We start from the raw sequence: 57671 nt of genomic DNA, 5'->3' as shown, positions 1-57671 counted from the left end.
ATGCGGCGCGCCTTCTCGTACTTCTCGGCCAGCTCCGGGTCCTCGGCGTACCCGAGCCGGGCCACCTTCGCCTTGTACGCGTCGAGCCGGCCGCGCAGCTCCGCGCGGACCGCGAGCGGCGCGGTGACCGCCGTCAACGACTCGCGGGCGCGCAGCAGTTCGTCCTCGGCCTTCTCCTCCAGCGACTCCAGCAGCGGGGACAGGCGGTGCCACTGGGCGTGCCTGCGGTACTCGGCGGCCGCCGCCAGCTGCTCCTGGAGCACCGTCGGCGGTCCGCTGACGACCGGCACCTCCGTCGCCGCGATCTTCGCCAGCACCTCGCCGCGCGCCGTGCGGGCCTCGGCGAGCGTGCGGTCCGCGCGCGAGAGCACGTCCCGCAGGCGCACGATCCGCTGCTCCGCGTCCTGGCGCACGGCCAGCACGGCGTCGATCTCGCGGCGCACGTCCTCCAGGGCGCGCGCCTCCCGGTCGTAGACCGTGGTGTCCGGCCGTCCGCCGCCCGGCGCCGAACTGCCCTCGGCGGGCTGCCAGAACGCCAGCGGGTCGGAGACGACCTGCTCGCGCAGCCTCGTCAGTGTGCGGGTGATCCGCTCCAGGTCGTCACCGGCCGGGTGCTCGCCGGGACGGACGCCCACGGAGTGCGCGAGCTCGCGGGTGCGTCTGAGCTCGGCGGCGAGTAAATCGATCCGCGCGGGCAGCGCCGACCACACCGCGTCGGCGGCGACCACCATGTCCAGCGAGGCCGCGTACAGCTGGTTCATCCGGTCCACCAGCGTCACCAGCGAGTACCGCTCGCTCAGCCGGCCCGGACCGCCGTTCGGGGTGGGCGCCGCGGCGGTGGCGGCGGCGCCCGCCACCGTGACGGCCTCGCCGCGCAGCAGCTCGGTCAGCTCGGCCAGGTCCTCGCGGCTGGACCAGCGGCGCCGGGCACGGATCTCCCGCGCGGTGCGCAGGGCGCCCGTGTACGCGTCGAAGTAGCTCCACAGCAGCGTGATCGACGCCTCCGCCGCGGCCCAGCGTTCGGCGGTCGTCCCGGTCAGCTCGGCGCCCTCCAGGAGTCTGCGGCCCGCGTGGTCCTGGAGGGCGAGGAGCGAGGTCTCGACCGCCTCGTGCTCCGCGCCGAGCCGCGCCAGCGCACGGTCCACCTCGTCCCGGTCCATCACCGGCCCGGTGGGTCCCGTGTCGCCCATCGATCACCTCTCGCTGTCGCGGACTTGTGCGCTGTCTTGTCTGCGGTTCTGCGGTCGTTCAGTCCTCGCGCAGATACTGCGGCGGGGTCGGTGGCTCCGACTTCGCCGGGTCCTCGCCCATGGTCTCCGACAGCCACCGTTCGTACGAGCGCTGCCAGCCCTCGGCCTCGTCCGCGCGCCACTGAACGAGGATGCGGTTGACCCGGCGTACCAGATCGTCGGCGTCCTTCTTCATCGCCACGCCGTAGTACTCGGTGGTGAAGGCGTCGCCCTTCAACTCCACCGTGGGGTCCTGGGCGGCCTGGCTCGCGGCGAGCGCGCCGTCGGTGACCACCGCGTCGACCTCGCCGAGCTGGAGCCGCACCAGGCAGTCCAGCTGGTTGGGCACCGTGGTGCGCAGGTCGACGTCCTCGGCCGGCCGGCCGTCCTTCCGGTCCTCCTGGAGGGTGCTCAGCGCAGTCGAACCCGCCGCCGTGCAGATCTCCTTGCCGGCCAGCGTGCCGTCGTAGCCGGTGATCTCCGACGACTTGGGCGCCAGCACCTGCTGGCCGGTGCGGAAGTAGGGGGCGGAGAAGGCGACGTCGGTCAGGCGGTCGCAGTTGATGGTCATCGTGCGGACCACCATGTCGACGCGGCCGTCCTGGATCGCGGGTATGCGCTGGTCGGTGGGGATCGCCTTGAACTGCACGGCGTTCGGGTCGCCGAGGATGTCCTCGGCGATGCGGCGCACCAGGTCGATGTCGAAGCCCTCCAGCTCGGCGTGACCGCCGCTGTTCGGGTCCCGGTAGCCCCAGTGGTAGCTGTTCTGGTCGACGCCGACGATCAGCTTCCGCTTCTCGCCCTCGCGGCCGCGGATCTCGTCGATGGCGGGGCCGTCGTCGCCGGACGGCGGCAGGGTCTGCTTCTCCGGGTCCGTGCACTCCTCGGCGGCACGCGCCTGGCTGCCGTGGGCGACGCCGTGGCCGCCCGTGCCGGCGCCGCCGCCGTCGGCCCGGACCACCGGCAGGAGCAGGGCGAAGAGCACGGCGAGGGCGCAGGCGAAGGCCATCGCCCCCACTCCGCCCCAGCCCTTCAGGCCGGTCCGCAGTCGTCGTGCGCGCATCCTCACGCCTCCTTTCACGGCTTCCCCTTCCCGCCCGTCCGCCGGACCCACGCCCCGTCTCACCGGTACTCCGAGAGCCTGCGCCCGATGCCCAGCAGCGCGCCGGCCACGCCCAGGGCGGCGAGGACACCGGCGCCCTGCGGCAGGTAGCCCATCGCGTCCAGCCCGTCGCCCGCCGCCTGCTCGAATTCGCGTTCCTCGTGTTCGAGCGCGGCGGCGAGGGAGGCGTCGACGCCGTCGAAGCACTCGACGGTGGCGCCCTCGCCGCCGATCACCAGGTCCAGCGCCTGCTGGTAGTTGCCGTTCTCGTCCTGCTCACGGGCGGCCGCGTGGCGCTCCTTCCACTCCGCCATGTTCCCGCTCGCCGCGGTGACCGGGCGCTCACCGGCGTCGTCGTCGGCGAGCCGCGCGGCCTCGGCCAGACCCTTGCCGAGCGCGTCCATGTTCTTCCCGAAGTCGAAGTCGTAGGCGTCGACCGTCTCGCCGTCGACCTTCTTCGTCTGGGCGCCGCGCGCCACCAGCGTCAGGTTCTCGTTGCCCCGGGCCTTGAGAGAGGCGATGCGGGCGTCGTGCAGCACGTTGAGCGAGCGTACGCCGTGGTCCTGGGAGTCGCCCAGGTTGGAGCGGGCGACTCCGTGGCCGACGATCAGCCACAGCAGGACGACGGCGGTGGTGGCCGTGGCGGTGACCAGGCCGTGGTTGAAGACCCGGTTGGTGCGGCGGTAGTTGCGGCGCTGGGCCCAGGCCAGGGCGCCGAGCGCCAGCACGCCGAGGGCGATCGCCGCCCACGGGTAGGCCTCGGCGTCCGAGTAGTCGGCGCTCAGCCGGCGGTTCTCCGTCTCGTACAGGTCCTCCGCCGCCGGAAGCATCTCCTGCTGCATCTTCTCGTTGGCGTAGCGCAGATAGGCGCCGCCGACCGGGAAGCCCTGCCGGTTGTAGGTGCGGGCGCGCTCGATGAGGCCCTTGTACTCGGGCAGCAGACGGTTGAGGTCGGCGATGGTGTCCGCGGAGGGCGAGTCGGCGTCGGAGTTCGCGGCGGCCGTCACCAGTCCCTCGGCGGCCGTGCGGATGCCCTTCTCGTACCGGTCCCGGGTCTCCTCGGTCTCCTGGCCGCCGGCGAGGAACCCGCTGGAGGCCGCCGTGTTGGCCTCGGCCAGGGAGCGGTAGATGTCGGCCGCGTCGGAGGTGAGCGGCTGGCTGCGGTACCGCACGTCGTGGGCCGCCGAGGACCGCTCGTGCGTCTGCCAGGCGGTGACCGCGCCGAAGGCGACTACCAGCGCGGCGAGCAGCGCGCCGATGATCCGCAGCCGCCCCGGCTCGGTGACGGCGGCCGCCCGCAGCCGGTCCACGCCCTCGGCGAACGCGGTGCGCCGGGGCGCCGCGGGCGGGGGCGGGGAAGCGGGAGCGGCGGGAGTGCCGCCGCCCGGCCGCTGCGCCGGGACCGGCGGGGACTGCGGGGACTGCGGCGGGACGGCGGACGCGGTGGGCGTGCCGGTGCCCGGTGGCGGCCCCGCGCTGCCCTTCGGCGGTCGATCCACTGCTGACCTCCCCCATGGTCATCCGTCGCCGCAAGTATCGCTGCCCGCACCGGCATTCGCACCGGCCTTCACCCGATCTTGATCCGATCCGGGTGCGGTCCGGTCCGGGTGCAACGCACCACCCCTGCCCATGAATACGCCGCCGGAACCGGTCCGGTTCCCCGGACCGGTTCCGGCGGCGCCCGCACGCGGTGGGCCTCAGCCGCCGAAGTGGTCCCGGGCCCGCGCGTGCGCCTCGGGTGACGCCCCCGTCCGGTCCAGCCCCAGCAGCACCGCGCCCAGCACGGGCCGGGCCGTCACCACGCGCGGTACGGCCTCGGGGGCGCGGGCCGCCAGCAGCTCCCGTATCCGGTCGTCGAGCCGCGCGTGACGCGCCGCCAGGACGCTGCCGCCCAGCAGCACCGGTGTCGGCTCGGTCAGCAGGTCCAGCCGGGTCAGCGCGACCGTGGCCATCGCGACCACCTCGTCGGCCTGCCGGTCGACGATCGCCCGCGCGACCGGGTCGCCGCCGGCCGCCGTGGCGAACAGCACCGGAGTCAGCTCGTGCCGCCGGACGGGCTCGACATGGCGCAGGTGCAGGGCCTCGATGAGGGCGTACATCGAGCCGAGCCCGAAGTGCCCCGGCAGCGTCCGCGCCAGCTCCGTGGGCTCCCCGCGCCCGTCCTCCGCCCGCGCCGCGTGCCACAGCGCCTCCTCCGCCAGCCCCCAGCCGCCGCCCCAGTCGCCGGACAGCCGCCCGATGGCCGGGAAGCGGGCGGTGCGCCCGTCCGGACGCATACCGACGCAGTTGACGCCCGCCCCGCACACCACCGCGACCCCGCGCGGCTCGTCGATGCCGGCCCGCAGGACCGCGAACGTGTCGTTGCGCACGTCCACGCTCGCGCCCCACGCCCGTGCGCGAAGCGCGGCGGCCAACTGCTCCTCCTCCACCGGCAGGTCGGCGTTGGCCAGGCACGCCGAGACATGGCCGACGGCGGTGACGCCGGCCGCCGCGAAGGCCCGCGTCACCGCCTCCGCCAAGGCGTCAACGGCCCGTTCGACGCCCACCGCGGGCGGCCGGAAGGCGCCGCCGCGCGCCGTGGCGAGCACCTCCCCGCCGGCCGCCACCACGGCCACGTCGGTCTTGCTGTTCCCCGCGTCGACGGCGAGGACACTTCCGGTCAGGCCCACGCCAGGTGCTCCCGGTTGTGTGCGATCAGCCGGTCGGTGAGCTGCTCGGCGTACGCGTACTGGCCGACGAGCGGGTGGGCGAGCAGCGCCCGGAAGACCCGGTTCCGGCCGCCGCGCAGGGCCGCGTCCAGGGCCAGGTCCTCGTACGCCGTCACGCCGGCCATCAGCCCCGCGTACAGCGGGTCCACGTCCGGCACGGGCAGCGGGACGGCACCCTTGCCGCCCACCGCGGCCGGCACCTCGATCACCGCGTCGTCGGGCAGGAAGGGCAGTGTGCCCCGGTTGTACGTGTTCACCACCTGGTACGGGGAGCCGGCGCCGCCGAGCAGGGCGGCGGCGAGGTCCACGGCGGCCTCGGAGTAGTAGGCGCCGCCGCGCTTGGCGAGCAGCTCGGGCTTCTCGTCCAGGGCCGGGTCGCCGTACATCCCGAGCAGCCGCCGCTCCATGGCCGCCACCTCGGCGGCCCGGGACGGCTTGGTGCGCAGCTCGTCCACGACCTCGTCGTGGGCGTAGTAGTAGCGCAGGTAGTAGGAGGGGACGACGCCCAGGCGGTCCAGGAGGGGCCTGGGCAGCCGGAGGTCTGCGGCGACCGCGTCCCCGTGCTCGGCCAGCAGCCGGGGCAGCACGTCCTCGCCCTCGGGGCCGCCGAGGCGGACGCCGGTCTCCCAGGTGAGGTGGTTGAGTCCGACGTGGTCCAGGTGGACGTCGGCGGGCACCACCCCGAGCAGGGCGGCGAACTTGCGCTGCAGCCCGATCGCCACGTTGCACAGGCCCACCGCCCGGTGCCCGGCCCGCAGCAGGGCGCGGGTCACGATGCCGACCGGGTTGGTGAAGTCGATGATCCAGGCGTCCGGGTTGGCGCGGCGGACCCGCTCGGCGATGTCCAGCACCACCGGCACCGTGCGCAGTGCCTTGGCGAGGCCTCCCGCGCCGGTCGTCTCCTGGCCGACGCAGCCGCACTCCAAGGGCCAGGTCTCGTCCTGCTCGCGGGCCGCCTGCCCGCCCACGCGCAGCTGGAGCAGGACGGCGTCGGCGCCGTCCACGGCCGCGTCCAGGTCGCAGGTGGTGACCACGCGGCCGGGGTGGCCCTGCTTGGCGAAGATACGGCGGGCGAGGCCGCCCACCAGTTCCAGCCGCTCCGCCGCCGGGTCGACGAGGACCAGTTCCCCGACGGGCAGGGTGTCCCGCAACCGGGCGAAGCCGTCGACCAGTTCGGGCGTGTAGGTCGAACCACCGCCGACCACGGTGAGTTTCATTCGGTTCTCCTTCGTGGACGCCCCGTCCTTCAGGGCGGGGAGGAAAGGAAGCTCCTGCGGAGCAGGGCGAGGAAAGCCGGGCTGCCGTTAATGGGGGAGCAGGGCGAGGGAGGCGGAGACGGCGAGCGTGAGGGTGACTTCCTGGACATCCCGGGCATGGCGGGGACTCCCGGGGCATGGGCGGGGGAGGGGCGGGCGGTGCGGTGCCGTGCGGGATCAGCGCGAGGTGTCGAAGACCTCGTCGCGGGTGGTCGCGAGCGCGCTCTCCAGTGCGCCGCGCAGTACGGGATCGGCGGTCACGCCGCCGAGGACGAGGCGGGGCCGGGAGGCGGCCAGCTCCTCCAGCTCGTCCTGGAGCAGGGCGCGCAGCGGCTCCCCGCCCGCGGTGAGCGCCGTGCCGCTGAGGACCACCAGCTCGGGGTCGAGGACGGAGACGAGGGAGGCGAGGCCGGTCGCGAGGCGGGTGGCGTACGTCTGGAGCAGACGGTGGTGGGGGCCGTCGGCGCGGCGCTCGGCGGCCGAGGCGAGCAGGGCTGCGGCCGACTCGGTGTACGGCCCGGACGGCACCGGCTCGACGCCCAGCTCGCGGGCCAGCTTCGGCAGGGCCTGCGCACCGGCCAGCTCCTGGAAGCCGCCGCTGCCCGCGCGGCTGACCTTGCGGACCAGCGGAGCGCCGGGCACGGGCAGGAACCCGACCTCCCCGGCGCCGCCGGTCCAGCCGCGGTGCAGGCGGCCACCGAGGACCAGGGCGGCGCCCAGGCCCTCCTGGTTCCACAGCAGGACGAAGTCACCGTGGCCCCGGGCGGCACCGAGCCGCTGCTCCGCCACGGCCGCGAGATTCACGTCGTTCTCGTACTCCACCGGCATAGGCAGGGCGGCGGCGAGTTCGTCGAGGAGGGCGGGGGAGTGCCAGCCGGGCAGGTGGGAGGCGTAGCGCAGCCGTCCGGTGCCCGGGTCGAAGGCGCCCGGGGTAGCGATGACCAGGCGGTGGACGTCGTCCCGGGCGAGTCCGGCCGCCTTCACGGCGCCGTCGAGGGCGTCGGTGACCTGCTGGGCGACCGGGGCGGCGGGGCGGCGGCCCGGGGTGGGCAGTTCGTACCGGCCGACCGTGCGCCCGGTGACGTCGGCGACCGCCGCGAGCAGGCGGCCCGGGGTGACGTCGAGTCCGGCGGCGTACGCGGCGGCCGGGTTCACCGCGTAGAGCTGGGCGCCGGGACCGGGGCGTCCCTCGGTCGTGCCGCCGGCCAGCACCAGCCCCGCCGCCTCCAGGCGGGCCAGCAGCTGGGAGGCGGTCGGTTTGGACAGGCCGGTGAGCTTGCCGATCCGGGTGCGGGACAGCGGCCCGTGCTCCAGCAGGAGGTCGAGCGCGGCCCGGTCGTTCATGGCGCGCAGGACGCGCGGGGTGCCCGGCGTACCGGCGGTCGATGCCATGCGTGTCCACACCTGCCTCTCGGCCGCTCGGCTTTTCAGCGCGGGACGGCGAAGTCGACCGGCCGCGCCCGTTGACGGCGACTGTTAGGAAAGTTTCCTGTTGGTGGAGAAACGTAGGCCCGCCGGACGGGAGCCGTCAAGAGACCGCCCCCGGGGCGACGCGGTCGTCACCTCGGGGGCCGGGAGAGCGCGGGCGGCGCTACTTGGTGGTGCTCGGCGGCGGGATCGGGGAGGCCGCGATGGACTGCGGGGACACGGTGCTCGAGTAGGCGGACGGGGCCGCCATGCCCGCGGTCGGATCGGGCGCCGCGGCCTCCTGCCCCGGTACCTCCGGACCGCCGACGATGGGGATGCCGGCCGCGTCGAAGGCCCGCTTGACGCGCCAGCGCAGCTCGCGCTCGACGGTGAGGGACTTGCCGGGCATGGTCTTCGCGGAGACCCGCACCACCATGGAGTCCAGCAGGACGGAGTCCAGGCCGAGCACCTCGATCGGGCCCCAGAGCATCTCGTTCCAGGGCTCCTCCTTGCTCATCCGCTCGCCGACCGCGGCGATGGTCTTCCGCACCTTCTCCAGGTCCTCGCCGGAGCGGACGGTCACGTCCACGCCCGCCGTCGACCAGCCCTGGGAGAGGTTGCCGATCCGCTTGACCTCGCCGTTGCGGACGTACCAGATCTCGCCGTTGTCACCCCGCAGCTTGGTCACCCGCAGCCCGACCTCGATGACCTCGCCGGAGGCCACGCCCGCGTCGATGCTGTCACCGACGCCGTACTGGTCCTCCAGGATCATGAAGACGCCGGAGAGGAAGTCGGTGACCAGGTTGCGGGCGCCGAAGCCGATCGCGACGCCCGCGACACCGGCGGAGGCCAGCAGCGGGGCCAGGTTGATCTGGAAGGTGCCCAGCACCATGAGGGCCGCCGTACCGAGGATGAGGAAGCTGGCCACCGAGCGCAGTACGGACCCGATGGCCTCCGAGCGCTGGCGCCGCCGCTCGGCGTTGACCAGCAGGCCGCTCAGCGCGGTGCTGGCGCCCGTCCCGGCCCTGCGGTTCATCCGGTCTATCAGCTTGGTGATCGCCCGCCGCACCACCGCGCGCAGCACCACCGCGATCACCACGACCAGCAGCACCCGCAGCCCGATCGCGAGCCACGTCGACCAGTTCTCCTCGACCCACCCGGCGGCGTTCGACGCGCTCTCCTGGGCGTCCTGGAACGACGGCACCGCCGGCGTCGGCGACTCCGAGGGCGACGGCGACGGATCGGCGGCCAGAGGGACGGCGGCGGACAGGGACACGACGGATACCTCCAGGTGCGGTGCCGCCCGCCCCCCGGCGGGGGTCGCTCCAAGGTCACGGAATGGTCACCGGACGGACGGAATCACCACACTAACGGGGCACCACGTGCGGAACGGCGCGAAGTTCACGGGAGAGACCGCGCTCACCCGCGCTTGAACTGGTCACGGTCCTGGGGATGCATTCCGTGTGGTCGAAAACACTCCCAGCCCGTTACCGGGACATGGTGGCGCTTCCACCAGCCATGAGGGGAGACTGACTGCAGATCGTCCCGGCGCGAGCCACGCGCCGCCGACGCCCAAGGAGGCACCCGTGCCGCATGTCCTGGTCCTCAACGCGTCGTACGAGCCACTCGGCGTCGTACCGCTCCGCCGCGCGCTCGTCCTCGTCCTGGAGAACAAGGCCGTGTGCCTCGAGGAGTCCGGCGCCTACCTGCACAGCGCGACCGTCACCGTGCCCGCACCCAGCGTGGTCCGGCTCAAGCGGTTCGTGCGGGTGCCCTACCGGGGGCCCGTCCCGCTCACCCGCCGGGCGCTCTTCGCCCGGGACGGGGGCCGCTGCATGTACTGCGGCGCCGTCGCCACCAGCGTCGACCACGTCGTCCCTCGCAGCCGCGGGGGCCTGCACGCGTGGGACAACGTGGTGGCCTCCTGCCGCCGCTGCAACCACGTCAAGGCCGACCGCCACCTCGGCGAGATCGGCTGGCGCCTGCGCCACAAGCCCGCTCCGCCCACGGGGCTGGCCTGGCGCATCATCGGCACGGGCCACCGGGACCCGCGCTGGCTGCCGTACTTGCAGCCGTACGGCGCGGAGGACGCCATGGCCCGGATCGACGGCATTTCCGCCTGACGGCCCGGGCCTCCTCGTACGCCGGGCCGCCGGGAACGGAACGGGCCGGCGCACCCAGTTCTTCAGCGGCTCGGTGTCCAGGGTGGTCCCGACCGGCTCGGGCAGCGGGACCTGCTTGCCGAAGGGCAGCGTCCGCACGGTCTCGTACCGCCCGCCGTCCGGGAGGCTGTACACCTTGACCTCGCAGGTGTTTGGCGGGCGAGTTCTTCGAACTCGGTGACGAGCATCCGGGGCTCGTCGGCGGTCACGGTCACAGGGCTCCTTCGGGTTTGCGGGGGTCCACTCCGTCACTGCAAGGCAAATGCGGCCTGTGGACGGTGCCTGCTCAGGGGTGACGCCACGTGAGGGTGTAGCGCCAGAAGAGGCGGCGGCGCAGGCGTGCGCCGGGGAGGACCGTGCGGGCCTGTCGGCGGATGTCGGAGAAGGTCATGTCGGCCGGTCGGGTCCGGGCGGACATCGAGAGGGGCGGGGCGGCGCTTTTGCCCCTGTTCTTGAGCCAGCCGGTGGCGGCGTTCACGGGGACGGCCGCCGCGCCGAGCAGGTGGTCCGTGGCGGTCCGCGGCCGGTAGAGGCCGACGACCACCAGGGTGCCGCCGGGAGCCAGGTGCCGGCGGAAGGCGGCCAGGGCCTCGGTGAACGGCAGGTGGTGGAGGGTGGCGACGCAGGTGATGACGTCGTAGGGGCCGGCGGGGAGTCCCGTCGGGGCGTTCGCGACCGTGAAGGACGCAGTCGTCGTCCCGTGGGTCAGGAGGCGCGCCCGCGAGGTGATCGCGGGGTCGGAGTCGACGCCCCGGACCTCGTCGGCCCGGGCGGCGAGGAGCCGGGCCAGATCGCCGGTGCCGGAGCCGACGTCCAGCGCGCTGCCGAACCGGCGGGGGAGCCGGCGCAGGATCCACCGGTGGTAGTGGGCGTTGTGGTCCCAGGGGTGGGCGGCGTTGAAGCGGTCGAGCGCCCGGAGGAGCCCGTGCGGCGGCGGTGTCATGCGGCTGCTTCCGTACTTCGTGTCGGATACGAGGACCGGAACGGCTCACGGCCTCCGAACGCTCACGTTCTCCGGAAGCTACCCGACGGACGCTCACACGTACCGCAGTTCGCCCGGCCGCACCGACCGGCCCAGCAGTGGCAGTGCCGTCGCCGCCGCCAGCAGGCAGGACGCGTACACGACGGGTCCGACCAGCAGGGCGGACCAGGGGAGCGAGCCGTCGCCGGTGAGGGTCGAGTACCAGGTGCCGGCCGCCATGCCGCCGATGCCGGCCAGCAGCAGGGCGGGGGCCAGCGGGAGGGCGGTCTCCAGGAGCAGGGCGCGGTTCAGGACCGTGCGCGGGACGCCCGCGGCGACCTGGGCGGCCAGGGCGCGGCGGCGGGTGGTCAGGGACTCGGCGGTGCCCACGGCGAGGCCGGAGAGGGTGATCGCGAGGGCGACGAGGACGGCGGCGCCGGTCAGGTCGAGGCCGGTGGTGTAGTACGCGAGGTCCGCGCCGAGGTGCTCCCGGGAGCGCAGCTCGGTGAGCATCGCGTGCCGGACGCACAGGAACGCCGTACCGGCCACCGTCACCACGAGGACGGCGGCGTGGGTGCGGGCCGGGGCCCACGGGTCGTCGCGCAGCCGTTCCGCCGCGAGCAGCGCGGCCGCGGTACGGGCGCGCGCGGCCAGGAGCCGGCCGGTGAGCCGGGCGGCCGCCCCGGCCAGCCACACCGCGCCCGCGCCGAGCGCGACGACGAGGGAGAAGACGGTCAGCGGGGTCTGCCAGTGGACCCGGTTGGCCGCGCCGTGACCGCCGGTCATGGCGAGCGGGGCCACCGCGACCAGCAGGAGCAGCCCGCCCAGGAACAGCGCCCCCGGACCGCGCCCCGTCCCCGGCCGCACCCGGCGCACCCACCCCAGCGGCGACGTCACGACCCGGCGCAGCGCCAGCGCCCCCGCCACCGCGCCCAGCACCGGCACACCTGCGGCGACCAGCGCGAAGCCGGCCCAGGTCAGCGCGGTCGGTCCGGTCCACAGACGGAGCAGGAGCAGCGTCGAGAAGACGGTCGCCACCGCCGAGCCGACCAGGCAGGCGAGCCCGGTCTCCAGCGCCGCGATCCGCCGCACCTGCCAGGGCGTCGCCCCGGCCAGCCGCAGTCCGGCCAGGCGCCGGTCCCGGTGGACCGCCCCGATCCGGGTGCACTGGCCGAGGAAGGCCAGCACCGGCACCAGCAGCAGCAACAGCCCGGCGATCACCCCGGAACGGGTCCCGGGCCCGTTCACCAGGCCGTGGAGGACGGAGACGGCGTATCCGTCCGGGACCGACGCGAGCGCGACCGCCGCCAGCGCGAAGCCCGTCGCCCAGGCCGCGCCCGCCGCCGTCAGCGCGATCCGCCACCACTCCCGCCGGTCCGACCCGCGCACCAGCTGCCGGGCCAGCCGCACGTCCGAGACCACGGTGCTCATGCCGTCACCCCCAGCGGTGCCACCGCACCGTCGCGCAGCCGGACCTCGCGGTCCGCGTACGCCGCGACCTGGGCGTCGTGCGTGACCAGCAGCACCGCCGTGCCCGACTCGCGGGCGGTGTGCGCGAGCGCCGTCATCACCTGCTCGCCCGACAGCGAGTCCAGCGCACCGGTCGGCTCGTCGGCGAACACCACCTTCGGACCGGTGACCAGTGCGCGGGCCAGCGACGCCCGCTGCGCCTGCCCGCCGCTCATCTCGCCGGGACGCAGCTCCTCCTGCCCGCGCACGCCGAACCGTTCCAGCCATCGACCGGCCCGCGCGCGTGCCTCGGCGCGCCCGGCGCCGGCCAGCATCAGCGGCAGCGCCACGTTGTCCAGGGCCGTCAGCTCCGGGATCAGCTGCCCGAACTGGAAGACCACCCCGAAGTCGGTGCGCCGCAGCTCGCTCAGCCGCTTCTCGGGCAGTTCGTCCAGCCGCCGGCCGGCGTACGTCACCGAGCCGGCGTCCGGCCGGACGATCCCGGCCAGGCAGTGCAGCAACGTGGACTTGCCGCTGCCGCTGGCCCCGGTGACGGCGAGGATCTCGCCGGCCCGCAGGTCGACCGAGGCGCCGCGCAGGGCCTCCGTCCTGCCGTGTGCCTTCACCAGGTCGCGGGCCGCGAGCAGTGGCCGCGGCGCGTTCCCGGTCGTGTCCCCGTTCGTCATGCTGTGCGGACCTCCGCGGTCAGGTGGGTGAGCCGGGCCGCCGTGGTGGTCATCCAACGGAGGTCGGCGTCGAGGTGGTTGAGGGCGTAGTCGGCCGAGAGCACGGTGGTCAGGTCGGTGCCGGGAGCCGTCTTCACCGCCGTGAGCTCCCGCATCCGGTCCATGTGGGCGGTGCGCTGGGCCTGCAGGTAGGCGCGCGCGTCGGCGCCGGTGAGGATCGAGACGACGACCTTGGCGAAGATCTCGTTCGTCACGAAGGGCGCGGGCGGGGCGATCTCGCCCGCCCAGTGCGCCAGTTCCCGCGCGCCCTGCTCGGTCGTGCGGTACGCGGTGCGCTCCGGGCCGCCGTCCGACGCGGTGCCGTCCACCTCCGCGAGGCCGTCCCGCACCAGGCGCTGGAGGGTCGTGTAGACCTGCCCGTAGGCGAGCGGCCGGGCCCGGGGGAAGCGTTCGTCGTGGCGCCGCTTCAGGTCGTAGCCGTGGCTCGGCCCCGAGGCGAGCAGCCCCAGCAGGATGTGACGGGTGCTCATGCCGGTCAGTATTCACCGAGTACATGTACTGAGTGAATAGATGGACGGTTTCCCGAGAGCGTCTTGACCGGTTTGCGTGATCTGTTATCCGGTTAGGTGACTGTTCTGCCCGGATTTGACGAGATCCTGCGGAGGTGGGGTGTGACCAGGGCCACGTTGTCGGTGTCAGGGCGTCTGTCCTCGCGCGGAGTGGGTAGGGCTGCCGTAACCCGCCAAAAGCGTGCGCGAAACAAGGAGGCCCCCGTGGCTGCACTGGCACCCCTGCTGCTCCCCGCCCCGTCCAAACCCGTGGCGGAGCCGTCCACTCCCTGGGCGGAGCCCTCCGCCGCCTCCGACACCCCGCACTACTGCGTCTTCGGCGCCACCGGGAGCTGCGCCGAGACCCCGCTCACCAGCGAACCGCCGCTGCCCGACGCCGAGCCCCTCACCAGCGAGTCGCCGTTCGCCGACGCCGTGCCGCTGACCAGCGAGTCCTCGCCCGAACTCACGGCCGACGTGCCGGAGCAGGGCGGCCCCTCCTTCGCCGTCCCCGAACCGACGAGGTCATAGAGGTCGTAGATGCCAGCAGCCCGGCCGGCCGAGCCCCCCACCGAGGACCTTCCCGAGGATCTGACCCGGCTCGCCGCCCTGCACGGCGTCGCCACCTCCTACCGCCCCTCCCCCGACCGCACCGTCGCGGCCTCGGTCACCGCCGTCACCTCGGCCCTGGCCGCCCTGGGCGTGGACACGAGCACCCCGCAGGCCGTGGGTGCCGCGCTCGCGGCCCGCGACACCGAACTGCGCCAACGCCTGCTGCCGCCCGCCGTGGTCGCCTGGCGCGACGGCACCACACCGCGCGCGCTGGCCGGCCTGCCCGACGGGACCCGGCTGCGCGTCGACACCGAGCAGGGCGAGCGACGCGACGGCACGGTGGGCCTCCCGGCGGGTGGTGCCGCTGAGGTTTCCGTGGCCGGTGAGGCCGTCGCGGACCGCCGGGCGGTTGCCGGTGCCGCGGGTGCTCCGGCCGGTGACGGCACCGCGCGCCCCCTGGCTGGCGACGGCTTCGCGGGCACCTCCGTCGGGGACGGCTTCCCGGGGGCCTCGGTCGGCGGTGTCCTCGTCGGTCTCCCCCCTGGCGTCCACCGCCTGACCGCCACCGCCCCCGACGGCCGGACCGCGCGCGCCCACCTGATCGTCGCGCCTGCCCGGCTGCCCGCCCCCGCCACCCGCTCCTACGGCCTCCTCGTGCAGCTCTACTCCCTCCTCTCCCACCGTTCCTGGGGGATGGGCGACCTCGGTGACCTCGGGGAACTCGCCGCCTGGGCCGGACGCGCCCTCGGCGCCGGCTTCGTACAGGTCAACCCGCTCCACGCGGCCGTCCCCGGCGCCCCCACCGACCCCTCCCCGTACCGCCCGTCCTCGCGCCGCTTCCCCGATCCCGTACACCTGCGGATCGAGGACGTGCCCGAGTTCGCGCACGTCACCGACCCCGAGCGCGCCCGGGCGCTGCGGGAGCGGGCGGCGCGGCTGCGTGCGGCCGTGCTGGAGGACGGCGCTCTCATCGACCGGGACGCCGTGTGGGAGCTCAAGCGCGCGGCGCTGGAACTGCTCCGCGAGGTCCCCCTCGGCCCCGGCCGCCGCGCCGCCTACTGCGACTACCTCGCCGAACAGGGCACCGCCCTGGAGGACCACGCCACCTGGTGCGCGCTCGCCGAGGTCCACGGCCCCGACTGGCACCGCTGGCCCGAGGGCCTGCGCGACCCCCGCTCGGCCGACACCGACCGCGCCCGCACCGCCTTGATGGACCGCGTCGACTTCCACTCCCGCCTCGCCTGGCTCACCGACACCCAGCTCAGGGCCGCCCAGCACAGCGCCCGCGAGGCCGGCATGCCGCTCGGGATCGTCCACGACCTCGCCGTGGGCGTACACCCGCGCGGCGCCGACTCCTGGGCCCAGCAGGAGTGCTTCGCCGCCGGCATGTCGGTGGGCGCCCCGCCCGACGCCTTCAACGCCCGCGGCCAGGACTGGGGCCTGCCGCCCTGGCGTCCCGACCGCCTCGCCGCCTGTGGGTACGCGCCCTTCCGCGGCCTGCTGCGCGGCCTGTTCCGCTACGCCGGAGCCCTGCGCATCGACCACGTCATGGGCCTGTTCCGGCTCTGGTGGGTCCCCGAGGGCCACCCGCCCACCGAGGGCACCTACGTCCACTACGACGCCGAGGCCATGCTCGCCGTCCTCGTTCTGGAGGCGTCCCGCGCCGGTGCCGTGGTGATCGGCGAGGACCTGGGCACCGTGGAGCCCGGCGTGCGCGAGGCGCTTCGCGAGCGAGGGGTGCTCGGCACCTCGGTGCTCTGGTTCGAACGGGACTGGGAGGGCGACGGCCGCCCCCTGCCCCCCGACCGGTGGCGCGCCGACTGCCTGGCCACCGCCACCACCCACGACCTGCCCTCCACCGCCGCCCGCCTCACCGGCGAACACGTCGACCTCCGCGAGCGGCTCGGCCTGCTCACCCGCCCGCTGGAGGAGGAACGGGCCGAGGCGTCGGCCGACACGGCCGAGTGGCTGGACGTCCTGGCGCGGTTCGGGCTGCTGCACGGCACCGGAGGAGACCCCGGCACCCCCTCCGAGGAGGCCGGCATCCAGGCCGTCCACCGCTTCCTGCTGCGCACCCCCGCCCGCATGGCCGGCATCTGGCTCCCGGACGCCGTCGGCGACCGCCGCCCGCAGAACCTCCCCGGCACCTGGGACCAGTACCCGAACTGGCGCCTGCCGATCGCCGACGCCGAGGGCCGCCCCGTGACCCTGGAGGACCTGGCCGCCTCCCCGCGGCTGCACGCCCTGATCGACGTCGTGCGGGAGCGCGCCGGACACGGGGAGAGCCGCCCCGAAGGCCGCGCCCGGCCCCCGTACGGCACCCCGGGCGCGCGTGCCTGACGGCCGTTCGCTAACTTTGCACCGTGGACAAGAAGAACGCCCTGCGCGCCGGCGCCCTGGCAGCCGGTACGACGCTGATGATGCTGCTCATGTCGTCCCCCGCGCTCGCGCTGACCCGCGACGACGGCGACGACCCCGGCACGGGCCTGAGCGTCATCGAGACGCTGGGCCTCTACGTTCTGGCCCCGATCGCGCTGTTCGTGGTCATCGCGGGCCTGGTCATGGTCCTGGACCGGTCCAAGGAGGAGCACCGGGTGACCTCCCGCAACATCAAGACCCGGCCCAAGGCCGACGCCAAGGCCTGACGGCCCACCTCAGCTGTACCGAGGGCGCCGGCCCTCCCGCACGCGGCACGCTGCCGCGCGGGCGGGGCCGGCGCCTTCGGCGTGCCCTCTACCCCTCGGTCGCCGACAGCAGGTCCCGCAGCAGGTCGGCCAACTGGCCGGCCCGCCCGGCGTCGAGGGCGGCGGACAGGGCCTCCGTCTGCACGGCGAGCCCCGCGCCGACCGCCTCGTCGACGAGTTCCCGCCCCTTGTCGGTGAGCGTGACCCTGAGGCCCCGGCGGTCGTGCGGGTCGGGGGAGCGGCGCAGGAGACCGGCCCGCTCCAGTTTGTCGAGCCGGCCCGTCATACCGCCCGTGGTGAGCATCAGGGTCGCCGAGAGCTGACGGGGCGAAAGCGCGTACGGCTCGCCGGAGCGGCGCAGCGTCGCCAGGACGTCGAACTCGCCGCGGGAGATCCCGAATCCTGCGTAGACCCTGTCCATCCGCTCGCCGATCGCGCGCGAGAGCCGGTTGACGCGCCCGAAGACCTCCATCGCGGTGGTGTCGAGGTCGGGCCGGACCACCGCCCACTGGCCGATGATCGCGTCGACCGGGTCCTTGTGCTGCTGGGGACGCTCACTCATGGGACGAGTATCGACGGCCCTCAGGTCGGCCGCAAGAAAGTGGCTTGCCGATAAGTGGCTTGGAAGTAAGCTACTTACCGCCGACCTACTCGAAGGGGCCTCCCGTGGCCGCGAACCGTCCCGCCCTCATCGCCCTGACCGCCCTGGCGCCCGTTTCCTGGGGCACGACCTACGCCGTCACCACCGAGTTCCTGCCGCCGGACCGGCCCCTGTTCACCGGGCTGATGCGCGCCCTGCCCGCCGGCCTGCTGCTCCTCGCCCTCGCCCGGGTGCTGCCGCGCGGCGCCTGGTGGTGGAAGGCGGCGGTCCTGGGCGCGCTCAACATCGGGGCCTTCTTCCCGCTGCTGTTCCTCTCGGCCTACCGCCTTCCGGGCGGCATGGCCGCCGTCGTCGGCTCCATCGGCCCGCTCTTCGTCCTCGGGCTCTCCGCGCTGCTGCTCGGGCAGCGGCCCACCACCCGCTCCGTGCTCGCCGGGGTCGTGGCGGCGTTCGGCGTGAGCCTGGTGGTGCTGAAGGCGGCCGGGGCGCTGGACCCGCTCGGCGCGCTGGCCGCCCTCGCCTCCACCGCCTCCATGTCCACCGGCACCGTGCTCACCAAGCGGTGGGGACGCCCCGACGGCGTCGGCCCCCTCGCCCTGACCGGATGGCAGCTGACCGCGGGCGGCCTGCTCATCGCCCCGCTCGCCCTCCTGGTCGAGGGCGCCCCGCCCGCCCTGGACGGCCCGGCGGCCGGCGGCTACCTCTATCTGGCGCTGGCCAACACGGCCGTGGCGTACTGGCTCTGGTTCCGGGGCGTGGGCAGGCTCTCCGCCACCCAGGTCACCTTCCTCGGCCCGCTCTCACCCCTGACCGCCGCCGTCGTCGGCTGGGCCGCGCTCGGCGAGGCGCTGACGCCGGTGCAACTGGCGGGCATGGCGCTGGCGTTCGGGGCGACGGTCGCGGGACAGCTCGTGTCGCGGGGCGGGACCGCGGCGGAGCCCCGACCTTTCAGTTCTCCTGCACAGAACAGTCGAAAAGATTCGATGGACCTGACGGATGCGACGCTGCGACGGTAGAGCCACCGCCATCGCCGACCAGCGAAAGGAACTCCGTGGCCGTAGCCGAACACCGGATCAGCACCGCGGCACCCACCGCCGCACGGCCGGGACCGGCCGCCCCCGTCGCCCTCGGCATCGGGCTCGCCGTCCTCGCCACTCTCGTCTGGTCCGGCAGCTTCGTCACCTCCCGGGCCCTCGGCGACAGCGTCCCGCCCGTCCAGCACGCGTTCTGGCGCTGGGTGGTGGCCCTCGCGGCCGTCGCCCCGTTCGGCGCCCGGCGGGCCTGGCGGCAACGCGCGCTGATCCGGCGCCACCTCGGCTTCGTCCTCCTCGCCTCCCTGCTGGGCGTCACCGTCTACAACACCCTCGTCAACCAGGCAGGAGTCACCACACCCGCCGCCAACATGGGCATGATCATGGCCGCGTCCCCGGTGCTGATGGCGCTCTGGGACCGGGCGGGCGGCGTACGGCTCGGCCCGCGCCGGGTCGCCGGGCTGTTCATCGCCTGCGCGGGCGTGCTGCTGCTGGTCGGCGGCGGGGTCTCCTTCTCGGCCGGTGACCTGTGGATGATCGCCGCCGCCTGCTGTTTCGGGTCGTACAGCGCGCTGCTGCGCCGCAGGCCGGCCGAACTGGGCGGCGCGGCCTTCCTGTTCACGACCTTCCTCTTCGGCACCCTCATGCTGGTGCCCGCCCACGCGGCCAGTGTCGCCGTACAGGGCGGCTTTTCCCCGTCGCCCGGCACCGTCCTGCCCCTCCTCTACGTCGGCATCGCCTCCTCCGCGGTCGCCTTCTTCGCCTGGAACAGGGCGGTCTCCCTCATCGGCCCGACCCGCGCCGGGATCGTCTACTACCTCCAGCCGGTGTGCGTCGCCCTGCTGTCCTGGGCGCTGCTCGCCGAACCGACCGGCTGGGCGCAGGCCGGCTGCATGGCACTGATCCTCAGCGGTGTCGTCCTCGGCGCGGGGTCGCGCACGTAGGGGCCGGGCCCCACGGATAGGTTGCCGCCATGGCCGACTGGGAGATCCGCAAGCTGCAGATCCTGCGCACGCTGCGGGAGAGGGGCACGGTGACGGCGACGGCCGAGGCGCTGAACATGACACCGTCCGCCGTGTCCCAGCAGCTGACGAACCTCTCCAGGCAGCTCGGCGTGGACCTGCTCCGGGCCCGGGGCAGGCGGGTCGAACTGACGGACGCGGCGCGGCTGGTGCTGCGGCACGCCGAGGCGGTCTTCGAGCAGCTGGAACGGGCCGACGCCGAGCTGGCCGCCTACGTCCACGGGGAGGCCGGCGAGGTCCGGGTCGGCGCCTTCTCCACCGCCGTACCGGCCCTGGTCGTACCAGCCGTCACCGCGCTGCGGGCGACACACCCCGGGGTGGCGGTGCGGGTGCGGGAGGCCGAGGCGCAGGAGGTGTACGAGCTGCTGGCCGCCGGGGACGTGGACCTGGCCCTGTCCCTGGCGGCCCAGGCGCCCACCGCCGCCGACCCGCGCTTCACCCGCGTCCCGCTGCTGGCCGACCCGCTGGACGTCGCGCTGCCCGCCGGCCACCCGCTGGCCCGCACGGACGGGCTCCGCCTGGCCGACCTCGCCGCCGAACCGTGGATCTTCGGCGGCAGCGGCCCCTGGTCCGACATCACCCGAGCGGCGTGCGAGACGGCCGGCTTCCGCCCGTACCAGGCCCACACGGCGGCCGGCTGGACGGCGATCCTCGCGATGGTCGGGGCGGGCATGGGCGTGGCCCTGGTCCCGCGCATGGCGGCCGTGCCGCGGGACGGCGCGGTGATGCGCGAGCTGCACGCGGACCGGCCCGTCCGGCACGTCGTCGCGGCCGTGCGCAGGGGCGCCGGGGAGGGCGCGGCCGTCGGCACCGTCCTGACGGCCCTGCACACGACGGCACGAGCCCGCCTCACCGAGTCCGCACACCGCCCGGACCACTGAGCCCTGGGTGCGGCCCGCTCGCGGGCGGTCCCGGTGTGCTGGTGCCCGGGGAGGGCGCGGTGGCGCGGCTCCGTGCTGGTGGGCCGTGCGAGGCGCGAGCGGGTTTCGCGGCAGGGGAGGCGGCCCGACCCGTGCCTGGCGTACCGCCGAGCGCTCAGGACGTGCTTCGGGGGCGCCCGGACTGTGCCGGACGCCCCCGAGGGCGTGCCGCCGCTACGCGGACGCGGCCGCCGCGTCCGCGGCCTGGGCCCTCAGCGCGCGCTCGACGCCCGAGCGGGACTCGGAGACCAGGCGGCGCAGGGCCGCGTTCGGCTCGGCGGAGGACAGCCAGGCGTCCGTGCGGTCCAGGGTCTCCCGCGACACCTGCACCGCCGGGTACAGGCCGACCGCGATCTGCTGGGCCATCTCGTGCGAACGGGACTCCCAGACGTCCTTCAGCGCCTCGAAGTACCGCTCCGTGTACGGCGCCAGCAGCTCGCGCTGGTCGGTCTGGACGAAGCCGGCGATGACCGCCTCCTGCACGGCGTTCGGCAGCTTGTCGGACTCCACGACCGACTCCCAGGCCTCCGTCTTGGCCGCCTCGGTCGGGCGGGCGGCACGTGCGGTGGCCGCGTGCCGCTCACCGGCGGCCGTCCTGTCCCGCTCGTACTCGCTCTGGATCTCCGAGCCGCCGAACCGGCCCACCGCCGCCAGCCGCTGCACGAACGCCCACCGCAGCTCGGTGTCGACGGCCAGGCCCTCGATGGTCTGCGTGCCGTCGAGCAGCGCGTCGAGCAGGTCCAGCTGCTCCGGCGTCCTGGCCGTCGCCGCGAACGCCCGCGCCCACGCCAGCTGGTGGTCGCTGCCCGCCTCGGCGGCCCGCAGGTGGGCCAGCGTGGCCTCGGTCCAGCGGGTGAGCAGCGCCTCGCGGGCGTTCGGGTCGGCGTACTGGTCGATGGCCAGCTTCACCTGGCGGTGCAGCGACTGCACCACACCGATGTCGGACTCCTTGCCGATGCCGGACAGCACCAGGGAGAGGTAGTCGCGGGTCGCCAGCTCCGCGTCCCGGGTCATGTCCCAGGCCGACGCCCAGCACAGCGCGCGCGGCAGCGACTCGGTGAAGTCGCCGAGGTGCTCGGTGACGACGGCGAGGGACTGCTCGTCGAGGCGGACCTTGGCGTACGACAGGTCGTCGTCGTTGAGCAGGACCACCGCCGGACGGGGCTTGCCCACCAGCTGCGGTACGGCCGTCAGCTCGCCGTCCACGTCCAGCTCGATGCGCTCACCGCGCACCAGTTTGCCGCCGGCGTCGAGGTCGTAGGCGCCGATCGCGATGCGGTGCGGGCGCAGGGTGGGCTCACCCTTGGCGCCGGCGGGCAGGGCGGGGGCCTCCTGGCGGATCGCGAAGGACGTGATGACACCCTCGGCGTCCGTCTCGATCTCCGGGCGCAGGACGTTGATGCCGGCCGTCTCCAGCCACGCCTTCGACCAGGTCTTCAGGTCGCGGCCGGAGGTCTCCTCCAGCGCGCCCAGCAGGTCGGACAGGCGCGTGTTGCCGAAGGCGTGGCGCTTGAAGTACGCCTGCACGCCCTTGAAGAACGCCTCTTCACCGACGTACGCGACGAGCTGCTTGAGCACGCTCGCGCCCTTGGCGTACGTGATGCCGTCGAAGTTGACGAGCACGTCGTCCAGGTCGTTGATGTCCGCCATGATCGGGTGCGTGGACGGCAGCTGGTCCTGCCGGTACGCCCAGGTCTTCATCTGGTTGGCGAACGTCGTCCACGAGTGCGGCCACTTCGAGCCCGGCGCGGCGGCCTGGCAGGCGGCCTCGGAGTAGGTGGCGAACGACTCGTTGAGCCACAGGTCGTTCCACCACTCCATGGTGACCAGATCGCCGAACCACATGTGGGCCAGCTCGTGCAGGATGGTGGCCGCCCGGCCCTCGTACGCGGCGTCCGTCACCTTGGAACGGAACACGTACTGGTCGCGGATGGTCACCGCGCCCGCGTTCTCCATCGCGCCGGCGTTGAACTCCGGCACGAAGAGCTGGTCGTACTTCGCGAACGGGTACGCGTAGTCGAACTTCTCCTGGAACCAGTCGAAGCCCTGCCGGGTCACCTCGAAGATGGCGTCCGCGTCCAGGTGCTCGGCGAGCGAGGGACGGCAGTAGATGCCGAGCGGGACGGACTGGCCGTCCTTCTCGTAGACGCTGTGCACCGAGTGGTACGGGCCGACGATGAGCGCCGTGATGTACGACGAGATGCGCGGGGTCGGCTCGAAGACCCAGACGTTGTCCTGCGGCTCGGGGGTGGGCGAGTTGGAGATGACCGTCCAGCCCTCGGGAGCCTTCACGGTGAACTGGAAGGTCGCCTTGAGGTCCGGCTGCTCGAAGCTCGCGAAGACGCGGCGCGCGTCCGGCACCTCGAACTGCGTGTACAGGTACGCCTGGTCGTCGACCGGGTCGACGAAGCGGTGCAGGCCCTCGCCGGTGTTGGTGTACGCGCAGTCGGCGGCCACCCGCAGGATGTTGCGGCCCGGCAGCAGCCCCGGCAGGGCGATGCGGGAGTCCTGGAACACCTCGGCGGGGTCGAGGGCGTCGCCGTTCAGCGTCACCTCGTGGACCGTCGGCGCGACCAGGTCGATGAAGGACTCGCCGCCGCCCTCGGCGACGTCGAAGCGCACCGTGGTCACGGACCGGTAGGTGCCGCCCTCCTGCGCGCCGGTGAGGTCGAGATCGATCTCGTACGAGTCAACGGTCAGCAGCTTCGCCCGCTGCTGCGCCTCTTCGCGAGTCAGGTTTGTGCCAGGCACGCGGTCATCTCCTCGTTATGTGTGGGTTGCGCCATCCTTCCACGTGGCCGGGACGGAACGCGATGTCCATTTCCCGCCGGTGCGCGGGCCGGGCGCGCGCGAGCCTGGGGCCATGCAGCACTACACCGTACGGCCCATCCCGCCGGCCGCCCTGAAGGAACTGCGCACCGCCGACGACGCGGGCCGCGCCCCCGCCCCGTTCACCGACGACGAGGGCGGCGCCCCGCTCCGCTGCTGCCTGCGCCGCAGCCGCCCGGGGGAGGGGATCGCCCTCGTCTCGTACGCCCCGCTGCGGCGCTGGGCCGCGGCGGCGGGCGCCGACCCGGGCGCCTACGACGAGCAGGGACCGGTCTTCGTCCACGCCGAGGAGTGCGCGGGACCCGAGACGGACGACGCCCTCCCCTTCACCAACGCGCACCGCGTCCTGCGCCGCTACTCGACCGGCGGACGCATCCTGGGCGGACGCCTGACCGGGGACCCCGGCGCCTTCGCGTACGCCCTTGGGGAAGCGTTCGACGACCCGGCCGTGGCGCTCGTCCACGTCCGGGCCGTCGAGTACGGCTGTTTCCTCTACGAGGTGCGGCGGGGCCGAGCCCCAGGGGTCTAGCCCTTCAGCTCCGCCGCCACCAGCTCCGCGATCTGCACCGCGTTCAGGGCCGCGCCCTTGCGCAGGTTGTCGTTGGAGACGAACAGGGCGAGGCCGTTGTCCACGGTCTCGTCCCGGCGGATGCGGCCCACGTACGACGGGTCCTGACCGGCCGCCTGCAGCGGGGTCGGCACCTCGGAGAGCGCCACGCCGGGGGCGCCGGCCAGCAGCTCCTTGGCGCGCTCCACGTCGATCGGGCGGGCGAAGCGGGCGTTGATCTGGAGGGAGTGGCCGCTGAAGACGGGCACGCGCACGCAGGTGCCGGAGACCTTGAGCTCCGGGATCTCCAGGATCTTGCGGGACTCGTGGCGGAGCTTCTGCTCCTCGTCCGTCTCGTGCAGGCCGTCGTCCACGATGGAGCCGGCCAGCGGCAGCACGTTGTACGCGATCGGCGCGACGTACTTCTCCGGCTTCGGGAACTCGGCCGCCGAGCCGTCGTGGGTGAGCTTGGGGGCGTCGTCGCCCACCTTCTTCACCTGCTCGAACAGCTCGTCCACACCGGCCAGCCCGGAACCGGACACGGCCTGGTAGGTGGCGACGACCAGGGCTTCGAGGCCCGCCTCGGCGTGCAGCGGACGCAGGACCGGCATCGCGGCCATCGTCGTGCAGTTCGGGTTGGCGATGATGCCCTTGGGGCGGTCGGCGATCGCGTGCGGGTTGACCTCGGACACCACCAGCGGGACCTGGGGGTCGCGGCGCCACGCGGAGGAGTTGTCGATCACGACCGGGCCCTGCGCGGCGACCTTCTCGGCCAGGGCCTTGGAGGTGGCGCCGCCCGCGGAGAACAGCACGATGTCCAGGCCGGAGTAGTCGGCGGTGGCCGCGTCCTCCACCGTCACGCCGTCCAGGTCCCTGCCGGCGCTGCGGGCGGAGGCGAACAGCCTCAGCTCGGTGACCGGAAAGTTCCGTTCCGTGAGGATCCTGCGCATGACCGTGCCGACCTGACCGGTGGCTCCGACGATTCCGACCCTCACGGTGACTCCTTCTCCGTTGTGCGCGTGTCTTCACGCGCGCTTTGCTCGGCCGAGACTTTTCCATCATGCGGCGAGGCCCGGCCCGCCTGTCCAATTCTTTGCGCGGTGTGCCCGCACCGTGGGACGCGGCGGCTCGGGCGGCAGGTGCGGTCCTTGCGCGGAAACCCCGGCTGAGCTGCAGAAATTCCGCCGACCGGCCCCCGCGCCGCAAGCTGTGCTGTTCCGCCCCTGCCCATCGCTTCCCACCCCACACGACGATGTGACGTATGCCTCGTGCCGGGGCGGGCGCGATCCGGCGAACGTTTCTGGCCCCTGGGGCGTCATAGGGGAAACACGGCGAGGGGAGGGGTGGCCGTGCTGCGCGGAAGGGCCCGCCGCGGCCAGGAGGACGCCGTACCGGACGATCCTCTGGACGCGGCTCAGGAACGGCGGGTGCGGGCGGTGCTCGCGCTCGGCGGCGTGCCGCAGGCGGACCTGCCGGACGGGGTGCAGCAGGTCCGCCTCAGGCTGCTGGAGCGGACGGCGAGCGGACGGGAGGCGCCGCGCGACGTGTCCGCGTGGGCGGCGGTCGTCGCCTCCAACCTGGCCATGGACTGGCACCGGGCCAGGCACCGTCAGGCCCGGCTGGGCGAGCGCCTGGCCGCCCTGCGCCAGACCGACCAGCCCTCCGGCGAGGAGACGAGCCTGCTCTCCCTCGCCGTCGCCCAGGGCCTGGACGAGCTGCCCGACATCCAGCGGCAGGTCGTCGTGCTGCGCTTCTACGCCGACCTGCCGGTGCGCGGGATCGCCGAGGAGCTGGGCATCCCCGAGGGCACGGTCAAGAGCAGGCTGCACACGGCGGTACGGGCGCTGCGGGCCCGGCTGCACGAGGACGAGGTGGTGTGAGATGGCCGCCGAACAGAATGCCGCCGGGCAGCAACCCCCCGGGCAGCACCCCGCCGGGCACGACGCGCTGATGGCCGCGGTCTCGGGCGAGCGGCTGCCGCCCGAGGCGGGCGCGGACGCCCACGGCGAGTACCGGTCGGCGGCCGCCGACGTGGCGCTGCTGCGGGAGCAGCTGGACGTCCTCGGGCGCGCCCTGAGCGAACCGGCTCCCGAACCGCGGACCGCCGCACCGGCACCGCGCACGCCCGTCAGCCACCCCCGGCGCCGGTCCTTCCGCCTCGCGCCGGGCGTCCTCGCGGCGGCGTGCGCGGGCGTCGTGGTCACGGGTCTGGGGTGGCTGGTGGTGCAGACCGGCGGCGGCACGGACGACGCGGCCGGCAAGGCGGCGTCCGGCGTCCAACGGGACGACTCCGCCCCCGGCCAGGAGGCCGGGCTCGTCTTCGGCACCCCCCGCTACCTCGCCTGCGCCCACCTCGTCGCCGAGGGCACGGTGACCGGCGCCGAACCGGTCCCGGGTGCGGCCCGGCACCGGATCACGCTCCGGGTGACCCGCTCGTACGCCCCGGGGGCGCGCACCGGATCGACGGCCGGTACCGGGCCCGAGTCCGGCGCCGGGCCGCGGACGGGCGCCGAGTCGGTGGCCTTCCTCCTGGACGACGCCACCGCCGCGCTCCGCCCCGGCGACCGGGTGCTGGTCGGCGTCGCGCGGGACGGGGCCGGCGCGGACACCGTGATCACCGGCGAGCGGGACATCGCCACCGCCCGCGCCCGGATCACCGCCTCCCTGCCCGAGTCCCGCACCCTCACCTGCGGCTGACCTGCCGGAGCAAGCCGAAGGGGCGGGCGCCCCGCGGAGCGCCCGCCCCTCCCGCCTGCCGCACCGGACTACGGCACGACCGTGCCGATCCGCACGCTGCCGAGCCCCGCGGCCGTGCCGTGGGCGTTCACCAGCTGGACCTGGCCGAAGAACTCACGGCCCTGAGGCGCTGCGGCCAGCGCCGTGACGCTGCCGGAGACCGTCGCCGAGTCGCCCGTGCCGAGCTTCACCGGCGCCGAGCCGTCCACGGTGACCGAGCCGAGGGCGGCGGCGAAGTACACGTCCCGGTAGTCGTACTCCGTGCTGCCCGACGGCACCGAGTAGCCCACGACCTCGACGGTGTAGGTGCCGGCGGCCGGCTTCGGCACGGAGACCGACTCCTCCGAGTCGCCGTCGGCGGACTGGCCGACGACGTTGCCGTCCTTGTCGTAGACCGTCAGGTCCAGGTCGGAGGCCGCGTCGGAGACGCCGCCGATGGCCACGTCCAGCGACTCGGCGCCCTCGGGCACCTCCACCGTGGACCTCTTCGTCTCACCCTGCGCTATCGACGGGCGGGACGTCTCGGCCGAGCCGAGCGGGCCGCCGACCAGCTTGCCGTCGATCGGGCCGTACCGGTTCGTCACCTTCCAGGAGGCGTCGGCCGGGGTGCCGGCCTTGGCCTCGGGCACCGTCACGACCTCCGGGTCGAACTCCGCGCCGAGGACGGTGACGTCCAGCTCGTACGGGTTGTCCAGCAGCGGCGAGGTGCGCCGCGACTCGACCTCGATCTCCCAGACGCCGGGCTGCGGGTCGGCGTACGCGCGCACGTCGGGCCGGCAGCCGTTGCCGTCGAGGTAGTTGTTGTAGCAGTACGGCGTGGAGGTGTTGTCGACCGGGACGCCGTACGGGTGAATGGCGATGAACCGGGTCTGGCTGCCGCTCTTCAGCCCGCTCATCGCGACCTCGAGCGTCTTCGCGCCCTCGGGGACGGTCACGAAGTACGACTCGGTGCTGTTGCGCTGCACGGAGTCCTTCGCGGAGAAGTCGTACTCCAGCGGGGCCGAGGCCACGACCGTGGTCAGGACCAGCTTGTCGGTGCCCTCGGTGCGCGGGTCGTCGACCTCGAGGATCGCGCTCTTGATGCCCTCGGAGCGCGGCTTCGCCTGCACCTTGACGGTGACCGGCTCGTTCAGCGGCAGCCGCACCTCGTCGGAGCCGACGATGCGGAAGGTGCGGTCGGTGTTGTTCTCGAAGTGCAGCTCGTGCCGGATCGCCCGGTCGGCGCCGGAGGTGCGGGTGAGCGTGATCTCGTACGTCTTGCGCTCGCCCGCCTCCAGCCCGCCCTCACGGTCGTAGAGCCCGGTGCCGTGGCCCGGGGTCTTCAGGAACTGGTCGATCGCGGTGTCGACCGGCGCCTTGACCGTGTACTCGTGGGCGGTGGCGCCCTTGAGGATCGAGCGCCAGGCGTCGGGGATGTTGATCAGGCCCGCGCCCTCCTCGTACGCCTGCACGCCCTTGATGTGGTCGGCGGTCGAGGTCAGCGCCGTGCGCAGCTTCGCCGGGGTCAGGTCGATGTCCGCCTGCTTCGCGGCCGACAGCAGCAGCGCCGAGGCGCCGGCGGCCTGCGGGGAGGCCATCGACGTGCCCTGGAGCATGCCGTAGCCGGCGGGCAGGTCGTAACCCGCCTCGGGGACCGGGGCGCCCGGCACCCAGGTCTGGATGGTGTTGACGGCCGCGCCGGGCGCGGTCAGCGTCGGGGTGAAGCCGCCGTCCTCACGCGGGCCGCGCGAGGAGAACGGCATCATCGCGTACTTCTTCTTCACCGCGGAGCCGTAGTTGGCGGCCCAGGTCTCGCGCGAGATGGAGGCGCCGACCGAGATCACCTTGTCCGCCAGCGACGGGTCGCCGATGGTGTTGGCGCCGGGGCCGGAGTTGCCCGCGGAGATGACGAGCTGGACGCCGTAGGTGTCGATGAGGCGCGTGTACAGCTCGGCGCGCGCGTTGTTGCCGTCGTTGAGCGCGGGCAGGCCGCCGATCGACATGTTGACGATGTCGACGCCGCGGTTGACGACGAGGTCGATCATGCCCTCGGTGAGCGCGACGTTGGTGCAGCCGCCGCTCCAGGTGCAGGCGCGGGACGAGACGATCTTCGCGCCGGGCGCGGCACCGTCCATCCGGCCGCCGAACAGCCCGTTGGCGGCGGCGAGTCCGGCGACGTGCGAGCCGTGCGAGCCCTCGATGACGCCGATGTTGACGAAGTCGGCCTTGGCGCCGGCCGCGTTGTAGACGACGTCCTCACGGATCTCGACGACGAACGGCTGGCGCTCGGCCACGTCCGTCTTCGGGTCGTCGGTGCCGAAGTACCCGATCTGGAAGCCGTCCTTGTAGGGCTTCATCGGGGTGTCGTCGGCGAAGTCGTGGTTGCCGTTCAGGTCGACGCGGACCGTGCCGGCCGCCTTGTCGTACAGGACGCCCCAGGAGTCGGTGGTGTCGCCGTCCCGGTTGGCGTCGCCCGCGGCGTCACCGCCGGTGGTGTACGACTCCAGGAAGGTGCTGACCTGGTAGGAGCCCGCCGGGGCCGTCCAGGTCTTCCCGCCGTAGGTGAAGGTGGGTCCGGAGACGGAGGTGAGCATCGGGCGCCAGGTGCGGTCGCCGTCGACGACCGGATCGGTCGCGGTGACCCAGTCGACGATCTTGCGCTCGCCGGTGGTGGTCTTCTGCAGCGCCGGATGGGCGAGGTCGACGCCCGAGTCGAGGATGCCGATGGTGACGCCGCGGCCGTCCGCCTTCGGGTACTTCTTCACGAAGTCGACGGCGCCCGTCTCGAAGGACGGGTTGTACGGGTTCTCGGCGGGGGTGCGGCGGTCCGGCGCCGGGTAGCTGCGGCCCTTGTGGTGCTCGCCGCCCTTCGCCCGGTCCGCGCTCGGCGTCGGGTCGTCCAGCGGGATCTCGTCGCGCAGGTCGATGCCGTGCACGGAGGAGAGCTTGGCGGCCGCGGCGATGGCCGCGTCCGCCTCGGCGGTGGGGACGGTGGCGCGGACGTAGCCGAGTTCGTCATGGGTCCGGCCGACGCTGCCGCCGCCGACCGCGTCCAGCTCCTTCACCACCTGCTCGGTCTTGCCGGGAGCGGTGGCGACCATCATCGTGACGTTCTTCGTGCCGTCGGCCTTCGCCTCGGCGAGCAGGTCCGCGTCGTGCGAACCGAGCTTGTCGTCCGCGGACTTCACGGAGGCGTCGGCGGGCGGCACGACCTGGGGACCGTCGGCGGCGAACGCCATCGGTATCGGCCCGACGGCGCAGAGCGCGGCGGCGAGGCCCGTGGCCACGGCGGCGCGGGCCGCGCGTCTGGCGCCCCGTATCGGTTCGCGCTGGGGGGTGTGGGTCATCGGCATCCCTTGTTGGTAAAGGAACGTGAGGGTGCGACCGGGACCGATCGGTCCTGGCAGCGGTCGTCCGGAATCCGATCCCGAACGACCGCTCAGCTTTACCCAAGGGATCATTGTTTGGGGAGAGTTGTCCGGGGCGGGATGGAGTCATGGCGTACTTCCGCCATACGCCACCGGGGACACAAGGGACGGCCTGTGACATTCCCGTGAGCCGCGACCGGTTCGTGGCCGGGCGCGTTAACGTCCCGGAGTGCTGCGCAAACTGAGGGTGGCGGCCTACGCCATATGCGTCCGCGACGGACAGGTGCTGCTCGCCCGGTCGCCGGTCCCCGGCGGGATCCCCGAGTGGGTGCTGCCGGGCGGCGGGACGGAGCACGGCGAGGACCCCCACGACACCGTCGTCCGCGAGGTCGAGGAGGAGACCGGCTACCGCGTCGAGCCCACCGCCCTGCTCGGCGTCGACTCCCACCGGCTGACCCGCCCGAGCCGCGTCGGCCCGGGACGCCTCCTGCGGCGGACCGTGGACCACCACGGCATACGGCTCGTCTACGAGACCCGGGTCACCGGCGGCGACCTGCGGTTCGAGGTCGGCGGCTCCACCGACCTGGCGGCCTGGCAGGACCTGGACGCCGTGCCCGGCCTGACCCGGGTGCCGCTGGTCGACGCGGGGCTGCGGCTGTGGCGGGAGCGGCCCCCGGCGGGGCGGCCCGGGCGCCCCGGACCGGACGAGGGCTGAAACCGGCCCAACCGCCACCGGGGGCTTCAACCTTCACCCCGGCCGCGCGGTCCTTCCCGCCGGCCGGGCGACACCGAGGACACAGACGATGGGGGAAGACATGAGCGCACGCGTACGGGCCACGCTGGTGGCGGCCACCGCCGTGGCGCTGTCGGCGGTGCTGGCCGCCCCGGCCGTGGCGGCGCCCGCCACCGGCGGCCACGAAGCGACCCGCCGTGCCATGGAGGCCGCGGTCGCCGACGGGGTGCCCGGCGTGACCGCGGCCGCCCGCGACGGCCATCGCACGTGGACCGGGACCGCCGGGGTGGGTGACCTGCGGACCGGCGAGCCGCGTTCGGAGCGGGACCGCTACCGGGTCGGCAGCATCACCAAGACCTTCGTCGCCACCGTCCTGCTCCAGCTGGAGGCCGAGGGCCGGCTCTCGCTGGACGACACGGTGGACGACTGGCTGCCCGGCGTGGTGGAGGGCAACGGCCACGACGGCGGCCGCGTCACTTTGCGCCAGCTCCTCAACCACACCAGCGGCGTCTACGACTTCACGAGCGACGAGGACTTCGTCCGCGCCCACTTCCTCGAGGAGGGCTTCTTCGAGCACCGCTACGACACGGTGACGCCGCGGGAGCTGGTCGCCGTCGCCATGGCCCACGAGCCGGGCTTCCCGCCGGGCACCGACTGGAGCTACTCCAACACCAACTACGTCCTGGCCGGCATGGTGATCGAGGAGGTCACCGGACGCCCGTACGGAGAGGAGGTGCGCCGCCGCGTCATCGAGCCGCTCAGGCTGCGCGCCACCTCCGTCCCCGGCACCCGGGCCTCCCTGCCGCGGCCCAGCAGCCGCGCCTACTCCAAGCTGGGCGGGACGGCGACGGGACCGACGTACGACGTCACGCGGCTCAACCCGTCCATCGCCGGGGCGGCGGGGGAGATGATCTCCAGCCCCGCCGACCTGAACCGCTTCTACACCGCCCTGCTGCGGGGCCGGCTGCTGCCCGCCGAGCAACTGGCCGAGATGACGACCACCGTCCCGGTGGACGAGGTGGAGAAGGGCGCCGGTTACGGCCTCGGCCTGATCAGGCGGGAGCTCGACTGCGGGGTGACCGTCTGGGGCCACGGCGGCGGCATCCACGGCTCCACGTCGGAGGCGGTGACGACGAGGGACGGCCGGCACGCGCTCGCCTTCAACTTCAACGGCGACTGGTCGGGGGACAGCGGTGCGGTGATCGAGGCCGAGTTCTGCGACAAGTGACGAGAGGTGTGAGGACGTGAGGAGGGGCCGCCGGGCGGTCGTGCCCCGCGGCCCCTCCTCTCCCCTCCTGGTACTACCGGGGCAGTACCACGACGTACGCGGCGGGTTCCCGGTCTCCGGCCGCCATCAACGCCGTTCGTACGACGGTCGCCTGGTGTTCCGGGGAGTCCCGCAGCTTGCGCGGCGTGAGGTGCACGACCGTGACGCCCAGCCGCTCCAGGTGCTCGCGCTTGCGGGCGTGTTCGGCCCAGAGCGCCTCGTCCTCCCGCTGCCGGTGGGCGCGGGTGTCCAGCTCCAGCGCCACCGCGTGCTCGGGCCAGAAGGCGTCCACGCCGCCGAGGTGCGGCCCGCCGGGCAGGCGCAGGTCGACGTTCCACAGCGGCTCCGGCAGACCGTGTTCGCGCACCATCCGGTACAGGCGCTGCTCGGCCAGCGCCCGCCCCTCGGCGACCAGCGAGTCCACGGCGTCCACCACGTGCGGGCGGCTGAGCAGCCGGGCACGGTTCAGCTCCCGTACCACCGCCGCCGGTTCGCAGTGCCCGCCGCGCACCGCCTCCGTCAGCAGCCGGCGCACCACGCCCGCGTCCGTCAGCTCCGCCACCGCGTCCGCCAGCGCCCGCGCCACCGGCGCCACGGGAACCCCGGTGACCAGCTCGGCGGTGGGCAGCGCGGTCGTGCGCACGATGCGTGCGCAGCCCGTCGTGCGCAGCCGGCGCAGTCTCGGCACCAGGACGTCGAGGACCTCCAGGGAGGGCAGCGGGGGCGCGGTGGACAAGCCGTGCAGCGTCAGCGCGGCCAGTCCCGTGATCATCGCCTCCGCGTAGGGAGCCGCGGGCGCGTCCTGCGCGCCCGGCTGGAGCGGCACGGACGCGGCGACTGCGGGCCCCGGCCCGCCGGACCGCTCCCGCGCCGCGTACAGCAGCACCGCGTGCAGGCGCTCGTCGCTGGTGGGCGGGCCCGGGTGGAGCAGGACGACGTTCGGGAGCAGCTGCTGCCAGGGGCCGCCCGGCCGGCACTGCTCGTGGGTCTCGGCGGCGGAGACGCCGTGCGCCCGCAGCTGAGCGGTGGTCATCAGCCGGCGCCGGCCGGCGGCGAGCTGGTGCAGGGGGCGCGGGGAGAGCGGGGTGTTGTGCGTCATGACCGGCAATTTCCCGCGCCCGATCCGCCTCTTAACCGCTGTTACAAGGCCGAGGCTCAATCCGGACAAGCCCGCCCTAAAGGACGAGTGTTCGGGTGCCGAAAACCCCTGGTCGGCAAAGGTGCGGACCAGGGGTTACGGCTGCCGTTGACTGAATTCCGTAACGATGACGGAGCGCCAAATCAATGGCCAGAGGTTGCGGTGTTCAGCGGCTTGCCGCCGCCGCGTCGCACGCCTGCCCCCGCAGTGCCCGTGCCAGGTCGTCCCGCGCCTCCAGCACCAGCCGCCGCAGCGCCGGCGCCGCGTCCTCGTGCGCGGACAGCCAGGCGTCCGTCGCCTCCAGCGTGTCCTGGGAGTCCCGCAGCGACGGGAACAGGCCCCGGACCACGTCCATCCCGATCTGGATGGACCGCTCGTCCCACACCCGCTCGATCGCCGCGAAGTACTTCTCGGCGTAGGGCGCGACCAGCTCCCGCTGCGAGGGCTGCGCGAAGCCCGCGATGGTCGCCTCCACCAGGGCGTTGGACAGCGCGTCCGACTCCACGACCTGCGCCCACGCCTGCGCCTTGACGGCCGCCGAGGGACGGGCCGCCAGGCAGCGCACCTGGTGGCGCTTGCCGGAGGCCGTGTCGTCGCGGGCCAGCTCGGCGGCGAGCACCTTCTCGTCGGCCCGGCCGTGCGCGGCGAGCGGCTCCAGGAACGCCCAGCGCAGCTCCTGGTCCACGTCCAGGCCGTCGATCTTCTCCGCGCCCTCCAGGAGCCCGCGCAGCAGCCGCAGTTCCGGCTCCCCGGAGGCCACCGACGCGAAGAACCGCGCCCACGCCAGCTGCTGCTCGCTGCCCGGCGCCGCGTCCCGCAGCTCCCGCAGCGCACCCTCGCCCAGCAGCCGGCCGCAGGCCTCGCGGCCGTCGGGGGCGACGTAGTGCACCAGCGCCGACTCCGCCCAGGCGTGCAGCATCTGAAGCACCCCGATGGACGACTCGCGCCCCGCGAACCGCAGCACCAGGCCGGCGAAGTCCCGCGCCGGCAGCAGCGCGTCCCGGGTCATGTTCCACAGCGCCGACCAGCACAGGGCACGGGCCAGCGGGTCGGTCAGCGCACCCAGGTGCTCGCGCAGCGTCGCCAGCGACGTCTCGTCGAAGCGGGTCTTGCAGTACGTCAGGTCGTCGTCGTTGACGAGGACCAGCTCGGGCGCCTCGGCGCCGGCCAGCTCCGCCACGACCGTGCGCGGCCCGTCGACGTCCACCTCGGCACGCGCGTACCGCTCCAGAGCGCCCTCGGCCGTGCGCCGGTACAGGCCCACCGCCACCCGGTGCGGACGCAGTTCGGGGTGGGATTCCGCGGCCTCCTGCACCACCGCCAGCTCGTCGACCGTGCCGGACTCGCTCAGCAGCACCTGCGGGGTCAGCGAGTTGACGCCGGCCGTCTGCAGCCAGGACCGAGCCCAGGAGGCCATGTCCCGCCCGCTGGTCTCCTCCAGCACCGACAGCAGGTCACCGAGGCGCGTGTTGCCGTACGCGTGCCGCTTGAAGTAGCGCCGCGCGCCCTCCAGGAAGGCGTCCTGGCCGACGTACGCCACCAGCTGCTTGAGCACCGAGGCGCCCTTGGCGTACGTGATGCCGTCGAAGTTGAGCTTGGCGTCCTCCAGGTCGCGGATGTCGGCGGTGACCGGGTGGGTGGAGGGGAGCTGGTCGGCGCGGTAGGCCCACGCCTTGCGGCGGTTGGCGAAGGTGATCCAGGCGTCCTCGAAGCGGGTCGCGCCGACGTTGGCGAACGCGCCCATGAAGTCGGCGAAGGACTCCTTCAGCCACAGGTCGTCCCACCACTCCATGGTGACCAGGTCGCCGAACCACATGTGCGCCATCTCGTGCAGGATGGTGTTGGCGCGGCCCTCGTACGACGCCTGCGTCACCTTGCCCCGGAAGATGTACTCCTCGCGGAAGGTCACCATCCCCGGGTTCTCCATCGCGCCGAGGTTGTACTCGGGCACGAACGCCTGGTCGTACTTCCCGAAGGGGTAGGGGAAGTCGAAGCGGTCGTGGAAGAAGTCCAGGCCCTGCTTGGTGATCAGGAAGACGTCGTCGGCGTCGAAGTGCGGCGCGAGACCCTTGCGGCACATGGCGCCGAGCGGGATCTCCAGCCGCGTCCCGTCCTCGAACACGCGCTCGTAGGAGTCGGTCACGTAGTGGTACGGCCCCGCGACCACGCACGTGATGTACGTCGAGATCGGCTTCGTCTCCGCGAACCGCCACACCCCGTCGACGCGTTCGCCGGCGCCGTTGCTCCAGACCGTCCACTCCTCGGGCGCCCGCACTTCGAAGCGGAACGGCGCCTTGAGGTTCGGCTGCTCGAAGTTGGCGAAGACCCGGCGGGAGTCGGCCGGCTCGTACTGGGTGTACAGGTACACCTCGCCGTCCTCCGGGTCGACGAAGCGGTGCAGGCCCTCACCGGTACGCGAGTAGGCGCACTGGGCGTCGACGACCAGCTCGTTGTCGGCGGCCAGGTCCTCCAGGGCGATGCGGGAGCCGTCGAACACCTCGCTCGGGTCGAGGTCGCGGCCGTTGAGGGACACGGCGGTCACGCTCGGCGCGATCAGGTCGGCGAAGCTGCTCGCGCCGGGCTCGTTGCAGCGGAAGCGGATCGTGGTCACGGAGCGGAAGGTGCGCGGACCCCCGCCCTCCGTCCCACCGGTGGCCGAGCGCACGTCGAGGGACACCTCGTACCCGTCGACGGACAGCAGGGCGGCCCGCTCCCGGGCCTCGTCGCGGGACAGATTCTCACCGGGCACGGGCGGCACTCCCTCGGGTGGTGTTCAGTATGCGGACAGCACCGATCCTGCCATGCGCCCCTGACGGGCGGCAGCCGGGAATGGCCAGGGCGTCCGGCCCGTTGCCTGGAGAAAAGCTCGGCCCTGCTGCCTCCCGAGGAGAGACATGTCGGAGAAGACCCCCGTCGACTTCTGGTTCGACCCGCTGTGCCCGTGGGCGTGGATGACCTCCCGCTGGGTCCTGGAGGTGGAGAAGGTCCGGGACATCGAGGTCCGCTGGCACGTGATGAGCCTGGCCGTCCTCAACGAGGACAAGCTCGACGAGCTGCCCGAGGAGTACCGGGAGATGCTCCAGACCAAGGCCTGGGGCCCGGTCCGCGTCGTCATCGCGGCTCAGGAGGAGCACGGCGCGGAGGTGCTCGGCGACCTCTACACGGCGCTCGGCACCCGCTTCCACAACCAGGGCGAGGGCCCGGAGAAGGCGACGGTCGCCGCCGCCCTGAAGGACGTGGGCCTGCCCGAGTCCCTCATGGACCACTGGGACGACACCCCCTACGAGCCCCAGCTGCGCGCCTCCCACAAGGAGGGCATCGACAAGGTCGGCCAGGAGGTCGGCACCCCGGTCATCGCGGTCCCCGGCGCCGACGGCGAACAGCTCGCCTTCTTCGGCCCGGTCGTCACCCCCGCCCCCAAGGGCGAGGACGCCGCCAAGCTCTGGGACGGCACCCTCGCGGTCGCCTCCGTCCCCGGCTTCTACGAGATCAAGCGGACCCGCACCAAGGGCCCGGACTTCAGCAACCTGTAGGGCCGCTCCGGCGGCACCACTCGGCGGCGGGCTTCCCCCACGGGCCGGGAACGCCCGCCGTCGCCGCCGTTGTGCCGCGCGGGCCCTCCCGGACGTAGCACCATGGGTCCAACACCGACCCTGGAGGCGAGTCCCACCCCATGACGGAGATCGACACCTCGGTGCCGCACTCGGCCCGGATCTGGAACTACTGGCTGGGCGGCAAGGACAACTACCCGGTGGACGAGGCGGCCGGTGACGCCTACACCGCGGTCTTCCCCGGCATCGTCACCATCGCCCGCAGCAGCCGCGCCTTCCTCGGCCGCGCCATCCGGTACCTCGTGCTGGAGGCGGGGGTGCGCCAGTTCCTGGACGTCGGCACCGGACTGCCGACCGTCGACAACACCCACGAGGTCGCCCAGCGGCACGCCCCCGAGTCCCGGATCGTCTACGTCGACAACGACCCGCTGGTCCTCGCCCACGCCCGCGCCCTGCTCACCTCCACCCCCGAGGGCGTGACCGCCTACGAGGACATGAGCCTCTTCGAGCCGGAGAAGATCCTGGAGGCCGCCGCCCGCACCCTCGACCTGTCCCGCCCCACCGCCCTGATCCTCAGCGGCATCCTGGGCCACGTCGACGGCCACGACCGGGCCCGCGACCTGGTCCGCCGCCTGATGGCCGGCCTCCCCTCCGGCAGCCACCTGTGCGTCAACGACGGCTCGCGCGGCACCGACCCGGACTACGAGGCGGCCCAGGACGGCTACAACGAGACCGGTGCCGTCCCCTACTTCCTGCGGCCCGTGGAGCAGATCGCGGCGTACTTCGACGGCCTGGAGCTGGTCGACCCGGGCGTGGTCTCCGTCCCGCTGTGGCGCCCGGACCCCTCCCCGGACGGCACCGCCCCGCGGCCGATCGGCCAGCACGGCGGCGTGGCCCGCAAGCCCTGACGCGCCCGGCGGCACACAGGAAGCCCCCGCGAGTCACGTCCTCGCGGGGGCTTCCCTCATTCCGCCTGCCGCCGTGAAGGGTGAGAAGACGATCACGAGGCAGGACGACTGGGGAACTCAGCCGGTCACGGTGCCAGCAGCAGCGTGTTCGTACGGGACTTCGCGGCCTCGTAGCGCCTGGCCACGTCCTGCCAGTTGACGACGGCCCACATGGCGTCGATGAAGTCGACCTTCTGGTTCCTGTACTGGAGGTAGAAGGCGTGCTCCCAGGCGTCGAAGACCAGGATCGGGGTGGAGCCCTGGCCGACGTTGCCCTGGTGGTCGTAGACCTGCTCGACGATCAGCCGCCCGCTGAGCGGCTCGTACGCCAGCACACCCCAGCCGGAGCCCTGCGTGGTCGCGGCGGCCTTGGTGAGCTGCGCCTTGAAACCGGCGAAGGAGCCGAAGGACTCGGCGATCGCGTCGGCGAGGTCGCCCACGCCGTCGGCGGCCAGCGGCTCGCCGCCGCCGTCACCGGTCATGTTGTGCCAGTAGATCGAGTGCAGGATGTGCCCGGAGAGGTGGAAGGCCAGGTTCTTCTCCAGGCCGTTGACCGAACCCCAGGACTCCTTGTCGCGCGCCTCGGCGAGCTGCTCCAGGGTGTCGTTGGCGCCCTTCACGTAGGCCGCGTGGTGCTTGTCGTGGTGCAGCTCGATGATCTCGGGGCTGATCACGGGCGCCAGCGCGGAGTAGTCGTACGGCAGTTCAGGAAGTGTGTAGACGGGCATGGCGGATCCCCTCCGACCTCTTATTGCAAAAGGCTTGCAAGTGCACGCTAGCAGCAAGAGCGGCTCCGAGGGTGCCCGAGGGGTGGTCCGGCGTGCCGCCCGCCCCCGCCGGGCCGGAGCGCGGCGGGGACGGGCCCGGCAGGCGTGGGGAAGTCGGCCGATTCGGGTCTCCATCATTTCTTTACCAAGATCGCTACAACCCTTTTTGAGCGTGACGCACATCACGACGGATACCCGAGGGTTACCCGATTTCTGCCCGGTTTCTGCATTGGACGAGTCCACCAAGCCCCGGCTTCGATAAGGGACTTGCATCGCAGGGGGCGGCGAGATTTCCCCTCGTAACCGAGAAGGGAGTCGTGGTGTCACAATCACGACGGATATTCAGCAGACGCCAGTCACTGGCTATTTTCGGGGGAATCGCGGCGGGTGCCGCGGTGCCGCTGGGAGTGCTGGGGTCCCGGCCCGCGTACGCGGCAGGCACGGCGGCGGGGGACGGCGGTACCGGCTTGCCCGACACCGATCGCGGCAAGGTCGTGCAGGCGTACCGGACCGGCGGCCGCGCGGTGCGCACGGCCGCTGCGGCGGCGCTCGTGGGCAACGCGGACGACGTGGTCACGTTCCTCGGCGAGAGGCTGCCGGCGGCCACGGCCGAGGACAACCGGTTCACGCTCACCGAGGCGCTGGTCACCGCGGGCAAGGCCACGCGCGCCGGAATCGGCCAGGCACTGTCGGGCGGGGACGCGGCGGTCGCGGCCTATCTGCGGGGCGGCTTCGCGGCGGCCGTGACCGAGGACCTGGAAGTGGGCGTGACCACGGTCAACGCGCACGGCGGCAGGGCCGTCAAGCGTGAGTCCGCCGAGGCGCTCGAGGCCGGTACGGACTTCGCGCTGCGGGACTTCCTCAGCACGGGGCAGTACGACGCGCACGACGAGGACCAGCGTGTCCAGGTGACCTCCATCCTCGTGACCGCCTCGCCGCAGGTGCGGGAGTACGCCGAGCGGGCGCTCGACGACGGATCGCCGCGGGCGATCCAGTGGTTCCTGACGACGGGGCAGTACATCGCCCGGGCGCGGGACGAGGAGTCGGCGGAGATTCAGCAGCTGGTCAAGATCGTGGAGTCGGAGGGGCGGCGCGCCGAGCGCAAGACCGACGAAGCGGTCGAGCTGTCCGAGCAGGCGGTCCAGGCCGCCGACAAGGCCAAGGCGGCCGCGCTGGAGGCGAAGGCCGAGGCGCAGGCCGCCGAGCAGGACGTGCAGCGCTCGGCCAGGGCGGCGAACAAGGCGGCGCGGGCCGCCCAGGGTGCCGCGGCCGCCGCGTCGACCGCGGTGTCCGCCTCGCGTACCGCGCAGGCCGCGGCCCGGCGTTCCGTGGCCGCCGCGAACGCCGCCGCTGCCGCGGCCGCCGCCGCGGGGCGCGCCGCGTCGCGCGCCTACCGCGCCGCGATCAGCGCCTCCAAGAACGCGAACATGGCGGACGCCGCCAACCAGGCGGCGCAGGCCGCGCGGGCCATGGTCGACTGGGTCCGCACCGTGGCCGCGAAGGCCAAGCTCGCGGCCCTCGCCTCCGACGCCGCGGAGGCCGCGGGCAACGCCGCCGCGGGCGCCGCGGTCAACTCGGCCGCCGCCGCCCGCGCCTCGGCGGACGCCGCCGTGGCCGCCGGCGCCGCGCAGTCCCAGGCCGCCGAAGCGCAGCGCCAGGCCTCCATCGCCGAGGCCGCCGCCGGCCGGGCGACCGCGGCCGCGAGCCGGGCCTCGGCCCTGTCCCGCAGGTCGGCCGCCGCCGCGCGTACCGCGTCCGCCGCCGCCGACAGCGCGGCCGACCACGCCGAGAAGGCGGCCGACGCCGCCGAGGAAGCGGCCCGGCACGCCGGCGACGCCGTGGACTACGCCAACCGCTCCACCCTCGCCGCGAACGCCGCCGTCGAAGCGGCGAACAAGGCGTACGACGCCGTCATCGAGGCACGGGAGGTCGAGCAGGAGGCCCGTGAGGCCGAGATCGCCCGGCTGAACGAGGAGACCGCGGAGGCGATCGAGGTCGCCAGGCAGCTGCGGAGCGAGGAGACCGACCGTCTGGAGCGCGCCAACCGGGAGCGTACGCAGGAGGCGCGGCTGTCCGAGGAACTCGTCGCGCTGATCACCGCGATGGAGGCGGCGCTCGGGGACGGCCGGACCGGGGAGGCCGTGAGCAAGGGGCGGCAGGCCGCCGTCCGGCTGCTCGACCGGTCCGGTACGTGGACCCGCGAGGCCGCCGAGTTCGCGCTCGCCGGCTCGGACGAGGACGTCCTGCGCTGGATCGAGGCCGACCGGGTCATCGCGCTGCAGCAGGACAACGCGGAGAACGCCGCGGCCACCGCCGCGATCTCCACGCAGAACGTGGCCGAGGCGGCCGCGGCGGCGCTGCGCACCGAGGACGCCGCCACCATCCGGACCTTCCTGGAGAAGGGCGCGGTCGAGGCGGCCAGGGACGACAACGAGGTCGAGATCACCACGCTCCTCGCGGACTCCTCCACCGGTACCGCCGTACGGCGTGCCGCCGAGGCCGCCCTGGCGGACGGGTCCGCCGAGGCGCTGCACACCTTCCTGCACGTGGAGCGCGCCGCGGCCGTCCACGAGGACGACAGGGTGGCGGCCACCACGCTCCTGGAGAGCGGCGGCCCGTACGTGCAGGCCGCGGCGAAGGTCGCCCTCGAGGGCGACACGCACATGCTGCGCCAGTTCATCGGTACGACGCAGCACGAGTTCGCGCGCATCGACCACGACCACGCCACGCACATCAGCGCGATCCGGGCGGCGATCGCGCGGGCGGCCAAGATCGCCGAGGACGCTCTGGAGGACGCGGCACGCGCGTCCGAGGCGGCGGCCGTCGCGCGCCAGGCCGCCGAGGAGGCGACCGACTGGGCCAACAAGGCCGAGGGCTGGGCGAAGGACGCCCAGGCCTCCGCCGAGGAGGCCCGCCAGAACGCGGAGGCCGCCGAAGCCTCCGCGGCCGCCGCCGCCAAGTCCGCGCAGACCGCGCGGAACGCGGCCGCGGCGGCGCGCAGGGCGAGCAGCGTGGCACGTGACGCGGCCAACCGGGCCGTGCGCTCCGCCTCGACCGCCGCGGCCTACGCCGCCGACGCGCAGGCCTCCGCGACGAGGGCCCGGCAGGCGGAGCTCGCGGCGGGCAAGTCCTACGCCGAGGCGGCCGTCGCCGCCACCGAGGCGCGGATCCTGGTCATCCAGGCCGCGATCCAGCAGGCGATCCAGGACGCGATCGACAACTCGAAGGTGCCGATCGACGGCGAGACCGGGCTTCCCGACGGCGCCGAGAGCTGCCTGACGCCGTTCGGCGACCCGATCGAGCACAGCAACAGCACCAACCCGTGGGAGCTGGGCTGGAGCTGGCTGACCGGCACCGGCCCCCGGTCGCAGTGTTTCGGCCCGAACGACGAGTTCACCGGCATCTACCGCGAGCACGCGCACACCCAGGGCGTGATCGAGTACTTCCTCAGGGAGTGGCAGCGCACCGGGAAGTACGAGCTGGGCCACACCTACATGTACGACTACCAGCTGAGCGGCTTCGACGGCGCCGGCAAGTACCTCACGGACTACGGCACGCTCACCACGGGCGGGCTCACCGGCAACCTCGCGTACACGTTCCTGGGCTCGCACCAGGTCCGTATGACTCCCATCAGGGAGAACGCGGACGGGTCGGTCACCTGGCGCTACACCGCGTACAACGAGTCGGACATCGAGTCGGCGACGCACCCGCCGGTCATCGGGTACACGGACTGGTGGAGCGACACCGTGGGCGCGTTCGTCGACAAGGTCGTCGGTGACGAGGGGCCGATGTCGCCCAAGACCCAGGTGATCGAGTTCGACGTTACGCTGGGCCCGTGACGCGCGAGAGGGCAAGGGGGCGGTGGCTCTCCGCCGTGCTCGCCGCCTCCGCGGTGCTCGTCTCGGGATGCATGGGGGAGATCGACCCGGAGAAGCTGCCCGGTGTGTACCGCGATGACCGGGGCGGGCAGGTCGAGCTCTCGGCGGACGGCACCTTCTCCGCCACCCGCGTGACGCTGAGGGACGGTTCGGACCCGGTCGACTTCCACGGCGACTGGGACTACGAGGATCCGGACAGTTCAGACGATTTCGTGTACCTGGGCATCGAAGACGGCGGGCTCGGCAAGACCGGCGGCATCCAGCTCTGGGTGGACGATCAGGACACGCTGTTCTTCCGGTTCGATCCGGACGGCCCGATCACGCAGAAACTCAGCAAGAAGAGCTGAGTGGCCTGACGGCGCGGGGCGGTAAGGGCGCGGAGTCGGAGTTTTCCTCCGCGCCCTTTTCCTCTCTCCATTACGAAGTCGTTATGCAGATCACTACAACCCTTCCCGGGCGTGACACGGATCACGAGCCATACTCACCGGTTACCCAATTTCTGTCCGTTTTAGGAATTGGACGCGCTCGCCAAGTGCCCGCTTCGATAAGGGACTTGCACCTTGACCCCGAAGAACTGTCGATTTTCTAGGACTGTGATGAAGTCACGCAGCGCATTCGTGCGCATTCTGGGCGCCGCGGCCACCGCCGGCGCCCTGGCATGGGCCGTGCTCGCCCAGGGAGGCGCGGGTGCCACCGGGTCCTCCGCCGAGGCCGTCGCCGAGGCCGCGCCCGGTTACGCCGTCGAGGACTACGCCTACCCGGACGCCGACAAGATCCTGGCCGAGCAGAACATCGTCCTCAAGCGCGGCGACGGCCACATCGTGCTCGCCGACTGCGCCGCCGGGGGCAACCTCCTGCAGTTCCTCGCGCGCGACCACGAGGACGTCTGCTTCGAGGTCACCGCCGACGAGGGCTACCTGACCCTCGAACTGCCCGCGGTGCACGGGGTGAAGACGGACGACTCCGCCAACACCCACCTGGAGATGACCGCCGAGGGCGACCAGGTCGAGTACGACATCCCCGCGGACACGTGGAAGGGCGTCGGCGAGTCCGTCGACGGCCGAGAGCACGTCCTGGTCGAGATCCGTGTCACCAACTAGCCGGCGTCGCCCCGTGATTGAGGAAACCACTCGTATGCCTTCCATCAGACGTCCCCGTCTGGCCGCGCTCGGCGCGGTCCTGGCCGCCGGGTCGCTCGCGCTGAGCACGGCACCCGCCGTCGCCGTCACCGGCGGCACGCCGGTCGCCGACTCGGACACCACCCACGCCTACACCGCGAAGATCACCATCGGCGCCCACGACCGCGGCTGCTCCGCCGTACTCGTCGACGCCGAATGGCTGCTCACCGCGGCCAGTTGCTTCGCCGAGGACCCGGCCGCCTCGCTCGCCGTCCCGGCCGGCGTCCCCGCCAAGGCGACCACCGCCGTCATCGGCCGCTCCGACCTCACCGGCACGCAGGGCGCCGAGCGCCGTGTCGTCGAGATCGTGCCGCGCACGGACCGTGACGTGGTCCTGGCCCGCCTCAGCCGGCCCGTCACCAACGTGACCCCGGCCCAGCTCGCCACCACCGCGCCCGCGGCCGGTGCGGAGCTGACCTTCGCCGGATACGGCCGTACGAAGACCGTGTGGGCACCGCAGAAGCTGCACACCGGCACCTACACCGTCGACTCCACCGCGGCCACCTCCGCGGACGTCACCGGCAAGGACGGCGCTGCCGCCTGCATGGGCGACACCGGCGGCCCGGTGGTCTCCGGCGGCAAGCTGGTCGGCCTCAACAGCCGGTCCTTCCAGGGCGGCTGCCTCGGCATCGACGAGGCCCAGACCTCCACCGCGGGCGTCATCGCGCGCGTCGACGACCTCGCCTCCTGGATCGACGCGCAGGTCGGCGCCACCCGCATCGTCGACTTCAACGGGGACGCCGTCGAGGACATCGCCATCGGCGACCCGATGGCCACGGTCGGCGGCGACACCACCGCGGGTCTCGTCCGTGTCGTCCACGGCGGCGGCAAGGGCACCGCCGAGATCACCCAGGACCTCGACTGGGTGCCCGGCGGCGCCGAGGCCGGCGACCACTTCGGCAACCACCTCGCGACCGTCGACTACAACGAGGACGGCTACACCGACCTCGTCGTCTCCGCCTCCGAGGAGAACGTCGGCAGCGCGGTCGACGCCGGCTTCGTCGACATCCTGTTCGGGGGCGAGAACGGCCTCGGCAGCGGCCCGGCCGCCCGCCACTTCGAGCAGGGCTCCGGCAACGGCTCCATCGGCGCCTCCACGCCCGAGAACGGCGACCGGATGGGCGCCTCCCTCGCCGCGGGCACCACCGCCGAAGGCAAGCCGTGGATCCTGATCGGCACGCCCGGTGAGGCGCTCGGCTCGCTCGCCAAGGCGGGCGGTGCCTTCTACGTGCACGGCGACACCAACGTCAGCGTCAACCAGGACACCGCGGGCGTCCCCGGCGCGGCCGAGGCCGGCGACGCCTTCGGCACGTCCGTCACGGGCGACGCCAACTTCATCGCCATCGGCGCTCCCGGCGACGCCATCGGCGGCGACGCGAACGCCGGCAACCTGGCCGTGCTCAGCCACAAGCTGGACGCCGGCGGCCGGCCCACCGTGGTCACGGGCCTGGACCAGGACAACGAGAGGATCAGCGGCGGCGCCGAGGCCGGTGACAAGTTCGCCCAGGCCCTCGCGCTGGTCGCCTACCGCCCGTCCGGCGCGGCCACGGCCACCGACTCGATCCTCGCGATCGGCTCCCCCGGCGAGGCCCTGCCCGCCGAGACCGGCGGCGCGCAGCGCGCCGGAGCGGGCAACGTGATGCTCGTGCACATCAAGGCCGACGGCACCTGGGACTACCTGCACGCGCTCAACCAGGGCACCGGGACCGACGACCGCTCCGGCACGATCGAGGCCGGTGACGGCGTGGGCTCGTCCCTGAGCGCGGTCAACACCGCGCCCCGGGAGGTCGGTTCCGCCGCCACCCTGAAGATCGCCGTGGGCGTCCCCGGTGAGGATCTCGCGGGCGTCGCCGACGCCGGTGCCGTCCACACCTTCTCGCTGATGGGCGCGGCGGGCGCCAATGACCTGTGGGTCGAGGCCGGCGACGGCGACGGCATCCCCGGTTCCCCGGGTGAGGGCGACAAGCTGGGCACCAGCATCCACTTCACCCCGCGCAACCTCTACGCCGGAATGCCCTACGGGCCCGCCGCCACCGGAGCCCTGCACGTCCTGCCGTTCCCGAACGTCGTACCGGGCGGCACGAGCCGGCCCGCGACCACGTACCAGCCGGGCCAGGGCGGACTCCCGGCCAACGGCAACTACTTCGGGTACTCGGCGGTGTAACGGCCGGCGCCGTCATCGTGGGGAGGGCTCTTCTCGGCCCCGCCGGGTTCCGGCCCGGCGGGGCCGAGTGCCGCGAAGGGGCGGGTGCGGGTGCGGCCCCCGAAGGGGGCTAGCCGCGCGCCCGCCGCCGCTGCCAGGCGTAGCCGGTGGCGGCCAGGACCAGCGTCATACCGCCCGTCGAGTACAGCTGCACCCGCGTGTCGGGCTCGCGGGCCATCAGCACGAACACCGTGGCCATGCCCGCCAGCGCCACCCAGGTCAGCCACGGGTACGCCCACATGCGCACCACCAGCTTCCCGGGTGCCTCCCGCTCCAGACGGCGCCGCAACCGCAGCTGGGAGACGGCGATGAAGATCCAGACGACCAGGATGACGGCGCCGATCATGTTCAGCAGCCAGGCGAAGACGTCGTCCGGACGCCAGTAGCTGAGCAGTACGCAGCCGAAGCCGAAGAGGGACGAGACCAGCACCGCGATCCGCGGCACCCCGCCCGACACCCGGCCCAGCGCCTTCGGGCCCTGCCCGCGCTCGACCAGCGAGTAGCCGATGCGGGAGGCGCCGTAGATGTTGGCGTTCATCGCGCTCAGCAGCGCGACCAGCACGACGACGTTCATGAGTTCACCGGCGCCGGGGATGCCCAGCTCGTCGAGGGCCGCGACGTACGGGCCCTTCTCGACGACCTCGGGGGAGTCCCAGGGGACCAGGGTCACGATGACGGCCATGGAACCGATGTAGAACAGCGCGATCCGCCACATCGCCGTCCGCACGGCGCTCGCCACGCCCTTGACCGGGTTCTCCGACTCGGCCGCCGCGATCGTCACCGTCTCCAGGCCGCCGTAGGCGAAGACCGAGGCGAGCAGGCCGATGATCAGGCCGTTGCCGCCGTTGGGCAGGAAGTCGCTCAGGTGCGACGTGCCGGGGGAGTCGCTGCCGGGCAGGACACCGGCGATCGCCAGCACGCCCAGCACCAGGAACAGGGTGATCGCGCCGACCTTGAGCGCGGCGAACCAGAACTCGAACTCGCCGAAGTTCTTCACGGCGGCCAGGTTCGTCCCGCAGAACACCACCATGAACAGCGCCACCCACACCCACTCGGGCGTGCCCGGCAGCCAGCCGTGGACGATCGCCGCGGCGCCGATGCCCTCCAGGCCGACGGCGGTGCACAGCAGCACCCAGAACGCCCAGCCCGCGGTGAAGCCGGCCCAGGGCCCGATCGCCCGCTCGGCGTGCGCGGAGAAGGAACCCGACGACGGGTAGGCGGCCGACATCTCGCCCAGCATCCGCATCACCAGCATCACCAGGAGGCCGGAGAGGGTGTAGGCGACGACGATCGAGGGCCCGGCGGCGGCGATGCCGGCCCCGGAGCCGACGAACAGCCCGGCGCCGATCACGCCGCCGAGGGCGATCATCGACAGGTGGCGCTGCTTGAGGCCGTGGGAGAGGGAGGCGTCGTCGTGCGACTCGGGCGGCGCCTCGGTGGTGGTGCTGTTGGACACGGGCGGCTCGTCCAATGCGTGGGGGGCGGGGGCAGGGCAAAAACGCCCACAGTCTCCGGTCTGACGCCCGCCGGCGACACCGGTTGCCCACGATACGGACGACGCCGATACGGAAAGTGATCGTCCGAATACTTGATTCCGTTTCCGGGTGACACTCACCTCCCCGCCACGGTGACCGATATCACCCGCAACCATGTGTATGCCGCTTCTTTGTCGGGAGCCCACCAAGGCGCCGATCGACCCTTTGTCGAGCGCTGCCGGTGATCGGGTCCGGCACGCTGGGATAGCGTCGCGCTGTCCCGACATGTCCACACCACCCGCGGAGTCCCCATGAGCACCGCTGCCCTTCCCACCCGCTCCGGCCAGGTCCTCGCCGACCTCATCCCCTCCTCCCGGGTCCGGGATGTCGCGCTGGTCGCCGGCGGTGCCGTGCTCACCGGCGTCGCGGCCCAGATCGCGGTGCCCGTCCCCGGCTCCCCGGTCCCGGTGACCGGCCAGACCTTCGCCGCGCTGCTCGTCGGCACCTCCCTCGGCGCCGGGCGCGGCCTGCTCTCGCTCGCGCTGTACGCCCTGGTCGGCATGGCGGGCGTGCCGTGGTTCGCGGAGGGCGGCTCCGGCGTCGGCGCCCCGTCCCTCGGTTACGTCTTCGGCATGCTGCTCGCCGCCACCGTCGTGGGCGCCCTGGCCCGCCGCGGCGCCGACCGCTCGATGCTGCGCACGGCCGGCACCATGCTGCTCGGCGAAGCGGTCATCTACGCCGTCGGCGTCCCCTACCTGGCCCTCGCCGCCGACATGTCCCTCACCGCCGCGATCGCGGCCGGCCTGACCCCGTTCCTGATCGGCGACGCGCTGAAGGCGGCGCTGGCGATGGGTGTGCTGCCCACCGCCTGGAAGCTGGTCGACAAGAAGTAGACGGCCGCACGGACACGAGGAAGGGGCCGGCCCGATCGCCTCCGCGACCGGGCCGGCCCCTTCCTCGTGCGCCGGTCCCGGCGGTCAGTCCCCGGCGGCGAGGGCCTCGCGCTCGCCGGCCTTCCGCGCGGTGGCCTTCTGCTTGACGAAGGCGACGACGAGCACCAGCGCCGCGACGAGCAGCGACAGCAGCACGGTCGTACGCCCGTTGTGCTCCGTGTCGGTGAGCATGTAGCCGAGCACGAAGACGATCACCGCGGCGGCCGCCCAGGTCAGGTACGGGAACAGCCACATCCGCACCACCAGCTTCTCCGGAGCCTCGGCCTGGATGATCTTCCGCATCCGCAGCTGCGAGAAGCAGATCACCAGCCACACGAAGAGGGCCACGGCGCCGGAGGAGTTGACGAGGAAGAGGAAGACGGAGTCCGGGAACTCGTAGTTGAAGAACACGGCGACGAAACCGAACACCACGGACACGAGGATCGCCGTCCGCGGCACGCCGCGCGCGGTGGTCCGGGCGAACGCCCCCGGCGCGTCACCGCGCTGACCGAGCGAGAAGGCCATGCGGGAGGCCGTGTAGAGCCCGGAGTTCAGGCAGGACAGCACGGACGTCAGCACGATGAAGTTCATGATCTGACCGGCGTTGGCGATCCCGAGGGAGTCCAGCGCGGCGACGTACGACCCCTTGTCGGTGATCGACTGCGAGTCCCAGGGCAGCAGCGCGACCACGACGAAGATGGAGCCCAGGTAGAAGACGGCGATACGCCAGATGATGCTGTTGGTCGCCTTGGTGACGGCCCGCTGCGGGTCCTCGGACTCACCGGCGGCCAGGGTCGGGATCTCGCTGCCCATGAACGAGAAGACGACGAGCAGCACACCGGTCAGGATCGCCCCCGCCCCGCCCGGGAGGAAACCGCCGTGCTCCGTCAGATTGGCCAGCCCCGCCTGCTCGCTGTCCACGCCCGGCAGCAGCCCGAAGACCGCCAGCCCGCCGACGACGATGAACGCCGCGATGGCGACGACCTTGATCCCGGCGAACCAGAACTCGAACTCGCCGTAGGACCCCACCGAGGCGAGGTTGGTGGCGGTCAGCACGACCATCACGATCAGCGCCCACCCCCACTGCGGCACGGCGGGTATCCAGCCCTCCAGGATCTTCGCCCCGGCCGTCGCCTCCACGGCCAGCACGACGACCCAGAAGAACCAGTACAGCCAGCCGATGGAGAACCCGGCCCAGGGCCCGAGGGCCCGGTCGGCGTGCGCGGAGAAGGAACCCGAGGTCGGGTTGGCGGCGGACATCTCACCGAGCATCCGCATCACCAGCACCACGAGCGTGCCGACGAGGGCGTACGACAGCAGGATTCCGGGGCCGGCGGTGGCGATGCCGGAACTGGAGCCCACGAACAGCCCGGCGCCGATCACGCCACCGATCGCGATCATCGACAGGTGGCGGTTCTTGAGCCCGGCCTGGAGCCCGGACCCGGGTTCGCCGGGCTTCTCGGGGCCGTCCTCCGCCTCGGTCAGGGTCGGCTGCGAAGTCATGGGGGTGTTTTCCTTTGCGCCGGTCGTGCACTTCCTCGTACGAGCGGTGTACGAGCCGGACCAGTGAAACGGAGGTTGACGAATGCTGGAACCTTTGATTTCGGATCGTTACTTGAGCTTTGCCTGAGGTTCCATAGTTTTACTCAGTGTTCTCACATCCCATACCCGGCGCGGCCGCCCCATTGCCCCCGTGTCACACTCGACGCATGCGCGTGTATCTCGGCTCGGACCATGCGGGCTACGAACTCAAGAACCACCTCGTCGAGTGGCTTAAGGCGGCGGGGCACGAGCCCGTCGACTGCGGCCCGCACATCTACGACGCCCAGGACGACTACCCGCCCTTCTGCCTCCGTGCCGCAGAGCGCACGGCCGCCGACCAGGGCGCCCTCGGCATCGTGATCGGCGGCTCCGGCAACGGCGAGCAGATCGCGGCGAACAAGGTGAAGGGCGTGCGCGCGGCGCTGGCCTGGAGCGAGGAGACGGCGTCGCTGGGCCGCCAGCACAACAACGCCAACGTCGTGGCGGTCGGCGCCCGCATGCACACGCAGGAGGAGGCGACGAAGTTCGTCGAGACCTTCCTCGCCACCCCGTTCTCCGGCGACGAACGCCACGTCCGCCGCATCGACATGCTCGCCTCCTACGAGACGACGGGCGACCTCCCGCCCGTCCCCGCCCACCACCCGCAGCAGTAGCAGCACACCGGCCCCTTTCCCGGTGCGTGGGCACCGGGAAAGGGGCCGGCCGGGAACGCCCGGGGCACTGGCGGACCGGGACCTGCACCGAGGGCCGCCGGCAGGTGGAGACACCAGGCCGCACAGGTCCGGAATCCGTCAGAGCGGCACGGACGGAGCCCCCGGGACGAGTCGGTCCTCCCGGCCCACCGAGTGGAGTGGGCGGGTGGGCGAAGAAGACGAAAGGACACCTCCGTGCCAGAGGGGCACACCATCCACCGGCTGGCCGAGGACTACGCCACCGTCTTCGCCGCCGGCACGGCACCGCGCGTCACCAGCCCCCAGGGCAAGTTCTCCGACGCCGCCGCCCTCCTCACCGGCACCCCCCTCACCCGCACCGAGGCCCACGGCAAGCACCTCTTCCTCGGCTTCGGCGCGGCCGACTGGGTCCACATCCACCTCGGCCTCTTCGGCAAGGTCACCTTCGGACCGGCCCCGGCCCCGCCCCCCACGGACACCGTCCGCCTCCGCCTGGCGAACGACACCGCCTACGTCGACCTGCGCGGCCCCACGACCTGCGCCCTGATCACGGAGCCGGAGAAGCAGGCGATACACGACCGCCTCGGCCCCGACCCCCTGCGCCCGGACGCCGACCCGCGGGCGGCCTTCCGCCGCGTCTCCCGCAGCCGCACCACCATCGCCGCCCTGCTCATGGACCAGAAGGTCATCGCCGGCGTCGGCAACGTCTACCGCGCCGAGGTCCTCTTCCGGCACGGCATCGACCCGTACCGCCCCGGCAAGTCCCTCACGCCCGCCGAATGGGACGCGATCTGGGACGACCTCACCGCCCTCATGCGCGAGGGCGTGAAGAACAACCGCATCGACACCGTCCGCCCCGAGCACACGCCCGAGGCCATGGGCCGCCCGCCCCGCGTCGACGACCACGGCGGCGAGGTCTACGTCTACCGCCGCGCGAACCAGCCCTGTCACCTCTGCGGCGACCCGATCCGCACCGCGGACCTGGCCGCCCGCAACCTCTTCTGGTGCCCGACCTGCCAGCGAGGACGCGCCTAGGGGCTGTCGTGCGGATCATGCCGCGGACGCGGGGTCCGGCACGCAGAGCGCGGTCACCCTCAGAACCCGTGCGGCAACCACGGCGCGACGTCCGACCCGAACCCCACCGACGCCTCCGCCAGCGCCCCGGGCCGCACCTCCCGCACCCGCCCGGCCGCGGCCAGCGACGCCAGGCTCACGCCCCCGAGATACGCCGCGCCCAGCTCCCGTACCGACAGCGCCAGGTCCGCCGCGTCGGACGTGCGCTCGCAGGACGCCCCCTTGGCGTCCCCGCTCAGCCGCCAACGCCCCGCGTTCCAGGGGCAGAACGCGTCCTCGACGTCGAACACGGCGTCCACCGGCGCCTGGTACGCGCGCGCCGCGAGCGCCGCCCCCACCTCGACCAGCCGCACGTACAGCCCGTCCCGCAGCACCGGCCCGCACCGCCGCAGGTCCGACACCTGGTGCTGCCACGCCTCGTCGACCGGCCGCCCCCGCACCGCCAGCGTCGACGTCAGGTCGATGCCGAACAGGAAGCGCCACAGCGCCGCCTCGGTCGCCGGGTCCAGCCCGGCCAGGTCCTTGAGGACCACCGTGCCGCTGGGACCCTCGCCGCGCCAGGCGGGCCGCACCTGGAACCGGGCGTACCCGGTCACCTCACCGCCCCGCCGGGCGAGGACGCACTGCAGCGGCGACGCCCCCTCCCGCTCGCTCTCCGGGTCCAGCAGCCCGAGCCGCTCCCAGCCGGGCCGGCGGGCCAGCATGCCCGGCCGCCCCGGCACCAGCCGCGCGTAGACCGCCTCGCACGCGTCGAGCACGTCACCGGGCGCCGCGTACCGCAGCCGTACGTCATCCGTGCCGTCCGGCACCGACAGCCGGACCCGGTCCGTGTCGATCTCCGCGTTGACCTGGAAGGTCGCGGCGCCGTACCCGAACCGGCCGTAGATCGCCGGCTCGGAGGCCGTCAGCACGGCCAGCGGCTCGCCCAGGGACCGTACGTCGTCCAGCTGCCGCCGCATCATCGACGTCAGCACGCCCCGGCGCCGGTGCGTGGCGGCCACGCCCACCATCGTGACACCCGCCACGGGCACGACCGCACCGCCCGGCACCGTCATCCGGAAGGTGAACGACCCCGCCGTACCGACGCACTCGTCGCCGTCCCAGACGCCGAGCGAGCGGTCGGTCTCGGTCAGGGAGTTGAACAGTTCCAGTTCCTCGGCCGACTCCGGGACGCCGCCGAAGGCACGGATCAGTGTCCCGTACCACGTGTCCCACTCGCCTCGCCGCAGCGTCCGCAGCCCGGTCCGCGTCAGGTCGCCGCTGTCATCACTCATGGGCCATGCGTACCAGGGGCGCGAAGGACGGGCGAGGGAATTTCCGCCAGTTGCCGCGCGAGGGCCGTTCGTGAAGTTCACTGTGAAGTCGGGTCTCGGACGGGGGACAAGCGGGACCTCCCGTGCCAAGTGCCCGGTCCGATGGATAGGGTCCCGAACTAATGGCAGCAGGACGACAGCGGCGCGCGGAAGCCGACACGTTCACGGCCCGGTGGAAGAAGCAGTGGCACCGGGCCCGCGTCGGCATGCGCAGATCCGCCGTCGACTACTTCCGCGGCGACGGCTCGGACTGGATCGCGCTGGCCGGACTGCTGCTGACGATCCCCGTCATCGCGGCCACCACGATGATGAACTCGGTGTGGTGCGCACCCTCCGCACTGGTCCTGCCGATCGTCGCGGGCGGCCTGCTGCTGCGCCCGGCGAGCCTGCTGGGCCTGTACGCGGCGGCGGCCACGGCACTGATCGTGGAGTCGGTGCAGCTGGGCCCGTACACCGAGGGTCCCTCGCGGGTCACCCCCGGGGTCGTCCTAGTAGTCGCGGCCTGCGGCTTCTTCGGGCTGCTGGTCGCCCAGTTCCGCAGCCGGGTCGGCGTGCCCTGGCGGCGCGGCGGCACCATGCTCTTCGACCTGCGCGAACGCATCCGGGTCCAGAGCAAGCTGCCCAAGCTGCCGCCGGGCTGGCACCGCGAGATGGCGCTGCGCCCGGCCGGCGGCCAGTCCTTCTCCGGCGACTTCGTGGTCGCGGCCCGCACGGGCGGCGGCCGGACGCTGGAGGTCGTCCTCACCGACGTCTCCGGCAAGGGCATGGACGCGGGCTCGCGCGCCCTGCTGCTGTCCGGCGCCTTCGGCGGACTGCTGGGCAGCCTCCCGCCGCACGCCTTCCTGCCCGCCGCCAACGGCTACCTGCTCCGCCAGGACTGGGACGAGGGCTTCGCCACCTCCATCCACCTCGTCCTGGACCTCGACTCCGGCGACTACGAGCTGTACTCGGCCGGACATCCGCCGGGCCTCCAGCTCAGCGCCGGCACCGGCCGCTGGGAGGAGAAGTCGGCCGAGGGGCCGCTGCTGGGTGTGTACGACGGTGCGCAGTTCGACTCCGTGAAGGGATCGCTGCGTCCCGGAGACGTGTTGATGCTCTTCACGGACGGCCTGGTGGAAACCTCGGACCGGGACATCGCCGAGGGCATCGACCGCCTCACCGGCGAGGCCGACCGCTACGTGGCGGGCGGCTTCCACGGCGCCGCCTGGCACCTGATCGAAGCGGTGGCCAAGGACGTCAACGACGACCGGGCCCTGCTGCTGATCTGCCGGGAGGGCCCGACGGCCCAGTCCTCGGCGGCGGACTGACACACTGGCCCGGTGTCCCGCACCACGCCCGCACCCGCCACGCCGCCCACACCCCCCGCCCGGCTCACCGTGGCCGAGGTGGAGGCCGTCGCCCGCGCCGCCCACGCCGGGCAGACCGACAAGGCGGGACGGCCCTACGCCGAGCACCTGAGGGCCGTCGCCGAGGGCGTGCGGCTGCGGGGCGGCGACGACGAGCAGGTCGCGGCGGCCTGGCTGCACGACGCCGTCGAGGACGACGCGCTGTCCGAGGACTGGCTGCGCGAGGCCGCGCTGAGCCGCCGTACCAAGGACATCGTCCTGGCCCTCACCAAGCGGGCCGGTGAGCCGCCCGAGGCGTACGCGGCACGCATCCTCGCCACGCCCGGCGCGCCGCTGGTCAAGGAGGCGGACCTGGCACACAACGCCGACCCTGCACGGCTCGCGGTCCTCGACGGAGCCACGCGCACACGACTGACCGAGAAGTACACGCGGATGCGCGCACTCCTCGGTCTGCCGGACGGACGTTAGTGCCTCGAGGGACGCACGTCAGACGGGCACCTTCTCGCCGGCCCCGCTGGACGCGCGCGCCGCGTCGGCGCCGGTCTCGCGTCCCTCCGCCTTCCGCTCCCGCTTCTCACGGCGCCGGGCCGCCTCACCGGCGTCCCGCTTGAAGGCCCATTCCATCTTCGGCTCCACCACGCACCGCAGGACCCGCTGGACGGGCTTGGTGCACAGCAGGGTGATGAGAGTGGCTCCCAGGACGGTGATGGCGATCTCGCCGAGCGGGGTGTCCCACGCGGGATCGTGGAACCAGCCCGCGAAGGTGCCCTCCTTCACCACGAAGCCGTGCAGCAGGTAGCCGTAGATCGTGCCCGCGCCGAGCGCGGTGAACCACATGCGCCGCCCCGGCACCCAGGCGAAGAAGCAGGCGGTCAGCACGACCGAGCAGCCGAAGAGCGCGAGCGTCAGGAGGGGCCCGGACCACCAGGGGGCGTCCGTGGCCTGCACTGCGGCATTGCGGTAGAACCAGCCGGTCTCCATGCGCGGCACCGACCACCAGGCGACGGCCACCGCCACCGCGACCACCGGCACGGACATGATCCGCACCGAGCGGCGCCGCACCAGCTGGAAGTGCTCGGGGCGCAGCACCAGGCCCAGTACGAAGCAGGGCAGGAACTGCAGCACCCGCTGCATGTTCAGGTCGTTGCCGATGGTGGGCGTCACGGAGGCCAGCGCCGCGATCACCAGGGCGATCGGCAGCGGCCAGCGGACCGTCTGCCAGATCGGGGTGGTCAGCCGCCAGATGAACAGCGCGCACAGGAACCACAGGAGGTAGGTGGGGTCCAGCAGGCTGATGTCGTTGGACGGGTCCTCGCTGACGCGGCGGTGCAGCGCGTAGCCGATCTCGAAGATGACGTAGGGGACGGCGACGCCGGTGATCAGGCGCTTCACGCGCTTGGGGCTCAGGTCGAAACTGCGCGAGAAGTAGCCGGAGATGATGATGAACGCCGGCATGTGGAACGTGTAAAGGGCCCGGTACAGCGTCTCCACCGTCCGGTTCCCGTCCAGGAGCTGACCCCAGGCGTGGCCGACGCCGACCAGCACGATCGCCAGGTACTTGGCGTTGTCGAAGAACGCGTCGCGCTGTCGGCTCGGTTGTGTCTGCTGATCCGGTGGGGGCGGCGTCTTCCGGTCGCCGTGCGGTCGCAGCGAGCTCGTCATGCAACCCCCCGCCGGAAAATCGGCGAGTTGTCACAGGACCTCGCTGCTCTGGTGGGGGACGAGGCAGCGTAGAACATCTGAGGCACCCTAGCGTTCTCCGTGGGATTCCGTAAAACCTTCGACGTCATTCCTGCATTCGGATCCCGAGTGCCTGGCGAGTACCCCGCAATTCGGGGAACTTGTCCCGGGCGGCGGCATGACCTGCGCCACGGCGCGCAAAGCCGCCGCGCACCTGAGGGGTGTCCAGGGCGCCCCACTTGTCATGACACGTCATGACTAAACAGTGCATAAGAGCGGAGGGTGACTTCCCTGGAATGTCCGCTTCAATGGCCCGTCCAGGGCCTCCGCGTGAACCTGTGATCTCCCTGTGATGTGCCCGTCGGTGTGGTTCCCGGGGTAATTCGAAATATCTGCGAACGCGTTGTGTGGACATCGAAACGAAGTGGTCGGAATTCCCCAGACGGGTGACCTGTCGAATTTCTGTGCGTGGTGGGGTCGTGGGGTGGGTCCAAGCGTGCGGGGCAGTGCCGGACCCCAGGAACCGGCCGACGATGCGTCACCGGCCGCATGACGGGGCCCGGTTGGTGGCACGATGGTCCTGGCGGGGGTGTGCGCGGCCGCACCTCCGGGCCGGGAGAGCGGACCGATCGAGGGTGTGATCAGTTGTGGCCATTTCACTGTCAGTGGTGCTGCTGTTGGCGATCATCCTGGTGGTGCTGCTGCGAGGAGGCTCCATCAAGGCGGGCCCGGCGATCGTCGCGATCCTCTTCGGCTTCTTCCTGGCCTCGACGGGCATGGCCGACGACATCCAGCGGTTCCTGAACTCGATAGCGGACACGATCAACTCGATCCAGTTCTGACCGGACCGTCTGCCGGGCCGCCGGCCCACAGCGGCCGGCCCGCGGTGGCCGCACGGCGCAGAGGCCTCCGGCCCGGCCCCGGTTCCGTCCTTGCTCGATACTGATCCGGCCCGGGGCGCTCGCCTCTGTTCGTCGTTACAGGCGGCGTCTGTCGCGGAGGTACGGCGGTACGAGGAATCTTGGCCTGTTGAACACGGCTATGGAGGTGATGGCGACCAAGCAGATCAGCATCACGGCGAAGAACACGGTCCCGACCGTCTCCAGGGCGCCTCGAACCGTGCCCCAGGACTCGGCTCCGAGGAACGAGACCGCCATGACGGCCAGGCAGGTGAACATACCGGCAACGGGAACGATGCCGCGTGTGACCGCCCAGGCTCCACGCTTGCCGAGCTTGTCCCACCCGGCAGCTTCCGTCCGCGCCCGGCGTGGGTCGCGCCACACCATGGCGGCGCTCCGGATCATGTACCCGGCCAGAGTGACGAAACCAACACAGACGACAACCCCCATGAGCCCCCCTGCTCGGATGTCAGCCGCCCCAGCCACAGGCGCCGGAACCGCAGTAACGTCAAGCGAGGCTTTCGAGACCGAGCTTGGCCAGCCGCGACCGGATGGCGCTGGGCTTCCGGCCGAACTGCTTCCCGAGGGTGCCGAAGTCCCGTTCGCCTTGCTGGTAGAGCGCAAGGAGGCGGGCGTCGTCCTCAGGTGACCACGGGTGGCCCATCCGCGGAAAGCGAGCCCGTAGCTCCTCCGGCGTCTCACGCCTTCTGCCGGCATCACCGTAGGGGCAGACGGACTCGATGATGTCGAGCGGGAACTCTCCGACGTGGGTGCCTGTGAGCCATAGGTTCAGGCGGCCGTCGTCGAACGTGATGCGGTCGGCCTGGATGGTCACTGCCCGCCGCAGTACGTCGCTGTCGTTCGGGTCCTGGTGGTAGTCGGTGAACGTGAGACGGAACGCTGTGCGCACGGTGGTTTCCCCCATGGGGGCCATCCTCGGTTGCCTGCTGGGCGTGCGGTAGATCCTTTTCCGCCCCCGCCCGCTGCACGCACCGCCGTGCAGGCGGTGCGCTCCCGCACCGTGCGCGGGGCTTGACGGAGAAGGGCAAGTTCTGCCGCGCTGCCCCTTCGAGGGGCCTCCCGGCGGTCTCCCTGGCCTTGCGGCAAGCCGCTGACCTGCCGGTTTGCCGACCGTCCCGGATCGACGTGTTCGTCTCCTTCGAATCGAAGAGTCCCGGGTGGGACGGTCGGGCGGTGTCGAGACATGCTCCGGGGGAGCGCCGCCGGCTGCCGGCGCAGGAGTTGGGGAATCGATCCACGCTCATCATGCGCGAGCGGCCTGACGTTCCCCTCGAAAGCA

General features: G+C 72.9%; 48 protein-coding genes (1 of these 48 only partly in view). 24 read left to right on the top strand and 24 right to left on the bottom strand.

Annotated features, from left to right (window positions below; all coding sequences use genetic code 11):
* The 7 genes from ACFW47_RS03420 to ACFW47_RS03390 all read right to left on the bottom strand — a co-directional run.
* Positions 1 to 1190, bottom strand: partial view of a hypothetical protein gene (locus ACFW47_RS03420; RefSeq protein WP_386285740.1) — the 5' portion only. 148 nt of this gene lie to the left of the window's left edge; only the first 1190 of its 1338 coding nucleotides appear in the window; the start codon lies at positions 1188 to 1190; its stop codon lies beyond the left edge, outside the window.
* A 58-nt stretch (positions 1191 to 1248) separates the two neighbouring features.
* On the bottom strand, positions 1249 to 2292 hold the full coding sequence (locus ACFW47_RS03415; protein ID WP_386285738.1) for a glutamate ABC transporter substrate-binding protein: 1044 nt from the start codon (positions 2290 to 2292) through the stop codon (positions 1249 to 1251).
* 59 nt (positions 2293 to 2351) lie between these two features.
* Positions 2352 to 3830, bottom strand: coding sequence for a hypothetical protein (locus ACFW47_RS03410; RefSeq protein WP_386304584.1), 1479 nt, complete (start codon positions 3828 to 3830; stop codon positions 2352 to 2354).
* A gap of 198 nt (positions 3831 to 4028) precedes the next feature.
* Complete coding sequence (locus ACFW47_RS03405; protein ID WP_386278630.1) at positions 4029 to 5000, bottom strand: N-acetylglucosamine kinase; 972 nt, start codon at positions 4998 to 5000, stop codon at positions 4029 to 4031.
* On the bottom strand, positions 4991 to 6256 hold the full coding sequence (locus tag ACFW47_RS03400; protein ID WP_386304583.1) for a 6-phospho-beta-glucosidase: 1266 nt from the start codon (positions 6254 to 6256) through the stop codon (positions 4991 to 4993). Before ACFW47_RS03400 ends, ACFW47_RS03405 begins: the two co-directional genes overlap by 10 nt.
* A 216-nt stretch (positions 6257 to 6472) precedes the next feature.
* On the bottom strand, positions 6473 to 7687 hold the full coding sequence (locus ACFW47_RS03395; protein ID WP_386278634.1) for an ROK family protein: 1215 nt from the start codon (positions 7685 to 7687) through the stop codon (positions 6473 to 6475).
* Positions 7688 to 7886: 199 nt separating this feature from the next.
* A complete protein-coding gene (locus ACFW47_RS03390; protein ID WP_386278636.1) occupies positions 7887 to 8978 on the bottom strand; it encodes a mechanosensitive ion channel family protein in 1092 nt (363 codons plus the stop codon).
* A gap of 310 nt (positions 8979 to 9288) precedes the next feature.
* Between ACFW47_RS03390 and ACFW47_RS03385 the strand changes: the two genes are divergently transcribed.
* Positions 9289 to 9825: an HNH endonuclease gene (locus tag ACFW47_RS03385; RefSeq protein WP_210962055.1), complete on the top strand. Its 537-nt coding sequence runs from the start codon at positions 9289 to 9291 to the stop codon at positions 9823 to 9825.
* Between the two features lie 325 nt (positions 9826 to 10150).
* Here the strand turns inward: ACFW47_RS03385 and ACFW47_RS03380 are convergent, their stop codons facing one another.
* From ACFW47_RS03380 to ACFW47_RS03365, 4 genes are all read right to left on the bottom strand, one after another.
* Positions 10151 to 10807 (bottom strand): class I SAM-dependent methyltransferase, encoded by a 657-nt coding sequence (locus tag ACFW47_RS03380; protein ID WP_386278639.1) that lies wholly within the window; start codon positions 10805 to 10807, stop codon positions 10151 to 10153.
* A gap of 93 nt (positions 10808 to 10900) precedes the next feature.
* Positions 10901 to 12256, bottom strand: coding sequence for an ABC transporter permease (locus ACFW47_RS03375; RefSeq protein ID WP_386278641.1), 1356 nt, complete (start codon positions 12254 to 12256; stop codon positions 10901 to 10903).
* A complete protein-coding gene (locus ACFW47_RS03370; protein ID WP_386278643.1) occupies positions 12253 to 12960 on the bottom strand; it encodes an ABC transporter ATP-binding protein in 708 nt (235 codons plus the stop codon). The genes ACFW47_RS03375 and ACFW47_RS03370 overlap by 4 nt, the downstream gene beginning before the upstream one ends.
* Entirely contained in the window at positions 12957 to 13490 is a 534-nt protein-coding gene (locus ACFW47_RS03365; protein WP_386304581.1) for a PadR family transcriptional regulator, read from the bottom strand. The genes ACFW47_RS03370 and ACFW47_RS03365 overlap by 4 nt, the downstream gene beginning before the upstream one ends.
* Before the next feature lie 243 nt (positions 13491 to 13733).
* Here ACFW47_RS03365 and ACFW47_RS03360 point away from each other — a divergent pair, with 243 nt between their 5' ends.
* From ACFW47_RS03360 to ACFW47_RS03350, 3 genes are read left to right on the top strand one after another with little or no spacing between them, the layout of a single operon-like run.
* Positions 13734 to 14039, top strand: a complete 306-nt coding sequence (locus tag ACFW47_RS03360) for a hypothetical protein (RefSeq protein WP_043372889.1) — start codon at positions 13734 to 13736, stop codon at positions 14037 to 14039.
* 9 nt (positions 14040 to 14048) lie between these two features.
* Positions 14049 to 16400: a 4-alpha-glucanotransferase gene (gene malQ / locus ACFW47_RS03355; protein ID WP_386304578.1), complete on the top strand. Its 2352-nt coding sequence runs from the start codon at positions 14049 to 14051 to the stop codon at positions 16398 to 16400.
* Positions 16401 to 16423: 23 nt separating this feature from the next.
* Positions 16424 to 16705, top strand: coding sequence for a hypothetical protein (locus ACFW47_RS03350; RefSeq protein WP_019325425.1), 282 nt, complete (start codon positions 16424 to 16426; stop codon positions 16703 to 16705).
* Between the two features lie 88 nt (positions 16706 to 16793).
* Here ACFW47_RS03350 and ACFW47_RS03345 read toward each other — a convergent pair whose 3' ends face one another.
* On the bottom strand, positions 16794 to 17306 hold the full coding sequence (locus tag ACFW47_RS03345) for a MarR family winged helix-turn-helix transcriptional regulator (RefSeq protein ID WP_386278651.1): 513 nt from the start codon (positions 17304 to 17306) through the stop codon (positions 16794 to 16796).
* 104 nt (positions 17307 to 17410) lie between these two features.
* Here ACFW47_RS03345 and ACFW47_RS03340 point away from each other — a divergent pair, with 104 nt between their 5' ends.
* The 3 genes from ACFW47_RS03340 to ACFW47_RS03330 are packed head-to-tail and all read left to right on the top strand — an operon-like array spanning position 17411 to position 20279.
* Positions 17411 to 18361 carry an EamA family transporter gene (locus ACFW47_RS03340; protein ID WP_386304577.1) on the top strand — a complete coding sequence of 317 codons (951 nt, stop codon included), beginning with the start codon at positions 17411 to 17413 and terminating at the stop codon, positions 18359 to 18361.
* Positions 18362 to 18396: 35 nt separating this feature from the next.
* Positions 18397 to 19320 carry a DMT family transporter gene (locus tag ACFW47_RS03335; RefSeq protein ID WP_386304576.1) on the top strand — a complete coding sequence of 308 codons (924 nt, stop codon included), beginning with the start codon at positions 18397 to 18399 and terminating at the stop codon, positions 19318 to 19320.
* Positions 19321 to 19349: 29 nt separating this feature from the next.
* Complete coding sequence (locus tag ACFW47_RS03330; RefSeq protein ID WP_386278657.1) at positions 19350 to 20279, top strand: LysR family transcriptional regulator; 930 nt, start codon at positions 19350 to 19352, stop codon at positions 20277 to 20279.
* Between the two features lie 213 nt (positions 20280 to 20492).
* Here the strand turns inward: ACFW47_RS03330 and pepN (ACFW47_RS03325) are convergent, their stop codons facing one another.
* Positions 20493 to 23069 carry an aminopeptidase N gene (gene pepN / locus ACFW47_RS03325; RefSeq protein ID WP_386304574.1) on the bottom strand — a complete coding sequence of 859 codons (2577 nt, stop codon included), beginning with the start codon at positions 23067 to 23069 and terminating at the stop codon, positions 20493 to 20495.
* 112 nt (positions 23070 to 23181) lie between these two features.
* Here pepN (ACFW47_RS03325) and ACFW47_RS03320 point away from each other — a divergent pair, with 112 nt between their 5' ends.
* Complete coding sequence (locus ACFW47_RS03320; RefSeq protein WP_386304571.1) at positions 23182 to 23676, top strand: DUF1203 domain-containing protein; 495 nt, start codon at positions 23182 to 23184, stop codon at positions 23674 to 23676.
* Here the strand turns inward: ACFW47_RS03320 and ACFW47_RS03315 are convergent.
* Positions 23673 to 24689, bottom strand: coding sequence for an aspartate-semialdehyde dehydrogenase (locus tag ACFW47_RS03315; RefSeq protein ID WP_386304568.1), 1017 nt, complete (start codon positions 24687 to 24689; stop codon positions 23673 to 23675). The genes ACFW47_RS03320 and ACFW47_RS03315 overlap by 4 nt on opposite strands.
* Positions 24690 to 25043: 354 nt before the next feature.
* Here ACFW47_RS03315 and ACFW47_RS03310 point away from each other — a divergent pair, with 354 nt between their 5' ends.
* Together ACFW47_RS03310 and ACFW47_RS03305 are read left to right on the top strand one after the other, a co-directional pair.
* On the top strand, positions 25044 to 25574 hold the full coding sequence (locus ACFW47_RS03310) for an RNA polymerase sigma factor (RefSeq protein WP_386278665.1): 531 nt from the start codon (positions 25044 to 25046) through the stop codon (positions 25572 to 25574).
* A 1-nt stretch (position 25575) separates the two neighbouring features.
* Complete coding sequence (locus tag ACFW47_RS03305; protein ID WP_386278667.1) at positions 25576 to 26391, top strand: hypothetical protein; 816 nt, start codon at positions 25576 to 25578, stop codon at positions 26389 to 26391.
* A 68-nt stretch (positions 26392 to 26459) separates the two neighbouring features.
* Here ACFW47_RS03305 and ACFW47_RS03300 read toward each other — a convergent pair whose 3' ends face one another.
* Positions 26460 to 29756, bottom strand: a complete 3297-nt coding sequence (locus ACFW47_RS03300) for a S8 family serine peptidase (protein ID WP_386304565.1) — start codon at positions 29754 to 29756, stop codon at positions 26460 to 26462.
* 268 nt (positions 29757 to 30024) lie between these two features.
* Between ACFW47_RS03300 and ACFW47_RS03295 the strand changes: the two genes are divergently transcribed.
* Together ACFW47_RS03295 and ACFW47_RS03290 are read left to right on the top strand one after the other, a co-directional pair.
* Positions 30025 to 30492, top strand: a complete 468-nt coding sequence (locus ACFW47_RS03295) for an NUDIX hydrolase (protein WP_386304828.1) — start codon at positions 30025 to 30027, stop codon at positions 30490 to 30492.
* A 100-nt stretch (positions 30493 to 30592) separates the two neighbouring features.
* Positions 30593 to 31738: a serine hydrolase domain-containing protein gene (locus tag ACFW47_RS03290; RefSeq protein ID WP_386278671.1), complete on the top strand. Its 1146-nt coding sequence runs from the start codon at positions 30593 to 30595 to the stop codon at positions 31736 to 31738.
* A 73-nt stretch (positions 31739 to 31811) separates the two neighbouring features.
* Here ACFW47_RS03290 and ACFW47_RS03285 read toward each other — a convergent pair whose 3' ends face one another.
* Together ACFW47_RS03285 and pepN (ACFW47_RS03280) are read right to left on the bottom strand one after the other, a co-directional pair.
* Positions 31812 to 32876, bottom strand: coding sequence for a hypothetical protein (locus tag ACFW47_RS03285; RefSeq protein WP_386278673.1), 1065 nt, complete (start codon positions 32874 to 32876; stop codon positions 31812 to 31814).
* Between the two features lie 205 nt (positions 32877 to 33081).
* The gene (gene pepN / locus ACFW47_RS03280; protein WP_386278675.1) at positions 33082 to 35664 is read right to left on the bottom strand and encodes an aminopeptidase N; all 2583 of its coding nucleotides are present in this window, start codon (positions 35662 to 35664) and stop codon (positions 33082 to 33084) included.
* 145 nt (positions 35665 to 35809) lie between these two features.
* Between pepN (ACFW47_RS03280) and ACFW47_RS03275 the strand changes: the two genes are divergently transcribed.
* Positions 35810 to 36448 carry a DsbA family protein gene (locus ACFW47_RS03275; RefSeq protein WP_386278677.1) on the top strand — a complete coding sequence of 213 codons (639 nt, stop codon included), beginning with the start codon at positions 35810 to 35812 and terminating at the stop codon, positions 36446 to 36448.
* Positions 36449 to 36588: 140 nt separating this feature from the next.
* Positions 36589 to 37374 carry an SAM-dependent methyltransferase gene (locus ACFW47_RS03270; RefSeq protein WP_386278679.1) on the top strand — a complete coding sequence of 262 codons (786 nt, stop codon included), beginning with the start codon at positions 36589 to 36591 and terminating at the stop codon, positions 37372 to 37374.
* Positions 37375 to 37499: 125 nt separating this feature from the next.
* Here the strand turns inward: ACFW47_RS03270 and ACFW47_RS03265 are convergent, their stop codons facing one another.
* Positions 37500 to 38141, bottom strand: a complete 642-nt coding sequence (locus ACFW47_RS03265; RefSeq protein WP_386278681.1) for a superoxide dismutase — start codon at positions 38139 to 38141, stop codon at positions 37500 to 37502.
* A 506-nt stretch (positions 38142 to 38647) separates the two neighbouring features.
* On the opposite strand from ACFW47_RS03265, the gene ACFW47_RS03260 reads away from it, so the two are divergent.
* From ACFW47_RS03260 to ACFW47_RS03245, 4 genes are all read left to right on the top strand, one after another.
* Positions 38648 to 42019, top strand: a complete 3372-nt coding sequence (locus ACFW47_RS03260; RefSeq protein ID WP_386278683.1) for an ALF repeat-containing protein — start codon at positions 38648 to 38650, stop codon at positions 42017 to 42019.
* Between the two features lie 35 nt (positions 42020 to 42054).
* On the top strand, positions 42055 to 42405 hold the full coding sequence (locus tag ACFW47_RS03255; RefSeq protein WP_386278685.1) for a hypothetical protein: 351 nt from the start codon (positions 42055 to 42057) through the stop codon (positions 42403 to 42405).
* A gap of 249 nt (positions 42406 to 42654) precedes the next feature.
* Positions 42655 to 43158: a hypothetical protein gene (locus tag ACFW47_RS03250; protein ID WP_386278687.1), complete on the top strand. Its 504-nt coding sequence runs from the start codon at positions 42655 to 42657 to the stop codon at positions 43156 to 43158.
* Between the two features lie 34 nt (positions 43159 to 43192).
* Positions 43193 to 45400 carry a S1 family peptidase gene (locus tag ACFW47_RS03245; RefSeq protein ID WP_386278689.1) on the top strand — a complete coding sequence of 736 codons (2208 nt, stop codon included), beginning with the start codon at positions 43193 to 43195 and terminating at the stop codon, positions 45398 to 45400.
* A gap of 109 nt (positions 45401 to 45509) precedes the next feature.
* Here the strand turns inward: ACFW47_RS03245 and ACFW47_RS03240 are convergent, their stop codons facing one another.
* Positions 45510 to 46895 (bottom strand): amino acid permease, encoded by a 1386-nt coding sequence (locus ACFW47_RS03240; RefSeq protein WP_386304564.1) that lies wholly within the window; start codon positions 46893 to 46895, stop codon positions 45510 to 45512.
* A 330-nt stretch (positions 46896 to 47225) separates the two neighbouring features.
* Here ACFW47_RS03240 and ACFW47_RS03235 point away from each other — a divergent pair, with 330 nt between their 5' ends.
* On the top strand, positions 47226 to 47807 hold the full coding sequence (locus ACFW47_RS03235) for a biotin transporter BioY (RefSeq protein WP_386278693.1): 582 nt from the start codon (positions 47226 to 47228) through the stop codon (positions 47805 to 47807).
* An 84-nt stretch (positions 47808 to 47891) separates the two neighbouring features.
* Here the strand turns inward: ACFW47_RS03235 and ACFW47_RS03230 are convergent, their stop codons facing one another.
* Positions 47892 to 49349, bottom strand: coding sequence for an amino acid permease (locus ACFW47_RS03230; RefSeq protein WP_386278695.1), 1458 nt, complete (start codon positions 49347 to 49349; stop codon positions 47892 to 47894).
* Between the two features lie 206 nt (positions 49350 to 49555).
* On the opposite strand from ACFW47_RS03230, the gene ACFW47_RS03225 reads away from it, so the two are divergent.
* The gene (locus ACFW47_RS03225) at positions 49556 to 50041 is read left to right on the top strand and encodes a ribose-5-phosphate isomerase (protein ID WP_386278697.1); all 486 of its coding nucleotides are present in this window, start codon (positions 49556 to 49558) and stop codon (positions 50039 to 50041) included.
* 234 nt (positions 50042 to 50275) lie between these two features.
* Complete coding sequence (locus ACFW47_RS03220; protein ID WP_386278699.1) at positions 50276 to 51094, top strand: Fpg/Nei family DNA glycosylase; 819 nt, start codon at positions 50276 to 50278, stop codon at positions 51092 to 51094.
* Between the two features lie 59 nt (positions 51095 to 51153).
* On the opposite strand, the gene ACFW47_RS03215 is transcribed toward ACFW47_RS03220, so the two are convergent.
* Positions 51154 to 52407, bottom strand: coding sequence for a GNAT family N-acetyltransferase (locus tag ACFW47_RS03215; protein ID WP_386304563.1), 1254 nt, complete (start codon positions 52405 to 52407; stop codon positions 51154 to 51156).
* Between the two features lie 161 nt (positions 52408 to 52568).
* On the opposite strand from ACFW47_RS03215, the gene ACFW47_RS03210 reads away from it, so the two are divergent.
* Positions 52569 to 53753 (top strand): PP2C family protein-serine/threonine phosphatase, encoded by a 1185-nt coding sequence (locus tag ACFW47_RS03210; protein WP_386278703.1) that lies wholly within the window; start codon positions 52569 to 52571, stop codon positions 53751 to 53753.
* A 12-nt stretch (positions 53754 to 53765) separates the two neighbouring features.
* A complete protein-coding gene (locus tag ACFW47_RS03205) occupies positions 53766 to 54260 on the top strand; it encodes an HD domain-containing protein (protein ID WP_386278705.1) in 495 nt (164 codons plus the stop codon).
* Between the two features lie 18 nt (positions 54261 to 54278).
* On the opposite strand, the gene ACFW47_RS03200 is transcribed toward ACFW47_RS03205, so the two are convergent.
* Entirely contained in the window at positions 54279 to 55454 is a 1176-nt protein-coding gene (locus ACFW47_RS03200; protein WP_386278707.1) for an acyltransferase family protein, read from the bottom strand.
* A 665-nt stretch (positions 55455 to 56119) separates the two neighbouring features.
* Between ACFW47_RS03200 and ACFW47_RS03195 the strand changes: the two genes are divergently transcribed.
* Complete coding sequence (locus tag ACFW47_RS03195; RefSeq protein ID WP_386278709.1) at positions 56120 to 56314, top strand: hypothetical protein; 195 nt, start codon at positions 56120 to 56122, stop codon at positions 56312 to 56314.
* 135 nt (positions 56315 to 56449) lie between these two features.
* On the opposite strand, the gene ACFW47_RS03190 is transcribed toward ACFW47_RS03195, so the two are convergent.
* A complete protein-coding gene (locus ACFW47_RS03190) occupies positions 56450 to 56650 on the bottom strand; it encodes a hypothetical protein (RefSeq protein WP_386304561.1) in 201 nt (66 codons plus the stop codon).
* A gap of 229 nt (positions 56651 to 56879) precedes the next feature.
* Positions 56880 to 57296 (bottom strand): hypothetical protein, encoded by a 417-nt coding sequence (locus ACFW47_RS03185; protein WP_386278712.1) that lies wholly within the window; start codon positions 57294 to 57296, stop codon positions 56880 to 56882.
* Positions 57297 to 57671: the final 375 nt, after the last annotated feature.

It is taken from the genome of Streptomyces sp. NPDC058796, assembly GCF_042745235.1.
Lineage (GTDB): Bacteria > Actinomycetota > Actinomycetes > Streptomycetales > Streptomycetaceae > Streptomyces.
This window is presented reverse-complemented; position numbering and strand designations above follow the sequence as displayed.

What these genes read in the sequence shown, in the direction of transcription:
- ACFW47_RS03415 (WP_386285738.1), bottom strand. Translation starts at nt 2,292, where the DNA reads ATGCGCGCACGACGACTGCGGACCGGCCTGAAGGGCTGGGGCGGAGTG.
- ACFW47_RS03400 (WP_386304583.1), bottom strand. Translation starts at nt 6,256, where the DNA reads ATGAAACTCACCGTGGTCGGCGGTGGTTCGACCTACACGCCCGAACTG.
- ACFW47_RS03395 (WP_386278634.1), bottom strand. Translation starts at nt 7,687, where the DNA reads ATGGCATCGACCGCCGGTACGCCGGGCACCCCGCGCGTCCTGCGCGCC.
- ACFW47_RS03380 (WP_386278639.1), bottom strand. Translation starts at nt 10,807, where the DNA reads ATGACACCGCCGCCGCACGGGCTCCTCCGGGCGCTCGACCGCTTCAAC.
- ACFW47_RS03375 (WP_386278641.1), bottom strand. Translation starts at nt 12,256, where the DNA reads ATGAGCACCGTGGTCTCGGACGTGCGGCTGGCCCGGCAGCTGGTGCGC.
- ACFW47_RS03370 (WP_386278643.1), bottom strand. Translation starts at nt 12,960, where the DNA reads ATGACGAACGGGGACACGACCGGGAACGCGCCGCGGCCACTGCTCGCG.
- ACFW47_RS03365 (WP_386304581.1), bottom strand. Translation starts at nt 13,490, where the DNA reads ATGAGCACCCGTCACATCCTGCTGGGGCTGCTCGCCTCGGGGCCGAGC.
- malQ (WP_386304578.1), top strand. Translation starts at nt 14,049, where the DNA reads ATGCCAGCAGCCCGGCCGGCCGAGCCCCCCACCGAGGACCTTCCCGAG.
- ACFW47_RS03345 (WP_386278651.1), bottom strand. Translation starts at nt 17,306, where the DNA reads ATGAGTGAGCGTCCCCAGCAGCACAAGGACCCGGTCGACGCGATCATC.
- ACFW47_RS03330 (WP_386278657.1), top strand. Translation starts at nt 19,350, where the DNA reads ATGGCCGACTGGGAGATCCGCAAGCTGCAGATCCTGCGCACGCTGCGG.
- ACFW47_RS03320 (WP_386304571.1), top strand. Translation starts at nt 23,182, where the DNA reads ATGCAGCACTACACCGTACGGCCCATCCCGCCGGCCGCCCTGAAGGAA.
- ACFW47_RS03305 (WP_386278667.1), top strand. Translation starts at nt 25,576, where the DNA reads ATGGCCGCCGAACAGAATGCCGCCGGGCAGCAACCCCCCGGGCAGCAC.
- ACFW47_RS03300 (WP_386304565.1), bottom strand. Translation starts at nt 29,756, where the DNA reads ATGACCCACACCCCCCAGCGCGAACCGATACGGGGCGCCAGACGCGCG.
- ACFW47_RS03290 (WP_386278671.1), top strand. Translation starts at nt 30,593, where the DNA reads ATGAGCGCACGCGTACGGGCCACGCTGGTGGCGGCCACCGCCGTGGCG.
- ACFW47_RS03285 (WP_386278673.1), bottom strand. Translation starts at nt 32,876, where the DNA reads ATGACGCACAACACCCCGCTCTCCCCGCGCCCCCTGCACCAGCTCGCC.
- ACFW47_RS03275 (WP_386278677.1), top strand. Translation starts at nt 35,810, where the DNA reads ATGTCGGAGAAGACCCCCGTCGACTTCTGGTTCGACCCGCTGTGCCCG.
- ACFW47_RS03270 (WP_386278679.1), top strand. Translation starts at nt 36,589, where the DNA reads ATGACGGAGATCGACACCTCGGTGCCGCACTCGGCCCGGATCTGGAAC.
- ACFW47_RS03265 (WP_386278681.1), bottom strand. Translation starts at nt 38,141, where the DNA reads ATGCCCGTCTACACACTTCCTGAACTGCCGTACGACTACTCCGCGCTG.
- ACFW47_RS03250 (WP_386278687.1), top strand. Translation starts at nt 42,655, where the DNA reads ATGAAGTCACGCAGCGCATTCGTGCGCATTCTGGGCGCCGCGGCCACC.
- ACFW47_RS03245 (WP_386278689.1), top strand. Translation starts at nt 43,193, where the DNA reads ATGCCTTCCATCAGACGTCCCCGTCTGGCCGCGCTCGGCGCGGTCCTG.
- ACFW47_RS03235 (WP_386278693.1), top strand. Translation starts at nt 47,226, where the DNA reads ATGAGCACCGCTGCCCTTCCCACCCGCTCCGGCCAGGTCCTCGCCGAC.
- ACFW47_RS03230 (WP_386278695.1), bottom strand. Translation starts at nt 49,349, where the DNA reads ATGACTTCGCAGCCGACCCTGACCGAGGCGGAGGACGGCCCCGAGAAG.
- ACFW47_RS03225 (WP_386278697.1), top strand. Translation starts at nt 49,556, where the DNA reads ATGCGCGTGTATCTCGGCTCGGACCATGCGGGCTACGAACTCAAGAAC.
- ACFW47_RS03215 (WP_386304563.1), bottom strand. Translation starts at nt 52,407, where the DNA reads ATGAGTGATGACAGCGGCGACCTGACGCGGACCGGGCTGCGGACGCTG.
- ACFW47_RS03210 (WP_386278703.1), top strand. Translation starts at nt 52,569, where the DNA reads ATGGCAGCAGGACGACAGCGGCGCGCGGAAGCCGACACGTTCACGGCC.
- ACFW47_RS03200 (WP_386278707.1), bottom strand. Translation starts at nt 55,454, where the DNA reads ATGACGAGCTCGCTGCGACCGCACGGCGACCGGAAGACGCCGCCCCCA.
- ACFW47_RS03190 (WP_386304561.1), bottom strand. Translation starts at nt 56,650, where the DNA reads ATGTTCACCTGCCTGGCCGTCATGGCGGTCTCGTTCCTCGGAGCCGAG.
- ACFW47_RS03185 (WP_386278712.1), bottom strand. Translation starts at nt 57,296, where the DNA reads ATGGGGGAAACCACCGTGCGCACAGCGTTCCGTCTCACGTTCACCGAC.